Annotated in this window: 40 protein-coding genes and 1 pseudogene; 29 read left to right on the forward strand and 12 right to left on the reverse strand. The window is 68.0% G+C overall.

The window, feature by feature from the left end; genetic code table 11:
* Positions 1 to 810 precede the first annotated feature (810 nt).
* Positions 811 to 1,284, forward strand: a complete 474-nt coding sequence (locus AB0E98_RS26670) for a hypothetical protein (RefSeq protein ID WP_361707211.1) — start codon at positions 811 to 813, stop codon at positions 1,282 to 1,284.
* A 155-nt stretch (positions 1,285 to 1,439) separates the two neighbouring features.
* The gene (locus AB0E98_RS26675; protein ID WP_361707213.1) at positions 1,440 to 2,738 is read left to right on the forward strand and encodes a DUF4241 domain-containing protein; all 1,299 of its coding nucleotides are present in this window, start codon (positions 1,440 to 1,442) and stop codon (positions 2,736 to 2,738) included.
* Positions 2,739 to 2,940: 202 nt separating this feature from the next.
* On the opposite strand, the gene AB0E98_RS26680 is transcribed toward AB0E98_RS26675, so the two are convergent.
* Positions 2,941 to 3,327, reverse strand: coding sequence for a hypothetical protein (locus AB0E98_RS26680; protein ID WP_361707215.1), 387 nt, complete (start codon positions 3,325 to 3,327; stop codon positions 2,941 to 2,943).
* 173 nt (positions 3,328 to 3,500) lie between these two features.
* Between AB0E98_RS26680 and AB0E98_RS26685 the strand changes: the two genes are divergently transcribed.
* The gene (locus tag AB0E98_RS26685) at positions 3,501 to 3,839 is read left to right on the forward strand and encodes a hypothetical protein (RefSeq protein ID WP_361707217.1); all 339 of its coding nucleotides are present in this window, start codon (positions 3,501 to 3,503) and stop codon (positions 3,837 to 3,839) included.
* A gap of 72 nt (positions 3,840 to 3,911) precedes the next feature.
* Here AB0E98_RS26685 and AB0E98_RS26690 read toward each other — a convergent pair whose 3' ends face one another.
* Complete coding sequence (locus AB0E98_RS26690) at positions 3,912 to 4,241, reverse strand: hypothetical protein (protein WP_361707219.1); 330 nt, start codon at positions 4,239 to 4,241, stop codon at positions 3,912 to 3,914.
* A gap of 384 nt (positions 4,242 to 4,625) precedes the next feature.
* On the opposite strand from AB0E98_RS26690, the gene AB0E98_RS26695 reads away from it, so the two are divergent.
* From AB0E98_RS26695 to AB0E98_RS26710, 4 genes are all read left to right on the forward strand, one after another.
* Positions 4,626 to 5,033 (forward strand): hypothetical protein, encoded by a 408-nt coding sequence (locus tag AB0E98_RS26695; RefSeq protein ID WP_361707220.1) that lies wholly within the window; start codon positions 4,626 to 4,628, stop codon positions 5,031 to 5,033.
* Positions 5,034 to 5,206: 173 nt separating this feature from the next.
* Entirely contained in the window at positions 5,207 to 6,580 is a 1,374-nt protein-coding gene (locus AB0E98_RS26700; RefSeq protein WP_361707222.1) for a Fic family protein, read from the forward strand.
* A 163-nt stretch (positions 6,581 to 6,743) separates the two neighbouring features.
* The gene (locus AB0E98_RS26705; protein ID WP_361707224.1) at positions 6,744 to 7,577 is read left to right on the forward strand and encodes a lysyl oxidase family protein; all 834 of its coding nucleotides are present in this window, start codon (positions 6,744 to 6,746) and stop codon (positions 7,575 to 7,577) included.
* A gap of 318 nt (positions 7,578 to 7,895) precedes the next feature.
* On the forward strand, positions 7,896 to 9,035 hold the full coding sequence (locus tag AB0E98_RS26710; protein WP_361707227.1) for a hypothetical protein: 1,140 nt from the start codon (positions 7,896 to 7,898) through the stop codon (positions 9,033 to 9,035).
* Positions 9,036 to 9,501: 466 nt separating this feature from the next.
* On the opposite strand, the gene AB0E98_RS26715 is transcribed toward AB0E98_RS26710, so the two are convergent.
* On the reverse strand, positions 9,502 to 12,306 hold the full coding sequence (locus AB0E98_RS26715; protein WP_361707229.1) for an AbfB domain-containing protein: 2,805 nt from the start codon (positions 12,304 to 12,306) through the stop codon (positions 9,502 to 9,504).
* Between the two features lie 274 nt (positions 12,307 to 12,580).
* On the opposite strand from AB0E98_RS26715, the gene AB0E98_RS26720 reads away from it, so the two are divergent.
* The 4 genes from AB0E98_RS26720 (at position 12,581) to AB0E98_RS26735 (ending at position 18,553) form a co-directional block, all read left to right on the forward strand.
* Positions 12,581 to 14,815: a DUF4185 domain-containing protein gene (locus AB0E98_RS26720; protein ID WP_361707232.1), complete on the forward strand. Its 2,235-nt coding sequence runs from the start codon at positions 12,581 to 12,583 to the stop codon at positions 14,813 to 14,815.
* Between the two features lie 954 nt (positions 14,816 to 15,769).
* Positions 15,770 to 16,534, forward strand: coding sequence for a hypothetical protein (locus AB0E98_RS26725; protein WP_361707235.1), 765 nt, complete (start codon positions 15,770 to 15,772; stop codon positions 16,532 to 16,534).
* Positions 16,535 to 17,273: 739 nt separating this feature from the next.
* Positions 17,274 to 18,017, forward strand: a complete 744-nt coding sequence (locus AB0E98_RS26730) for a hypothetical protein (protein ID WP_361707236.1) — start codon at positions 17,274 to 17,276, stop codon at positions 18,015 to 18,017.
* Between the two features lie 5 nt (positions 18,018 to 18,022).
* Entirely contained in the window at positions 18,023 to 18,553 is a 531-nt protein-coding gene (locus AB0E98_RS26735; protein WP_361707238.1) for a hypothetical protein, read from the forward strand.
* Positions 18,554 to 18,562: 9 nt separating this feature from the next.
* On the opposite strand, the gene AB0E98_RS26740 is transcribed toward AB0E98_RS26735, so the two are convergent.
* The 3 genes from AB0E98_RS26740 to AB0E98_RS26750 are packed head-to-tail and all read right to left on the reverse strand — an operon-like array spanning position 18,563 to position 21,446.
* Positions 18,563 to 19,180, reverse strand: a complete 618-nt coding sequence (locus AB0E98_RS26740) for a hypothetical protein (protein WP_361707241.1) — start codon at positions 19,178 to 19,180, stop codon at positions 18,563 to 18,565.
* Positions 19,177 to 19,497 (reverse strand): hypothetical protein, encoded by a 321-nt coding sequence (locus tag AB0E98_RS26745; protein WP_361707243.1) that lies wholly within the window; start codon positions 19,495 to 19,497, stop codon positions 19,177 to 19,179. Before AB0E98_RS26745 ends, AB0E98_RS26740 begins: the two co-directional genes overlap by 4 nt.
* A gap of 17 nt (positions 19,498 to 19,514) precedes the next feature.
* On the reverse strand, positions 19,515 to 21,446 hold the full coding sequence (locus tag AB0E98_RS26750; RefSeq protein WP_361707246.1) for a CHAT domain-containing protein: 1,932 nt from the start codon (positions 21,444 to 21,446) through the stop codon (positions 19,515 to 19,517).
* A gap of 141 nt (positions 21,447 to 21,587) precedes the next feature.
* Here AB0E98_RS26750 and AB0E98_RS26755 point away from each other — a divergent pair, with 141 nt between their 5' ends.
* The 5 genes from AB0E98_RS26755 (at position 21,588) to AB0E98_RS26775 (ending at position 26,134) form a co-directional block, all read left to right on the forward strand.
* Positions 21,588 to 23,411: a hypothetical protein gene (locus AB0E98_RS26755; protein WP_361707247.1), complete on the forward strand. Its 1,824-nt coding sequence runs from the start codon at positions 21,588 to 21,590 to the stop codon at positions 23,409 to 23,411.
* A gap of 100 nt (positions 23,412 to 23,511) precedes the next feature.
* On the forward strand, positions 23,512 to 24,051 hold the full coding sequence (locus AB0E98_RS26760) for a winged helix-turn-helix domain-containing protein (RefSeq protein WP_361707250.1): 540 nt from the start codon (positions 23,512 to 23,514) through the stop codon (positions 24,049 to 24,051).
* Positions 24,048 to 24,578: a transposase gene (locus tag AB0E98_RS26765; RefSeq protein WP_361707302.1), complete on the forward strand. Its 531-nt coding sequence runs from the start codon at positions 24,048 to 24,050 to the stop codon at positions 24,576 to 24,578. The genes AB0E98_RS26760 and AB0E98_RS26765 overlap by 4 nt, the downstream gene beginning before the upstream one ends.
* 306 nt (positions 24,579 to 24,884) lie before the next feature.
* Positions 24,885 to 25,715, forward strand: a complete 831-nt coding sequence (locus tag AB0E98_RS26770; protein WP_361707252.1) for an IS5 family transposase — start codon at positions 24,885 to 24,887, stop codon at positions 25,713 to 25,715.
* Positions 25,712 to 26,134, forward strand: coding sequence for a hypothetical protein (locus tag AB0E98_RS26775; RefSeq protein WP_361707254.1), 423 nt, complete (start codon positions 25,712 to 25,714; stop codon positions 26,132 to 26,134). The genes AB0E98_RS26770 and AB0E98_RS26775 overlap by 4 nt, the downstream gene beginning before the upstream one ends.
* A gap of 287 nt (positions 26,135 to 26,421) precedes the next feature.
* Here the strand turns inward: AB0E98_RS26775 and AB0E98_RS26780 are convergent, their stop codons facing one another.
* Complete coding sequence (locus AB0E98_RS26780; protein WP_361707257.1) at positions 26,422 to 27,759, reverse strand: NucA/NucB deoxyribonuclease domain-containing protein; 1,338 nt, start codon at positions 27,757 to 27,759, stop codon at positions 26,422 to 26,424.
* A gap of 931 nt (positions 27,760 to 28,690) precedes the next feature.
* Here AB0E98_RS26780 and AB0E98_RS26785 point away from each other — a divergent pair.
* The 3 genes and pseudogenes from AB0E98_RS26785 to AB0E98_RS26795 form a co-directional block, all read left to right on the forward strand.
* A complete protein-coding gene (locus tag AB0E98_RS26785; protein WP_361707258.1) occupies positions 28,691 to 29,977 on the forward strand; it encodes a hypothetical protein in 1,287 nt (428 codons plus the stop codon).
* Between the two features lie 277 nt (positions 29,978 to 30,254).
* The gene (locus tag AB0E98_RS26790) at positions 30,255 to 30,788 is read left to right on the forward strand and encodes a DUF6262 family protein (protein WP_361707260.1); all 534 of its coding nucleotides are present in this window, start codon (positions 30,255 to 30,257) and stop codon (positions 30,786 to 30,788) included.
* A 268-nt stretch (positions 30,789 to 31,056) separates the two neighbouring features.
* Positions 31,057 to 31,620 (forward strand): annotated as a pseudogene (locus AB0E98_RS26795) (ATP-dependent DNA ligase); the annotation flags it as partial.
* Between the two features lie 186 nt (positions 31,621 to 31,806).
* Here AB0E98_RS26795 and AB0E98_RS26800 read toward each other — a convergent pair.
* Complete coding sequence (locus tag AB0E98_RS26800; RefSeq protein WP_361707262.1) at positions 31,807 to 32,271, reverse strand: hypothetical protein; 465 nt, start codon at positions 32,269 to 32,271, stop codon at positions 31,807 to 31,809.
* Positions 32,272 to 32,639: 368 nt separating this feature from the next.
* Here AB0E98_RS26800 and AB0E98_RS26805 point away from each other — a divergent pair, with 368 nt between their 5' ends.
* A complete protein-coding gene (locus AB0E98_RS26805; protein WP_361707264.1) occupies positions 32,640 to 34,238 on the forward strand; it encodes an ISL3 family transposase in 1,599 nt (532 codons plus the stop codon).
* A gap of 533 nt (positions 34,239 to 34,771) precedes the next feature.
* Here the strand turns inward: AB0E98_RS26805 and AB0E98_RS26810 are convergent.
* From AB0E98_RS26810 to AB0E98_RS26820, 3 genes are all read right to left on the reverse strand, one after another.
* A complete protein-coding gene (locus AB0E98_RS26810; RefSeq protein WP_361707267.1) occupies positions 34,772 to 35,116 on the reverse strand; it encodes a hypothetical protein in 345 nt (114 codons plus the stop codon).
* Between the two features lie 242 nt (positions 35,117 to 35,358).
* Positions 35,359 to 35,745: a hypothetical protein gene (locus AB0E98_RS26815; RefSeq protein ID WP_361707269.1), complete on the reverse strand. Its 387-nt coding sequence runs from the start codon at positions 35,743 to 35,745 to the stop codon at positions 35,359 to 35,361.
* A 295-nt stretch (positions 35,746 to 36,040) separates the two neighbouring features.
* Complete coding sequence (locus AB0E98_RS26820; protein ID WP_361707271.1) at positions 36,041 to 36,892, reverse strand: IS5 family transposase; 852 nt, start codon at positions 36,890 to 36,892, stop codon at positions 36,041 to 36,043.
* A 312-nt stretch (positions 36,893 to 37,204) separates the two neighbouring features.
* Between AB0E98_RS26820 and AB0E98_RS26825 the strand changes: the two genes are divergently transcribed.
* The 4 genes from AB0E98_RS26825 to AB0E98_RS26840 all read left to right on the forward strand — a co-directional run bounded on the left by AB0E98_RS26825 (position 37,205) and on the right by AB0E98_RS26840 (position 42,526).
* Entirely contained in the window at positions 37,205 to 37,741 is a 537-nt protein-coding gene (locus AB0E98_RS26825) for a CbrC family protein (RefSeq protein WP_361707274.1), read from the forward strand.
* Positions 37,742 to 37,877: 136 nt separating this feature from the next.
* On the forward strand, positions 37,878 to 39,317 hold the full coding sequence (locus tag AB0E98_RS26830; protein WP_361707277.1) for an NF041680 family putative transposase: 1,440 nt from the start codon (positions 37,878 to 37,880) through the stop codon (positions 39,315 to 39,317).
* A 104-nt stretch (positions 39,318 to 39,421) separates the two neighbouring features.
* The gene (locus AB0E98_RS26835) at positions 39,422 to 39,868 is read left to right on the forward strand and encodes a DUF5959 family protein (protein ID WP_361707280.1); all 447 of its coding nucleotides are present in this window, start codon (positions 39,422 to 39,424) and stop codon (positions 39,866 to 39,868) included.
* A 1,779-nt stretch (positions 39,869 to 41,647) separates the two neighbouring features.
* Positions 41,648 to 42,526, forward strand: a complete 879-nt coding sequence (locus AB0E98_RS26840) for an ankyrin repeat domain-containing protein (RefSeq protein WP_361707283.1) — start codon at positions 41,648 to 41,650, stop codon at positions 42,524 to 42,526.
* On the opposite strand, the gene AB0E98_RS26845 is transcribed toward AB0E98_RS26840, so the two are convergent.
* On the reverse strand, positions 42,511 to 42,861 hold the full coding sequence (locus AB0E98_RS26845; protein ID WP_361707286.1) for a hypothetical protein: 351 nt from the start codon (positions 42,859 to 42,861) through the stop codon (positions 42,511 to 42,513). The two genes, AB0E98_RS26840 and AB0E98_RS26845, sit on opposite strands and share 16 nt — an antisense overlap.
* A gap of 209 nt (positions 42,862 to 43,070) precedes the next feature.
* Between AB0E98_RS26845 and AB0E98_RS26850 the strand changes: the two genes are divergently transcribed.
* From AB0E98_RS26850 to AB0E98_RS26870, 5 genes are all read left to right on the forward strand, one after another.
* Positions 43,071 to 43,370: a hypothetical protein gene (locus tag AB0E98_RS26850; protein ID WP_361707289.1), complete on the forward strand. Its 300-nt coding sequence runs from the start codon at positions 43,071 to 43,073 to the stop codon at positions 43,368 to 43,370.
* Positions 43,371 to 43,548: 178 nt separating this feature from the next.
* Positions 43,549 to 44,766 carry a recombinase family protein gene (locus AB0E98_RS26855; RefSeq protein WP_361707292.1) on the forward strand — a complete coding sequence of 406 codons (1,218 nt, stop codon included), beginning with the start codon at positions 43,549 to 43,551 and terminating at the stop codon, positions 44,764 to 44,766.
* A complete protein-coding gene (locus AB0E98_RS26860; protein WP_361707294.1) occupies positions 44,763 to 45,140 on the forward strand; it encodes a hypothetical protein in 378 nt (125 codons plus the stop codon). Before AB0E98_RS26855 ends, AB0E98_RS26860 begins: the two co-directional genes overlap by 4 nt.
* A 1,289-nt stretch (positions 45,141 to 46,429) precedes the next feature.
* On the forward strand, positions 46,430 to 47,032 hold the full coding sequence (locus AB0E98_RS26865) for a helix-turn-helix domain-containing protein (RefSeq protein ID WP_361707296.1): 603 nt from the start codon (positions 46,430 to 46,432) through the stop codon (positions 47,030 to 47,032).
* Positions 47,005 to 47,556, forward strand: coding sequence for a transposase (locus AB0E98_RS26870; protein ID WP_361707297.1), 552 nt, complete (start codon positions 47,005 to 47,007; stop codon positions 47,554 to 47,556). The genes AB0E98_RS26865 and AB0E98_RS26870 overlap by 28 nt, the downstream gene beginning before the upstream one ends.
* Positions 47,557 to 47,661: the final 105 nt, after the last annotated feature.

The raw sequence follows: 47,661 nt of genomic DNA on the forward strand, positions 1-47,661 counted from the left end.
CCGCGCTGCTGGGGCGGCCGCCCATCCGCCGGGTGACCACGGCCGACCTAGGGAACTCGCCCCCCCGCGGCCGGCCGGCCGTCAGCGGCGGGAGCCGCGGTCGGTTCATCGTCCGGGCGAGCCACGTCCGGTTCGCTACCGCCGTCGGACTCCGTCGAACATGTCCATCGGCCCCTCCGGCCCTCGCGTACCTGCTGCAAATGACCGTGACAGGAACGATGAGAACGCAGCCTACGGCGTGAGACCGAACCACCCGAACGAGGCAAAGACCATGCCCGGCACGCGAGGCACTGCGAATCCGACAACACGGATGAGTCCGCGTGAGAATCCGCCATCTGCCGTGCGTGCGACAGGACAGGCACCACCCTCCAGGCCGCTGCCACCCTGTCGCGCCAGGTGACAGACAGCTCGACCAGGTGACAGCTATCTCGACCAATCACAGTTGGCCGTCGATCGCGCATCAAGATCCGCCACCTATCGCGCTCCTTCGCCATCCATGGATCTCGGTCGCAGTCGGCACATCAACCTGCGCCTGGACCAGATGATCCGCCTGCTGCACCGCGACCTCATGAATACGACCCCGGCCAACCGTGAAATCCCCTTCAGCCACATTCATCGGGCCCAGGCATCCGCGTCCCGTACCGCTGCAAGAGCCTTGCTCCCGATCCCGTAGTCGCCAGGCCGCCACCGAACCAGTCCTCGGCGGACAGGCCGTATGCCTCCGGCCCCGTTGTCATGGTGTTCCCGCAGGCCGTACCTGTCCCGTCGCGGCGTCCAACATGTCGGGCGTGGGTGCGTAGGCTGCGGGCGGTGACCTACGACATCCAGTTCCTGAGGGTTCTTCCGGGCCGTACCTTCGATGAGACCCTGGAGGAGATCAACTCTGCCTATGACCTGGATGCCGACCCCAAGCCCATGAGCGTGACCGGTGACCAGCGTGCCGTTTGGGACAGGCTCGTACGGCGGATATCGCGGGAGATCGGCGAGGTCACCACCGAGGAGTACCCCTACAGTCTGACCTTGTGGCGGGACGGGCCTGCCGGTCATCTGCAGTTGGACTACGCGGGGGACTCGGCCGGTATCGAGATCCCTTACCGATACCCGGGGCGAGAAGCGCTGCCGATCATGACGGAGGCGTACCGGATCGCCCGGATGCTCGTGGAGGAGAGCGGCCTCGAAGGCTACGACTTCGAGGCCGGTCAGTGCGTCCGGACCGGCGACATCGACGTGGCGGCGGCCAGGCTCGGCGGCATGGCCCGCTGGGTGCGGGAGAACCTCAGCTGACCAGCGCGGCCCACTCCCATGACGTCGGACGCCAGATCTGTCTTAAGGAAGACCACCTGGCGAGGGTGGCCCGCTCCCGGCCTGGTAGGGCCGTTGTCACAGGCGGCGGGTACGTTGCAGCTCGGCACATACGTGAGCGGGAACGGGGAGCGGCGATGGTGGTCGAGCTGGGGTACGCGCAGGCGTGGGACCTGGAGGCCCGCGTGCCCTGGCGGCCGATATCCGTGGGGGAGGCCCGTGAGCGGGATGCCGCCGGGCTTCCGTACGTGGTGGTGTACCAGGTCGAGGGCCGGGAGGCTCCGCTGGAGGTCCGGCTCGTCTCCTGGCAGGACCACTACGTCGGGGTGCGGGCCTACGACGCCCAGGGCCGCCGCACCTTCGAGCTGGACATGCGGCTGCTGGACGACCCGAAGCGGCTCCTGCGCCGGTACACCGCGGTCTGGAACTACACCAGTCCGGAGATGGCGGAATTCGACGAGGCATGCCCGCGCATCACCATGGAACTCCTTCCGGACGGGAGAGGTCGGCGGACAGAGGAGCCCGACGGCAAGAACGGGCGCTTGCACGGCACCATGCCCTCCGTGCGTGATGACGAGCGCTGGATGGACCGGCCGGTCTTCGGGGAGTGGCCGCTGCTCTCGGCCCAGCTCCACGGGCTCACGGAGCGGCCTGCCTTCGAGATCACCGAGGCGGCCGCGGCGGCCGACGACGGCAGCAAGCTCGCGCCCGCCACCTGCTGGTGCCCGCCCCGCCCCGCACGGCCCGGCCCGATCAGTGAGCTGTTCCGGCCCGGGGTGCGCGTGACCGACGGGTATCACCCCGAGATGACGGTTGTGGAACCGCGCCGGATCGGAGCCCTGCGCGTGCCCAGCGGGCTGCTGGCCGTCTCCGGCCCGGACTGGGACGACGGCGACGGGCCGCACATCATGGTTCCCGTTCCGCCGGGGGAGTACGTGCTGCAGGAGGCTCAAGCCCGCCACACGTACCACTGCGAGTGGGAGGGGAGCGAGGTCACACGTACGGACACCACGGCCGTCCGCGTACTCGTCAGCGACAGCCCCGCCGCGACCTGGGAAATGGCCCGACGGCCCGACGACGACCCCCGCCTGCTCCTGGAGAACGGCATCTTCGGCTTCCACACCGAGGGCGCCACAGGCTGCTTCGCCGACGCCGGAGCCTGGAAACCGCTCCTCAGCCTCTTCGAAAAAGGCCTGATCCAGCAAGACCCGGACCTGGACCCCAACACGTACGAGGACATCAGCGACTCCATATACCTGCTGCGGACCCGGGACCAGGCCACTGGCGGCGAGCTGGCGGCCTTCGCGACGACGGGGGACGGCACCTATCCCGTCTGGGTCGGCCGTTCCGAGGTCGGCGAAGTGGTCGGGGTCGTCGTACTGGTGGACGGGATGCTCGAACTGCTCCCGGAGAGCGGAACCACCGCCAGTGTCTGACGTGACCTCCGCGGAGTCCCGGGACCCTGCGTCCCGTACCGCCGCGCGGGGAGCTGCCCCCGACGAGGCGCGGGCGCGGGAGACAACCGGTCTGTGCCTGTTCGAGGGTGGAGAGCCGGGTGTACTGCGAAGCCGTCGAGGCCGCCCGCAGCAGGCCCTCGACAGCTCCATGACAGGCAGCGATCAATGACCCCACAGATCGTCAGGGTTCTTCGGGGAGACCGCCGACGGTAACCTCTGCTGCCGTGTCCTGGCGATAGGCGTCCAGGAGCCGGAAGAACTCCTGGACAGGGGTGGAGCCCTCAGGGGTGTTGCGCTCGATGTCGGAGGCCCAGCCAAGCGGACTGGTGCCGTCGAAGTGGTTCCCGAGCCACTGGCTGAAGCCTCCGCCATGCCAGAAGTCGCAGGGGTCATCGACGGAGTGCACGGTGGCGGCGACCTGGTAGCCGATGAGGATGGCCTGCAAGTGGTGAAGCGATCCGCCGTGCAGCCACATGCCGGGCCGCAGGCGGACCTGCTCAAGGAAGTCGTACACGTCCGTGCAGTCTCGCCAGTGCTTGACAGCCAGTGCTGTGTCCTCGGCCAGCATGCACACGAGCCTAACCGCGACTGCCTTTGACCCGTGCTCTGGCCGAGGCCCTGGCCGATACCCACACGCATGCTCGCGTCGCCCCTTTGGGCGGGCCCGAGGCAAGATACTCAGGCCGGCTTGAGTACAACCGCCGATCCGCCGCACCGGGGAGACAGCGTTCGATGGTGTCCATGAGCCGAACCGACATGTCCGTGGACGAGAGCATCCTCCAGGACCGCAAGCGGCAGCAGAGCGCGAGCTTCGCCCTGATCCTGCTGCTCCCGACCATGCTCGTCAGCGGGCTCCTCTACCTGGCCTCGGATCACGGCGGCCGCTGCATCACCAACGGCGAGAGCTGCTCAACGGTGCCGGACGAGTGGACGTACGCGGCGTTCCTCGTGTCCGCTGTGTGCGGGGCCCTGGCGGCCGGCGGGTCGGGGCAATGGCGGTGGATGCGAGCAGCACGGGGCGGGCTCCTGGTCGTGCAGCTCCTCGCCCACGTTGCCGTCGCGGCCCTGATCGTCAGCTGAACGCGATCGGGCCACCCGTCCCGGCACGATCCCAGGCGGGTGGGCACAGGCCGGGAATCTCAGGCATCGGCCCTATGTGTTGTATGCCTTCAGCTTGACCCGGGCTGAGTCCTGGCCCTCGTAGCGAACGTCCAGTTCCAAGACCGATGCCTGGCCGGTGCGCCGCCTTTCCTCCTCGTAGCGCACCAGGCAGATGGGCCCGCAGTCGCCCTGACCGGCTCCGGGGAAAGCCTCCTCGAGCCTGGCGACCACGTTCTCGCGTGGCATCGTGAACTCGGCCGAGTACGTACGGCCCAGCCACGCGCCCTCGTTGACGCACTTCTTGTCGGTGGCCTGTTGGGGCATGTGGCCGCCGGCGAATTTCATGACCTCGGAGCACGGTGCCGCGTGAGGTATGAACATGGAGAACACGAAGAGACAGAACATGCCCCCACCAATGGCTAGGCCTCCCAGCGTGGCCACGAGCGGGACCAGCCACCGCGAGCGCCTCTGGGGCTGCGGGGGAGGCCAGCGGGGCCATTGCGGGCGAGTAGGCCGACGGGCAGGGGTGTGGTCCTGTGACGTCACAAGATTCCGATCTTGAGCTGATTGATCCAATTCGTCCGGACGCGCCGCCTGCCGACGACGGTTCCGGTACGTGATCAGCACGACACAGACGAGGCACCGGGCTCTGGCGAAGCCGCGCACACCCCGGCCTCTGTTCTCCCAGCTCAACAACTTGCCCGCAGAAGATCCGGAGGCGGAACCCAGCGGTCTGGACGACCATGGGGTGAGTACCCTCGGCTCGTGATCGACTACGGCATTGCCCTGCCTTACTACCGTCTCCACGTCGTACCCGCGGTCGTGGCGCTGGCCAGCCCGACCTGGCAACGAGAGGTGTGGCTCGACCCGGATCAGTCCGAGAACCTCGACCACGTGGTGCACGTGCTCTTCGACGACTTCTGCGAGGCGGACAATCCCTCGCGCTGGCTCGGGCAAAGCCTTCGCACTGAGGAAGAAGCCGAGCTGATGGCGAGTCTGGGCGCCGCCTACGGCGCAGTACAGGACTCTGCCGGTGCTGACGCCGAGGACGAGGTCTATCTGGACTCGCCGGGCTGGCCTGCCGTCATATCCGCGGCAGCCCGGCTGGCACAGGTACTGGTGGCCAACGACCACACGGCACTGAGCAAACTGCACGATGCCGGCTACCGCTGACCGCTCGGAACCGAGCAGAAGGCACCCAGGGCTGAGACCCACCAGCAGGAACGGCCCTAGCCGATCCCGCCCGGCACCAGTTACATCACCCCGTACATCCGCCTCCTGCCTTCGAAGAATCCACACCCAAATCCACTTGAACGGACATCGGGTGGGCGTGGCAGGCTGATGCAATGATCGTTGAGTTCGCTCCTTACTCCCTGAGCTGGGGCGAGGTGGACCCTGCCCGTCATCCGTTCGACAGCGCGTCGGCAGCGCAGGTGGTGCACTCGCTCGGCCCGGCCCGGCATGTTCCGAACCGCCCCGACATCTCCGTCACCGACCCGGCGATGAGTGCCTGGAGCCATGGCCAGGGCGCGCTCTGGGCCGACGCCATGTCGCACGCGCTGACCGAGCACTACGGCCGTTGGGCCGTGGGCTGGCGCTGGGCGCACGACGAAGGTGACTTCGACGGGGGCCCGGTCGGGACCTGGTGCTGCCCCCGGGACTCGATCACCACCCGGGAGGAGACCCTCGACCGTGTCGTCGCGGCGCTGCGCGAGTGGCGCGAGTGGCTGGAGAACCTTGCCGGGTGGTTCGAGGCGTACCTGCTGGAGCCCGCCGACATCGAGGGCCAGCGGATCCTGTGGGAGCGCGCCGCACGGAACCTGATCCTGCAGGTCGTCGACCGCACCGGCTGCGGCAGCGGCTGGCACGGCCACTGCCACCAGGTGCTCACCTGGTTCCTCGACCACTGGGGAGTCGCACCGGATGCCGCAGAGAGTCTCGTGGATGAGGCGATCGGCGGACGATTCCACAGCTGGACCAGCCCCGACACAGTACTGGTCGACGACATCGCCGAACGGCTCGCGCTGTCGCTGCGACCCCACGACGGCCCGCGCTCCGACGAGCCGGCACCGGACCACCTCGAGCGCTGGCTCACGATGCGCGAGACCGTGCCATGGCACCAGGCCCCGGACACCGCAGCGGACACACCGGTGACCTCGTCACGCGACGGCGCAGCCGAAGACATCCGCGCCTTCGACGGCGCCGTGGACCCGGCCCGTGCTGAAGGCCTGCTCGCCGCCCTGGAGGTGATGCGGGCCGACGCAGCGCGCGGTCTCCCGCTTGACTTCGAACTGCTCCGCAGCTGGCAGCAGCACGTCCTGGACACCCCGCAACCGTCACCGTTCCGCAGCCTGCCAGCCTTCGCCAAGGGCGGCCGGGAACGCTACGGCATCGGCCCGGACACCGCCACCCGCCTCAACGCCTGCCTGGCCGAGAGCACCAACGACCACCGGTCACCCCTGCCACTGACCGCCCGTGCCGCCCGCGCCTGCCTAGACGTCTGCTTCTTCCACCCCTTCGACGACGGCAACGCCCGGTCCGCCTTCCTCACCCTGCTCTTCATCCTCGCCCGCGAAGGCATCACACTCCACAACGTCGGCCTGCTCCGCCGCATCACCTTCCAGGCCGACAACCCACAAGACCCACTGATCCTCGCCCGGTACATCGACATCCACCTCACCGAGACCCAGCGCAACGCCCCCGGCCCCGTACCGAGCTGATCAGCCTGGTCGCGAGCACCACTCCGTCAGCCAATTTGTGGGGCGGGAGCGGTGCCGACGAGGAGCCAGCCACAGGAACTGGTCAGCCTCAGCACACACTCATGCCAGGGCACCGCTGGCGTCCGCAGGGCGGCCACGCTCGTCGGCATGGCGGCCCGTACGGATGGCCGGGCTGGGACTGACACAGGTCTCCAGGCCACGGCCGACGGGTGGCCATCCAAGCCAAGGTCAGCAGCAATGGAGCGAGCCAAGTGGGTGCTACCGCGCGTCGCAGGCCGCCGGGCACCAACCTGCGCCGCAAACCGTCGCGAGTAAGCGAGGTGCAGATGAACACAGTATCGAGGACGGCTGCATCGAAGCGGGTGTGCACCGGCTGCTGCGCTTCGACTTCCTCTCCCACAACGTAGGGGACTCCGACCTGGTTGTGGGTGCGCCTGGCCCTGATGGGCCGCATCCCGACTGGTTCGTGGAGTCTGCCTCGCACGGTCATTGGCATCTCAAGAACTTCAACGAGTTCAGGCTGCTGGATCTGAACGGAAATGAGGTGACCCACGGATACAAGCAGGCGTTCTGCTTGGTGGACATCGAACACCTCAGCCCGTGGGGACCAGCTCAACAGCAGTTCACCGACTGCAACCGGAACCAGGGCGTATCCGCAGGGTGGGCAGATCTCTACGAAAAGAAACTGTCGTGCCAGTTCATCGTCCTCGATGGGGTGCCGGACGGCGATTACCTCCTGCGCTCGACGACCAACGCGCAGCGGCTGATCCCCGAGGACACCTTCGTCGACAACACGACCTACACCCGCCTGCGGATCGTAGGCGACACGGTGACCGTACTCGACAGCGCACTCCGACTGGTGGACATCAGTGGTTACGGCTCGGACGGTCAGGGCCGGTATGCCGCTTTCTGGGAACAGAGCCCGGGCTGCCCGTGGGAGGCACGGACGGGTATCCCGGCAGACGCGTTCCAACGGGTCTTCGACGAATTGAGCTGAACGAGCCCGCACCCCGACGCGTTTCGGAAGCACCTCAACCTCGGTGCGGCCGAACCGAGGTCCCCGACTTCCTTCGGTTCGGAAGGAGGGCGATGGCCCGGCAATCCGTACGTGACCAACTTGTCTGAACAACCCGTTGATATTCGTCAGGCACGAACGCCAACGGGGCACTTGCCTCACATGCCTTCTCTGAACTATGGCGCGGTGGCGTCCGCGACAGTGCACGACGCCATCCTTGCCCGGCGGCAAAGACACGCGAAGCCGTGAGGGCGACAGTGCGAGTTCGAACTCAGTAGTCAAGTCCATAATGCGAAGAACATGACGGATTCGTCGTCGACCCTGCTCCATTGTTCTTCGGGGGTGCCCTTGACCCGGTCGAGAAGGGACGGCCGCAACGCACTGCAGCGCGGCGCGTCGTACATCCTCCTCTGCAGGCACGGACAGCACCGGCACGGGAGACTCACTTCCGTCGAAACGGCGGGGGGTGGGTACGAGTACCCGATCGACCTGGTTGCCGAGCGGCTGCGGGAGCAGCTGAAACAGGACGTAGCGGGCCTCCCCGCCAAGGTTTGGTGCGCGAGCTCCCCGGAAGCGGGCGAGACGCTGCACCGCCTGTGGCGAATCCTGTGGGCTTCGCCCAGTGGTCGGCCATCCATGGAGCCAAAGACCGAACTCACGGGTTCTCCCCCGCCGCCTGGGACGTGGCCTCTCCTCCAGGATCTGTGCAAAGAGATCAGCGAGGGTCGTTCCGTCCTGGTGGTCGGTCATCAACCACAGCTGAGCCTGCTCGCCGATGAAGTCCTCAACCGTCGGCGGCCACTCAGGGCACGACGGCCTCCCATTCCGCTCGGCCGCGCCGACGTGGTGTGCATCGCGTTCGAGGACGGCTCCCGCGCTGAGCTGCAGTGGACCATCAGCTACGACGACAGCAAGGCCGCAGACCAGGTCCGGGAGAAGATCCAGCGTAAGATGGACATCGCCAAGCTCCTGAGCGGCGCCCTGACCTTCGGCCTCACCGTGATCTTCGGCGTCCTGCTCAAACAGGACCAGCTCAAGGCTCTCGGAAGCCGGAGCTGGAGCGTTCAGGCTGCCGCTGTGGTGCTCCTTCTCGCCGCCGTCCTCTACTTCGCGACGCTCTATGCATACGACTCACTCCTGATGCCCGAGCGCTTCTGGAGCGAGCAACGCGGCGCAGGAGGAGTGCGCTCGCGTCATCGCAGCTGGCGCGTGGCGCGACCGCCCAGTTCCGCAGCCTGGGTGCTATATCAGAACATGATGCGGGTGTGGAGCTATCTCTTCACCACAGCCACCGTTCTCACGGCCTCAGGGATCGCGCTTCTCGGCTACGGCGCCCTCGGCTTTCCTGCGTGGCTGGCAATCGTCATCGTCCTGGGCCTGGGTGCCGTCGTGAGAGCCTGGACCTGGTGGTTTTGGCCGGTACTGGGCACCCAAGACTGAAGCACCGTCCAGTCAGCCCACCAGCGCTGTAGTTCCGGGGCGATGACTGCGCCGGCTGAAGCGAGGGCCGCTTCCTCGCGGTGCCAGGATCGGGGTGATCCGTATCGGCGGGGGATGCAGATCCGGCGAAGGGGGCACCGTGGCCTCGGGCACGACAAGGCGCTTCAGATCCCGTTCGGGGCTCCCCCTCGCTCCATACCCGGAAGGTAGCAGAAGGAAATCTGACCTGCATATGATGGGAATCCTCGAAAATGGCCAGGTGTACTCTTCGCCCCAGTTCGTTATGCCCTGAGGCATGTGGGGAATGTGGGGAGCGAAGAGCGCGACCAGCCCTCAGCGTTCCCCGGCGTGGTATTCATCGCCAGCCCCGAACTGTACTGGTGGCGCATCGAGCAGCTTCCGATGCCGTCCACGTCGGACCCGTGGCGAGACAGGTTGCCACGCGGCGGGCCCTCGCACCGCCCGCCTACGGGGCCCAGGGGTCGATCACCTGCCAGGTGGTGTCGGCGGGCCAGATGGCCGGGTTGTCGTAGGGGTTGGGCCCGCCCTTGCTCGCGATCCAGATCTCTCCGGCGTAGTGGCGCAGGAAACGGGTGGGGTAGTTGTACGAGCGGAACGACACACCCGGCCCGTAGTTGCCGCGCAGGGCGCAGAAGGTCGCGTCGGCGGCGAAGAGACTGCTGTCTACCCACTTGTCCAGGCGCACGCGGAACTGGGAGTGCCGCAGGTAGTACCCGGGATAGTTGCGCGACTCGAACGAGTAGCAGGAGCCGTCTGCCAGCCCCGTAACGACATTGAACGTCGCGTCCTTCCGGTCGAGGTCGCTGGAGGACGCCGTCACCGGCGAGATGAATCCCAGCCAGCTCTGGTGACGCAAGGAGTGACCGGTGAAGCCGGAGGTGGTGGCCCGCAGCGAGTGGTAGCCGGACGCGATGTCGACTTCGCTGCGCCACCAGGGTGAGGTGAGGCGCCAGGTGGTGTCGGCGGGCCAGTTAGCCGGGTTGTCGTAGGGGTTGGGCCCGCCCATGCTCGCGATCCAGACCTCTCCGCCGTAGTGGCGCAAGAAACGGTCGGAGTAGTTGTGCGAGCGGAGTGATATGCCCTCGCCGTTGTTGCCGTCGACGGCGTGGAATGTCGCGTCGGCGGCGAAGAGGCTGGTGTCTAGCCACGGGTCAAGGCGTACGCGGAACAGGGAGTGTCGCAGGTAGTGCCCGGGATAGTTGAGCGATTCGAACGAGTAGGCCGCATCGTCGGCCAACCCCTCGACCACCCTGAACGTGGCGTCCCTCTTGTCGAGGTTGCTGGAGGACGCCGTCACCGGCGAGATGAACCCCAGCCAGCTCTGGTGACGCAAGGAGTGACCAGTAAAACCAGGGGTGGTCGCCCGCAGCGAGACCGTTCGGGATCCGGGCAGCGCGGGGACGGCCGGCCCGGTCGTGGAGAGCTGCAGCACCACCAGGGAGCTGGCCGGGAAGGTGTGGTCAAACGTCGGGCCGGCCGTGATGATGTCAGTTAGGGGGACAACCGTTCTGGGCGCGTCGATCGTGTTGCGGGCAGCTGGGGCGCCAGTCAGGGTCGTGGCCTTCGCGGTCGCGGCGACGCCGGCCGTGCCGGTGACGACGATGTGCGCCGGCACCGACGCGGGCGTGGGGTTGACCACCGTGATGAACACGGTGCCGTCGGCGGTGCGCGTGGCGACGTGCCGTACGGAGTCGTCCGCGCCGTTCAGGCTGGAGGGAACGACGTGGTCTCCGGCCGACTCGCCGAACAGTTTCAGCACGTAGTAGGACGGCGAGCAGTAGGACGAGGCGGGATCGAACCCGATCATGTTCGCCGGCCAGTTCCGCATACCCAGGGAGGCCAGCGCGGGCGCGTAGGCGGCGCCGATGACGAGGTCGGCGTTGCGTACGGTGCCGGTGAGGAAGGCAGCTTCGGCCAAGGCGCCCCCGAGCGTGCCGGTCGGGTTGACGGGGCTCGTGTCCAGCACGCCGTACTCTCCGATCAGGATCTGAGGGCCGTTGCGGTCGACGGGGGCGTAGCGGTCGGCCAGCAGGGCGAACTGGGCGTGGTCGGCGTCGTAGAAGTGCTCGTCGAGGACGTCCGCCGGGCGTGAGGTCACCGGGGCGGTAGCGACGATCCGCAGGTGTGGGTAGCGGGCCTTGATGCGGTCGTAGAAGGCTGGGAAGCGGTAGCGGTCGTAGCTTCCGCTCTGGTCGAAAATATCCTCGTTGCCGATTTCGACGTACCGCACCGGGAAGGGGGCGGGGTGGCCGTGAGCGGCGCGCTGCGCGCCCCAAGTGGTATCGGTACCGCCAATGGCGTACTCGATCTCGTCGAGCGCCTCCTTGATGTAGGGCTCTAGGGCACGCTGTGCGACGGCGGTGCCGTTGAGGGTGTACCCAGCGAAGACGGCCAGCAGGGGCTCGGCGCCAGCATGTTCGGCCAGCTGCAAGTAGTCGAGCAGCCCGAACTGATCGGTCGACCAATAACCCCAGGCGTCGTTCTGATGTCCCGGCCTGTTCTCGACGGGGCCGACGGTGTTCTTCCAGGCGAACCGGGTTGGGAGCGTATTGCCCTCCAAGTAGTTTCCGCCCGGAATCCGGAAGAACCCGGGGCCCGTATCGGCCAGCAGTCGCGCCAGGTCCTCTCGGATGCCGTTGGTGCCTTTTATCGTGCACTGCACGACGGTGAACCAGACCGACTGGCCGTTGCCATGCGCGTTCGCCGCTATCACGAACCGGTTCGCGTTGGAGGAGGGCACGGAAGCGCCGGTGGTCAGCGTCCTGGTGATCTTGCGCCATGACGTGGTCGGATTTCCCGCATCAGCCGCCGCGAGGACCGTTCCCGTATCGCTTTCCAAGGTGACGGTCAGTGTGCCGGTGAAGCCGGGGGTGGCCCGGGTCCAGAATGCCACGGAGTGGCTGGTGTTCGGCCTGACGCCGATGCCGCCAAAGCCGGAATTGGCGGCGCCGACCCGCTGTCCCGCGCCGTTCATGCCGATGTCCAGCCGTAGCGAGCTGCGGTTGGCCGCATTCAGGGGAGACGCCGTGTCGGTGGAGATCGCCCCCGTGCTGCCGCCCGACGTAACGAGGGACCAGTGCGCCGGAGGGGTGCTGTCGTCCTCCTTCATCGTGCCGTTGCGCACCACATTGGCGCAGAGCCCTCCTTCGACGGAGTGGCTGATGTCCTCAAGGATGTGACCGAACTGAGTTGGATTGACCTGGGTCGTGGTGCGACCGGCGCTGACGAAGAGATTGGCCGTGGGTGCCATGGGACAAACCTCCGGTGCAGATGGTTCCCGGGCTCCTTGCGGAACATCTCACCCTGATCTCCGGAAGGCATCCGGCCCTAAACTCCGCCGCGAGGACGCAGGTCCCTGCGACCCGTCGGCGGATCGGCGCGCGTCAACCGCTGGGCCATCCATTTCCCAGGACCTCCACACCAGGATCGCGGCCGAATGGGTGACACGCAACCGGGGCAATCGGGGCACCCGGCTGAGGTCAGTGGGATTTGTGACCCTTCCTCGGTCGTGCCACGCTCATGTTATGAACCAGCCGCTGTACCCGCTGGCCCTCAACTACCCGGCTACCAAACAGTTGGAAGTCTTCGCGGTTGACGACGACGGTGCGATCAAGGTGTCCTGGAAGACGAACAACGGCCCATGGCAGCCGCCTTACCCGTTGACACCGGTGTCCTTCGCACAGCCGGGCACCCCCCTGTCCGGGGCCCACTACCCACCCGGCAGCTCCCTGGAGGTCTTCAGCCTCGGGCAGGGGCGGGTGCACGTGCTCTGGAAGGCGCCGCACGTCCAGGACCACTGGCAGGGGCCGTCTGTGATCGCGACCGACTTCCCAACCCCGGCCAGCGCCCACTCCGCCGCCGTCCACTACCCGCCGGTGAAGACGCTTGAGGTGTTCGGGGTCGGCACCGACCGGGGGGTGTATGGCATCTGGAAGTCCCCGGACGTGCAGAACCACTGGCAACACCCGTACTTGCTGGCCGGCGCGGCCGGGCTGGCGCCCCCCGGCTCGCCCCTAGCGGCCGTCCACTGCCCGCCGGGCGACAACCTCGAAGTGTTCGTCGTCGGGGACAACGGAGCCGTGAACGGGTTGTGGAAGGCGCCGCATGTCCAGAACATCTGGCAGCCGCCCTACGCCCTCGCCGGAGCCACCGGCATCTTCACCCCGGGCGCACGGCTCGCCGCGACCTACTACCCGCTGGCCGAGCAGCTGGAGGTCTTCGCCGTCGACCGGTTCGGCGCGCTGACCGTGCTGTGGAAGCACGGCACCGGGGGATGGAATGGGCCCACCCGGCTGACGGGCAACGGCTTCGCCCCGCCGGGCGCGCCTGTCACCGCCGTCCACTACCCGCCGAACGACCAACTCGAAGTGCACGTGGTGGACGGGGACGGCCGCATCTGGGTGCTGTGGAAGGCCCACAACCGCCCGTGGGCGCCGCAGCCCCACCCACTCACAGACACCGGTGCCGTCGTCGCGGGCACCCCCTTGACCAGTGCGTTCTACCCCGTCAACGACCAGCTTGAGGCGTTCCTCGGGGACGGCACCTGGTTCTCCCGAGTGCTGTGGAAGAGCCAGAACAAGGCGTGGGCGCCCTGCCTCGTCCCGCTCGGTCCCCGCTCCGGGACCGCCTTCTCCCCTGCCGCCAACACCCAGCGCCTCGCCCAGGTTACCGGCACATCCGACTTCCTCGCGGCCGGCGTGCGCGGCGTAGACCTCGGCGCGAACACGACCCACCGCGACAACCACTACGTGTTCCTCGGCGACGTACCGGCCCTGGGGCGCCCCGACGGCCCGGTCCCGGACGCCGACGCCGTCGCCCGCATCAGCAACCTCTCGAGGAACGGGATCACCCTGGACCTCGTCCGCTCCGGCCGATACTTTGCCCCCTTCACCATCCGTAGGCCGGACGGGTCCCTGCTCGTGCCGCAGAGGAACCAGACGCCCACCGGGGCATTCAGCGACGGCACCTTCGCCTACGTGTTCGTCCTGGTCTTCGACCGACCGGACCACGTGGATTGGCCGGTCCCGGTTTCCTACCTGGCCCGGTCTGCCGATCCGGGCAGCGGGCAGCCGTACGACCAGGTCTTCCGCTGGAGCGAGTTCAAGTTCTGGCAGGTGTCCCCCCATGTGGTGGACAACACCGAGGTGCCGGGCCTGCCCAGTGCATCCGGGCGCGGGGTGGTGCTGTTCGGCGGCGGCGACCCGGGCGGGCGCCGGTCGGCGGTGCACCTCGCGTGGATGCCGCTGACGCCGGGCAGCACTCTCCGGACCGCCGACATCCGCTACCACCGGGGCGCAGCGGGCTGGTCGTCGCCCGGGGATGAGGCCAGTGCCCAGCCGCTGTGGTACGTGCCGGACGGCTACACCTCAGTCTCAGCCGCCTACGTCCCCGATGCCGGACGCTGGGTCGTGCTCTACTCCAAGGCCCGCCCGATCGAACAGGAAAACCGTCCGACCGGCGCGGTCGTGGCGCGCACGGCACCGGCGCCTACCGGACCGTGGTCCGCGGAGATCACCGTCTTCGACCCGTGCCGGGACGGCGCCTTCGGCACCTTCATGCACTGGCCGGACATGGACGACCTCGATCAGCGGGACCCCAGCTACCTCGCCGGGAGCACGGGCTGGGCCTACGGGGCATTCATCCTTGAACCGCTCACCGAGTGGCACCCGGAGGACGACTCGGTGACGCTGCACTACCTGATGTCCACCAGCCGTCCGTACCAAGTGCAGCACATGCGCTCCCGGTTTCGGATCGGCTGAAGTCGTACCGCGCCACGGCGCCACCGGCCCGAACGCGCGAACGCCCCAACCAGGAGAGCGTCCGCGTCTTCCTGCAGCGTGAGCATTCAGGTCCCGACCAGGTCGAACTCATGGCTCAATCAGGCTCTCCACGACACCCAGGTCATCTCGACACGCCGGACAAGATCACGTGAACGGACCGAACAAGATCACCCAAAGGGTGGGGAGATCAACAGAGCAGGTCTACCCCATGCCTAAGCAGGGGGTGGGGAAATCCAAATAGCCCCATCACATAAACGCCGATTTTGGTTCAGTCAACACGCCTGGCTCTTCACTCGGACCCCAGATAACACACCGCGTCACGGAGGACCCGTGCTCGTCCTGTTCGACATCGCTTACGTGGAGGAAGAAGAACCGCGCTTTCGCTGTCTGTTCTGCGATGCGCTCATTGACCACAACCGGCGCGTGCACATCTGGGCGATTCGCGCGGACGGCAACCGATCCCCCGTGTGCGGACCGTGCCAGCGATACCACGTGCCCCAGGCCGTCCAACGCTTCTACCGCGCCACGCTCAACGCGGCAGCCGGCATCGCCGTGTACATGCGAGTGGCACTCGGCGACTACAGCGAGCTCGACTCCGAACAGCCGCACTGGCGCGGCTACGCCGCCGCCTGCGGGCCGGCCGCTGGAGCTGGTGGCCTGTGCCTTCACCGCCAAGCGGCTCGAGGACGCCCTGGCCTGTCAGCGCGAGGCCAAGAAACAGGCCGACGGTTACCTCGCCGTGCTCGTGCGCAACAGACTCAAACGGCTGTAGTACCGCCCCGACGTCCTTGACGGCTTTCTCGCCGGGACCGGATTCTCCCTCGACCTCCCACCGTCAATCACCTCGAAGCGCCGAAGTCAGTAACTGCCCTCCGGAGGGGCTGTCCTTGGTGCAGTCGTCGCCACCGTCGCGGTTAGGGTGCACAGGCAGTGTTGCCGATCGCCAAGGGATGTTTCATGGTCAACCCGCCGCCCCCGTACGCCGGCCAGCCCTACGGGCAGTCATACCCGCAGGCCGGCGTCTACCCGGCAGCCCCGGCATGGGGGCAGTATCCGCCCTTCGGCGTGGCGCCGCAGTGCGAGATATGCGGTGGTATGCCGGCTGTCCGGGCCACGGTGCGGGGGCATCAGGGGATGGTCGTCCTCATGCGCTTCCTGAAGCGGTCGGGAACGTTCTGCCGTCTGTGCGGAACGGCGCTGCACCGCCAGATGACCGCCGACACTCTCTCGCAAGGGTGGTGGGGCCCGCTCTCCATGGCGATCACCCCATTCACTGTTCTCGCCAATGTGCTGGGACCACGTCGTGCGTTCCGTCGCCTCGGTCCGCCCTCTGTGGGCTGGCGACCGGCGCTGGACCCCGGGAAGCGGGTGCTCCTGCGTCCGGCGGCTCTGCTGGTCACTGTCCCGGTCGCCCTGGTCCTCCTGGCCGTGCCGCTGCTGATCCTTATCGGCCTGCTGGCCGGCGACTCGGAGCCGGACCAGCTGTCCGTCGGCGACTGTGTCAGCAATAGCGCCGACTGGCCCCGTCAGGATCTCAAAGTGGTCGTCTGCGGTTCGACCCCCGGTCAGTACCGTGTGTCGCAGGAACTCACCGGCCAGGGCGAGACGTGCAAGCCGGACGGCCCGGAGATCCCGTACATCGCCCGCCCCGAGTACAACGCGATGGGCCATACGCTCTGTCTCGTTCGCGTTCGCTGAACGCGCCGGTGTCGCCCTCGAAGGCCGGCGCCCCGAGTTCACCTTGAACATCAGCACCGGCCAATAGACCGACACGCTCCTCTACCGCCCGCCGGCCCGCCAATGACAGACGCGTCATCCGGGACGATCTCGGGTGGGTGCGGCCCAACCTGTGGGAAGACCTGGTCGCCGTCATCGAGGGCCAAGCCCTGGCCGCCCGCCCCGCCGAGACCTTCGGACCGGCCGCCGCCCGCTCAGGCGGCGGCAACTAATGCGCGACTGTCTCAGGTGAAGCTAACCGGGTCGGTCCTGGCCAAGCGGATAGTTCATGCGATACGTGCGGTGCCGAAGTCCGCCACGGGCCACGCCGCAGCATGCCGACACCGAAGCCCGCCCAGAGGACGGTGAGCCCGGGCACCCGGTCCCCAGCCGTATTTACGGAGCCGGACACAGCTTCCGGGCGGGCGGTGCTGCGGACGGCGGCGGACCGCGACGTGGCCACCAGGCCACAGCGGGCGCGCCCATGACACCTATCCAGTTCTTGGGAGGTCGCCGATCCTGAGGCGGACTCACGACGGAGTCTTCGCAGCTCAGAGGCTATGAGTCGGCACCGTAGTAATCGCGACGTGTGTGGCGCAAGGGATATCGGCTGGCTTCACTCGTCCGTGGTCGCCGGCCGAGTCGGCGGGGCCGAGCCAGGCGAGAGCAGCCGGTCAGGAATTCGCGTGTCCTCTTGGTGAGGCCATGCGAGCATCGGCAGGTGATCGACGATGAGGAGCTGTTCGCCGCCGACCTGATCGGAAGGCGACTGCTGAAAGTGACCACAGCTTGGCATCACTACGCTGACGACGATCCGTCGCTGGTACACCTGTGGCTTCACCTGGAGAGTCTGGGCCCGGTGCTGTTCCACACGCCCTCGACCGGCTTGTCTCTGCGAGCCGACCAGCCGCACGGACCGTACGCGATGGAGGAGCACGGAAGCGTCTCCGTGATCGACGATTCTCCGGATGTTCCGGTGACCCGGTTCGTCGGACAGACGATCCGCTCGGTTCGGCAGATCGACTACAACGACGGCCACGTCGGCTTCACAGCCGGCCTCACGCTCCAGTTTCCCAGCAGCAGCATCCGCCTGCTCGGTCTCGTGGACGGCCTCCTCATCGCCCACGACCAGCATCTAGGCGCTGTCGAGGCCCACCTGCACGAGGATGTGACCCTCGCGCGGGTGATGCAGACCTCCGGGAGCTGCCCGTCGCAGTGGGATGCCTGGACGACCACGGGTCAGTACCTGTACCTGCGGTACCGGCACGGTGAGGGAACTGTCGAGCAGCATCCGAGCGAGGACGTCGACACCTGGGACGGCGGTGAGTCGAGGCTCTGGACCAGCTGGGACGACGGAACCGACGGCGGCCAGATCGAACTCACGGATTTCCTCGTCACGGCTGGCCTGCGGCTGGCGCCAGACGCCGAAGTCCGCACCACACCGCCGATCGACCCGAAGGCCTGAGAACGATGGTCACGCACCCCAGCCGCGATTACGCGATCACCGCGATGTACTCCGTGCCCGACGACGCCTGGTATCTGGAACTGGATCTCCTCCGCGAACAACGGACGCTCGTGACCGCGGTCGTCCCCGACGAGGACCCGGGGCGCGAGCCGATAGTGTGCTTCGATCCCCAAGGACGGCACCTGGACATCCCGTACGAGGTCATGCGCTGGTTCATGGACCAGGTTGCGGATGAGATCCGGACGTCCCGCGCCTGGATGCGGCTGCGGCCCGAGCTGGTCGAGGTCATCCACCGCCTGCGCCAGGAGTACCTGGGCGCCATCGATGACGCCGACTTTCCCGGCGTCCTCGCGGAGCTGCGCACCACTGCCTCTGAGGCCGATCTCCCCATCGTTCTCGCGGCCGCCTTCGGGCTGAATCCCGATGGCACCCCCATGGACGGCATGCAGGCGTTCCAGCTCGTCGACATGGCGGCGGCGGTAAGTGATCACCGTCCCGCCGCCCCCTCGTCGGCCGAGGTCAGTGGCTCGTATTGAGTCGGCGGATCAGCTGCCGGCAGCGCACTGCCCCACGGCTCGGATCCCGGTCGCCGAGCGCAGATCGACCTGAACCTTCCCGCTGTCGGTCTGGAGCGTCAGCGTCCCCGAGTCGGTCCCGATGTGGGTGCCGCAGAGAGTGCCGGTGGGCGTGGTGACCTGGAGTGCCGGTCCGTTCCGGCCGGGGCCGTACCAGGTGATGCCCACGGCGGTGACCAGCAACGCGGCGCAGGCGAGGGTGAGCACGGTACCGGCGCGAAGGGCGGTGGCGAGGGCCTCGGCATGGTCCAGGGCCGTGCCGGTGTCGAACTCGCGGCGGTGCAGGACGGTCGGGCGACCGTTCGCGGCCCTGAGCAGTTGCAGGGCGCCGACGGTGCCGACGAGCAGGGCCGCGAGCAGCGCGGCCCCGACCACGATGTGCCACGGCGAGGCGAGTTCGGCGACGTTAGCACGGCCGCGGACGAGCCCGAAGCCGAGCAGGCCGGCGAGGAGCCCGCCGAGCCCGTTGCGCCACGCCAGGGCGGACGCACGGACGCGGGCGAGTTCGTCGCGCAGGAGTCGGTGGGTGATCTCGGCGGTGCGGCGGTCCTTCGGGGACGCCGGTCCGCCGGCGGCGAGCCGGGTCATGCCGGCAGGACCTTGATGTTCCAGTAGGCGCCGCAGCCCACGAAGCCGGCCGGGCGGTGCTCGTGCTCCGCCTCGCAGGTGCACATCATGGGCTCGTCCTCCGGTACCGTCGCGGCCGGAGCCGGAGCCGGAGCCGGAGCCGGCACGTGGTGAGACCGCTTGACGACCTGATCCGTGATCAGGAATTCCATGGTGTGGTCGCACCGGGGACAGGCCCCGGTCAGGACCATCGTGCCGGGCCGGGCCGGGCGGACCGCGAAGGCCGCGGCCACGCGCTCACCGTAGGCGACATCGGTGACTTCCTCGTACGGTTGCATCTGCTGTCCTTCTCGCATCAGGGTCCGATGTGGACGAACGGAGTCCACACGGTCGGCCGGGAACGGTTGGCTTCGCGGAGCGTGCGGACGGCGTGGTGCAGGGCGGGGGAGCTGAGGCCGGGGTCGAGGAATCCGTCGCGGGCCATCCCCCGGTAGAGGTCCTCGAACAGTTCGGCGGTACCGGGGCTGTCGTAGACGGACCACAGGGCGCCGACGACGTGCCGGCACCCGACGTGGTGCAGGGCCGCGGCCAGGGTGATCGCCTCGTCGGCCAGCTCCGTGCCGCCGACGGCGGTCTTGCACGCCGACAGGCCCGCGAAGTCCGCCGGGCAGCGCTGCCCGCCGACATCCGCGATCGTCAGCACGCCGTCGTACAGGGCCAGTCCGCCGTGGGACGGGTCGTCGAGCATCTGGTCGCCGTGGCAGCTGAAGTGGACGCACCGGTGCCGGTGCAGCTCCTGCCGTACCGCGTCCCTGCTCGCCGCCGGTCCGGCCAGGACGGTCGTGCGGTCCGGGGCGAGGACGCGTTCCATCATCGCCAGCTCGTCCGCGACGCCCGCGAGCGGTTCCTGGCCGGGGGCGTCGGCCAGCGCCACCATCAGCATCCTCCGGTCCCCGCCCGTGGCGGCCGGATCCGACGGGGTCCGGGCATGGGACAGTGCGCGCAGACTGGGCGTGTAGGACGACTGCGTCCGGTCCATGACGGTGCGGAGCGGATCGTCGTGGTACCCGGCAGCGTGCAGCGGCAGAAGCGTCAATGGCCCGGTGGGGCACCACCACAGGCGCGGCCACGGGTCGCCCGGCGCGGGGGGCCCGTCGGTGCCGAGGGCTGTGAGCACCGGCTCGGCGACCACGTCCCAGAGCCATCCGAGCAGGCCGGTCAGGGACTCCTCGGCGGCCGCGCGCGCCGTCCGCAGCGCCCGCTCCGCCTGCTGCGCGGCCTGCCGGTCCGGCATCGCCCGGGTCGAGCGCGCCCGCGCCCAGGCCGCTTTGAGGTCCTCGTCCGCACGCTCGGCGGACTGCAGGGTGCGGAGGTGGTCGTCGGTCCGGTCGGCGGCCTCCTGGGCGGTCAGGCCGGGCAGCGGCGTCGCCGTTACCCCGTCGGGCCGGACGATCAACGCGTCGCACCGCCACCGGCTGACATTGACGATCACGACTGGGCCGCCGGCGGCGGTTTCGAGGAGCCGGCCCTCCGGCAGCGGGCGCAGGAAGTCCTCGAAGCCCTCCAGCCGGCGGACCTCGTCGATCAGTTCGTCCCACTCCTGGGCCAGTTGCATGTGCCGGTCGACTTCCAGGGGCCGCGGGTCGTCGAGGGCGCTGCGGACGCGCTCGAGCCCGGCCCGGAGCGCCGGTGCCGCCTCGGCCAGCCGGGTCAGGTCGGCCCGCAGGTCCAGCGTCCCGGCCCAGAGCACCGATCGGCCCTGTTCCAGCAGTTCGACGGCGCGCCCGGGGTGTCCCGCGGCGATCGCGCAGGCGGCGGCGTCACGGGCCAGGCCCGACCGGTGGACCAGTTGCTCCTCTTGGTGCACCCGGTTCCGTGCGCGCCACGTCACCCGGACCAGCTGTCCGAGCGCGATCGCGTACGCGTCGGCGGCGGCGGCGAAGTCCCCTGCTTCGGCCTCGGCGTCGGCCCACTCACAGGCCACCCTCAGGCGGACGTGGGGCGGCGCGACGGCGTCACCGGCGGCCAGTCGAAGGTACTCCTGCCGTTGCCGCCGGTCGCCCCGTCGCTGGTGGAAGCCGGCGACGGTCTGCAGGATGTTCGCCCGCCGGGGGTCGCCCTGCCACGAGGCGTCGGCGGCTTCCGACAGTGCCCGGGCGGCCGTGGTGTCGTCATGGTCCGGATCGGGCGGACGGCTCCCGCGCTGCTCCCGCGGCCACGCCGATCCCGCCCTGGCCCCGGCGCCTGCGGCCGCCGGTATCGATCCGCGGGTATGCCCACCGGCCATCACGGGGCAGGGCACCTTGTTCCCTGCCCGGCGGCGCATCGAACGCGAGGACGCCCGCCGTATTACCGCCGGCCGCAGCTGGGCCGAGGAAGACGTCCTGGGCGAGCACATCCGGCGCTCGCCTCGCAGGGCGGGCTGAGCGTGACGTGGTCACGGATGGTGCTGCGCCTGATCCGGGTGGCTCTGGCGCTGCGCGACGCCGAGGGCGAGCGCCTGGTCGCCCCGGAGATGCTCGACCAAGTCGCCCTTCCGCTCAAGGAGGTCTCGGCACAGATCCTGCAACAGGCCGGCCTGCTGAGGGACCGTGTCCAGCCTCCGCTGCCTCGCAACCCAGTGCGCGCGTGCGCGCACTGTGGCAGCTGGGGCATCACGACCACCCTCTGTCGGCCCTGCAAAAATTGGAATCAGAGACCCGGGCAATACCCCGTTGGGGTGTGCCCCCGCTGCCGCCGCGAGGACTTGCCGCTGAGCGCGCGCAACGGCCGCTGCCGCAGCTGCCTGGCCCACGTACGAGCCAACGGACCGGATTCCACGCACCTGGCACCCACTCAGCTGACCTTCGGCGGCCTGCTCGCCCACCGGCTCAAGCGCCGGCCCAGCCCACCCGCAGCTCGAGCACCCGCCGGTTCCACAGCCGGCCTGCCCGGGGCGGGGCTGTCCGAGTACCTGGTCGATCCTGCCCAGCCGGTGCTTTTCGCCGCCGACCGGGACTGGACCCGCGTCTGCCGACGTCCCGCCGAGAGCCTGCCCGTACCCACGGCACAGGCACAGGAACTGGTCGCGGCCTTCGCCGCCACCTACACCCGATGCCAGGGCAAGAACGGGCACCGCGCCGCGCCGTCGGGGACCGTCGCGGTCCTGCACACCGTGCTGTCCTGGCTCGGTGCCCAAGCACCGGTCCATGAGCGTGACTTGCGCAGCGTCGCTGCTCTCGTCCCCGGCTCGTCCGTCCAGCGCATGCTCTACTTCCTGCACGAGCACGGCCTGCTCGTCCCCGACGACGACCCCCCGAAGGCCACGACGGTGCGCCGCGGGGAAGGCACCGGCGTGCCCGGCCGCCTGGCCGCCCGCCGGCAACGTCGGCTGCAGCACGCGATCGCCGCCAAGATCGCGACTCTGCCCCAGCCCATGGCCGACCAGTTGCACGCCTGGGTGATGGTCATGCGCGGTCAAGGGCGCTACCAGCACAAGACCGTCGACTACATCCGCATCCGCCGCTACCTCAATCTTGTCCTGCCCGTGCTCCGCACCTGGGCAGTGCAGGGACTGAGCCTGCGCGAGATCACCACCGACCATGTGAAAACCGAGCTCGACCAGCGCCAAGGACACCAGGCCCGGGGCATCCACCATGCCTTGCTCGGCATCTTCCGCGCGCTCAAACAACAGCGCGTCATCTTCCGCAACCCCATGGCCGGCCTGACCCTCACCGCTCCCATGCACCTTCCGCTCCCGGTGCCCAGTGACCGGCTCCGCCACGCCCTGCGCCGCCTGAACGGCCCCCTTCCCCGCCTGGCGGTCGCTCTGGTGGCCATCCACGGCCTCAAGCTCACCGACATCGCCCGACTCCGCCTCGACGACCCCGACATGAGCAAAGGAACCCTTGCCGTCCGCCGGGGCCAGCACACCCACACCGTCTACCTCGACGACATCACCATGGAGCTGATGGCTGCCTGGCTCACCGAACGCCACCGACGCTGGTCCATCGCCCCCAACCCCCACCTGCTGATCACGGCCCACGGCGCCTACCACCCCGACCAGCGCCCCATCAGCTACTGCGCTCTGCGCGCCGCCTTCGACCAGACCGGCATCACCCCGCGCCAGTGGTGGACCGACCGCGTCCTCTACGAAGCCCAGCAGACCGCCGACCCCCTCCACCTGGTACGTCTGTTCGGCATCCACCCCAACATCGCCGTCAAGTACGTCAACGCCGCCCACCCGGACAGGGCACTACCCGCCATCCGCTGAAGAGGAAAGCAGTTCCGGTGGATGCCGGACTATTACTGAGTTTGAACTCGTGGTGTCGTAGTGGCTGACAGGCCTTGATCCTCGCGGTACGACCGGAGGTATGCGGTACGCGCAGGGTGGCGGACTGACCGATGAGCGGCGGGAGTTCCGGGAACAGCTGCGGCTCCAGGCGGCCGAGCGGTTCGCCCGGGGTGAGAAGAGTTCGGTGATCGCGAAGGACTTACGGGTCCATGTGCGGTCGGTGGAACGGTGGCGGCGGGACTGGCAGGCCGGCGGGCCGAGGGCCTTGCGGTCCAGGGGCCCGGCCTCGCTGCCGAGACTGGACGAGGCCCAGTTCGCCGTGCTGGAACAGGAACTGGCCAGGGGACCGGTGGCACACGGCTGGCCCGATCAGAGGTGGACTCTGTCCAGGGTCAAGACCGTGATCGGCCGCCGGTTCCACATGACCTACACCATTCAAGGGGTCCGCAAGCTCCTGGTCCGGCACGGCTTCTCCTGCCAGGTGCCCGCCCGTCGGGCCGTCGAGCGCGACGAGGAAGCGATCACCGGATGGGTGAAGGAGACCTGGCCACTCGCGGAAGCACCGCGGCGGCGCTCGGGGCCTACTTCGTCTTCGAGGACGAGGCCGGCTTCTCGATGACGCCGCCGACCGCCCGCACCTGGGCCCGGCGCGGACACACTCCCGTGATCCGTGTCCGGGGCCGTACCACCCGCAGCCTCTCCATCGCCGCACTGGCCTGCTACAAAGCAGGCGAGCGACCACGCCTGATCTATCGGCCCCGCCACCATGACAGAAGGAAAGGCGAACGTAAGAGCTTCGCCTGGACCGACTACCGTGACCTGCTGATCGCGGCCCACCGGCAGCTCGGCGCCCCGATCGTCCTGGTGTGGGACAACCTCGGCACCCACCTGTGCGCCGATATGCGGAAGTTCATCAACGGCCAGGACTGGCTGACCGTCTACCAGCTGCCCTCTTACACCCCGGACCTCAACCCGGTCGAAGGCGTCTGGTCGCTGCTGCGACGCGGCTTCACCGCCAACACCGCCTTCACCAGCCCGGACCACCTCATCCGCACCGTGCGGCAGGGCCTTCGCAAGATCCAGTACCGGCCCGCCCTCCTCGACGGCTGCCTCGCCGAGACCGGACTGACCCTCCACCCCGGATAACGCCCTACGACAACCCGAGTTCAAGCTCAGTACTCCCTGCTGGACCGCTGACTTGCGTTACGGCATTGCACCTCTGGGGCTTTGAAAACACGGCGCCCACCCGAGCGGCATGTACGGTCCGCTTTTCGGTGTCCCTTTCCACGTGAGAGTGTCCTAAGCACGGCCCAAGGGACACGCTTCGCGAATTCGCAGGTCGTCGGTCTCAGAGTGCGGAACGTGATCTTCCGTCCGGGTTGTCATCGCTCGATGGTGTGACGTTGGGGCATCGTCGCCGGTCAGACGTTCGTGATTCGCTTGGCTTCTGGCATGAGCATGCGCAAGTCGTACTCGAGTGATGTCTCCGATGAGCAATGGGTCCTGGTCGAGCCCGTGATCACCGCGTGGAAGGCCGCGCATCCCTCGGTCAGCGGTCACCAGGGCAGATACGCGATGCGGGAGATCGTGAACGCGATCCTGTACCAGAACCGCAGCGGCTGCCAGTGGGACCTGCTGCCCCACGACCTGCCGCCCGCCGGGGCGGTGAAGTACTACTTCTACAAGTGGCGTGACGACGGCACCGACCAGACCATCCATGACCTGCTGCGGTGGCAACTGCGGGAGAAGAACCGGCGATTAGCCGACCCGAGTCTCATCGTCATGGATACCCAGAGCATCCACGCCGCCGTCGGCGTCCCGGCCGATACGACCGGCAAGGACGCTTCGAAAAGAGTGCCGGGCAGGAAGAGATGCCTGGCCGTGGACGTATCGGGCCTGGTCGTCGAGGCCGTTGTCCTGCCCGCCTCCGCACACGACAACGCCGCCGGCATCGCCCTGCTGGACGGCGTGGCCGCCCACATGGACACCGTGAAGAAGGCCGTGGTCGACCAGGGGTTCAAGAAGAGCGTCGTCGACCACGGCAAGAACTACGGGATCGATGTCGAGATCGTCGAGCGCAACCCGGCCGAGAAGGGCTTCGTCCCGCAGGCCAAGCGGTGGATCGTGGAGCAGACGAACGGGATCTTGCTGTTCTACCGGCGCCTGGTCCGCGACTACGAACACCGGCTCACCACCTCCCGCTCCCGCGTCTTGTGGGCGATGACGTCGGTCATGGCCCGCCGCCTCACCGGCGCCACCCTCGATTCCTGGAGGACCGTATGAGGGAGAACCCGCAGATCACAGCAGTTCTGGAGTACGTCGAGGCACGTGAGCGCGAACTGGAGGAACAGGCCGGGCACCTCCGCGGCCGCATCGAGGAACTCACCGCGCAGCTGGTCGAGTTCGACGCGGAGAGCGAGAACCTGCGCGTCACCCACAAGACCCTCCTGGCTCTGCCCGCCCCCGCGCCCGCCGGTGATCCGGACCGTCCCGACGTCCCCGATCACCCTGCCTACCAGCAGATCCTCGCCGCTTTCGCCGACACCGGGCAGCCGATGCGGGCCCGCGACCTGTGCCAGGCACTCGACCTGCCGATCGTCCCGAAGAACACCGAGGGCATCCGCTCCAAGCTCAAACGCCTGACAGCCAGGGGCATCCTCGCAGAACCCGAACCCGGCCTGTTCACCCCGCCCGGCACCTGATGCACACCGCGTCCCGGTGGCCAGCAGTCCTCACTCAAGCCCAACCACGAAACGGACAACTACTCACGTTCCGCACTCTCACTCGTTAGGGTGGCGTCTCCTGCCTGTAGCCCCGGCTCGGGGGTTGCGGCTTCACCAACGCGGGCCGCCCTCGCGCAGGCGACCCGGTGATTTGCGGGCGCACGTGGTGGTGGGCCTGAACGAAATAGCGGCGGCCACCGCCCCGGGGGAGGTGGGGACGGTGGCCGCCTGATGGTATGAGCGGACTCACACCGGGACCTGGAAGGTCACGCGTCGACGACGTTCACCCAGAAGTCATCGAGGAACATCAGGATCCGGTCGTTGGTGTAGAACTTGCGGAGCTTGGCGCCCGCCGAGGTGTTGTCGTTGGCGTCTACGGCCCGTACCGAGAAATCCCATTTGGGGTCGGACGCGCCCTCGTCGGTGGACGAGAACGGGTATTCGTCGCACTGGAGCCCATCAGGATACGGCGGCAGGCCCGTCGTGGCGTCGTAGTGTGGCGCCCACGGGTTGAGGCCCTTGTTCTGCCCGCACGCCGACTTCTTCCACCTCTCGTTCTCGTCGGCGATCGTTCCGCCCTCATCGCGGCTGGGCACCCGGTGCAGGGGGGCGCCGCGCAGCCCCTCACTGACATGCCACTTGCCGGGGATCCTCTTGGAGTGGCCGTCCTTGGGCTTCTTGGGCCAGGTGGAGTTCGGGTTGTTCTGCGCGTCCCGGATGTGCTGGCCGACCTGCGGGTTCTCGGTCATCTTGTAGGTCAGCACCGGGTAGGCGTTGGTGTAGATGCAGGCGTGCGGGTAGCGCTTGGGGCCGTGGTTGAAGTAGTCGGCCGAGTCGCAGCGGATACCGATCGGGGCGCTCACAGCGCGCTCGGTGCTCTGCTCGTATCCCGCGCTCGCGCCGTTGAAGTAGAAGCGCCACTGGTGGAAGGCGACCTGGTCCTCGCCCTTGCCACCGCTGGAGGAGACGTCCCAGTAGACCCAGTCAGGGAAGTTGCTCCACTGGGCCCATTCCATCTTCGCCGGAGACCGCCCGACGCCGCACGTGGCAGTGGTGGGCTGATCGGCGCCCGGCACGCATTCGGGGGTGATTTCCAGGTCCAGGTTCGGGGCGACTAACCGCTTCTCCAAGGGGTTCCACCCGGCGTAGCTGACCTGGCCGGTTTTGGCGCGGAAGAAGACGCGGGTGGCGCGGGTGTCGTTGAAGCCGATGGCGGCGGCCTGGAACTTGATCGTGTTGGTGCCCTTCAGGACGGGCTTGCCATCCACCTTCTTGTAGTACTTGGCCTTGAATTCGTATTCCCAGCACCACCTGAACCGGTTGTAGACGCGGCCGTCGGGGCCTTGGGCATCCGAGGAACCGAGACAGTCGTTCAGCCACTCGGTGTTGGCGGGATTGTCGGGGGATATCGGCATCTCCGCCGCCCCCTTGCCGTTGCTGCTGCGCTGAGCACCGTCGCCGGGCTTGGCCGTGTACTCGATACCCGGGGCCGACGCGGGGGGCTTGGGGCTTGCGGCGGCGGCCGGTGAGGAGCCCAGGGCGAGAAGGGCTGCGGTGAGGGCGAGTGCCGCTATAGCCGCCAGCAGTCGACTGGCGCGTTTCAAAGGTGGTCCCCCCTTTTTTCCGGTGGTATGTAAATCCACTCGGGATCGAACCGGCGTAGTGCCCGTCTGTGTCAGCCAGAAATGGGTATTCCATGATCGTTCTTTGACCCGTTCGGGCCTCACACCGCCGCCCGTCTCCGCGACGGCATTCCCGCGGTCGGCAGGATGCGCGGGCACAGCGGCCGTCGCTGGGCCGCCGAATGCGACAGCGGCTGCCGGCGTCGCCCTTGACAGGGCACGGCGCCGCCTGTTCGGTCTTCGGTCCCGTCCTCCGTGGGGGCGATGTAGACCTGGTAAGGACATGTTCGTTTTCTCCTTGTTTTCCGATTGTTTGTGTTCCGTGCCCGTGCTGGATGCGGTCGGGGATCATGCGGACACTGCCGTATCGGCTGTCGGGATCGAAGCTCCTCCTTCCGGCTCACCGCCAGCCACCGTCTGGCTTGTTTCGCTGGATTCTCTTCTGTCATGCCGACGATCGTCTGCCCCCCATGGTTCATAGGGCCGTTCCCGCTGGCGCGCAAACATTCAAGGCGCCACGGCCGCCGAAGGCCCTCGGTTTCAGAATGCGCAAGATGGCCGAATACTGTGATGGCTTGGTGGCGGTCGGCCGCGCCGACAGACGATGAAATCCGTTCTGGCAGTCGGTGGCCGTCGAGGTGACGGCAGCGGAATCACGACTGAAACAGCCCATCTGTGCGGCGGCGATGGCGGATCGTAGCTCTGCGGATGAAATCCTGATGAACCCGGGGCAGGTCAAGACTGCCCAACAGCCCATGAAGGGCGCGAGTTCCGCCTCGGACCGGCCGATTCCGTCATCGTCACTGCATCGCTGCCGACGCTAAATTCGCCTCAATCGACCACCGCTCCCCACCACATAACTGGCAGGGTTCCGTCCCGGGGCGTCATGGCGCCCGGCCAAAGAAAGGGCATGATGAGCCACTTAAGATCTTCCGGCCGCTGGGCCAGAGGGCTGATCGCCCTCACCACAACCGCTGCATCGACGCTCGCCGCCACAGTTGCCGTGGCCGGCCCCGCCGCCGCCCAGGGCGCTACCCCCGCCGCCGACGCCAGCGCCGTTCAGGCCGGGCAGTCCTGCACGGCGGCCGACCTGGGCAAGCGCCACCCGTTCATCAAGTCAACTGAAGTCGGCCCGACGATCACCCACTTCAAGGGCTGGTACGTCACCGCGGGCTCGACCGGCTACCAGAACGTCACCACCAACACCCAGACCACCATCTCGGTCTCCGTCGGCCTCAACGGCAACGTCCAGGGCAGCTTCGCCGTCGACACCCTCGGCACCGTCGGCGCGACGCTGGGCCTGAACGTACAGGTGAACTACTCCTCCACCAGCAGCGAGTCGACCTCGGTCAGCTGGAACTTCAACGACCCCGGCTACTACGGCGTCTACAAGGGCACCAAGAAGGTCACCGGCACCTACGGAAGCCTCAACTGCAACCGCGTCCAACAGGGCGACGGCAGCTGGGCGCTGAAGTGGATCGAGGGACCCGACAGCGGTAGCTACACCACCTACACCACCCTCGAAGAGGGCGCGGTACGCTGCGAGGACAAGGTGCCCGCCAACAGCATCATGCGCAAGGCGCAAGGTCTCCTGGACTGCCAGACCCCGCCCCGGGCCGGACACGCACCAGGGCCGGTGGCCTCCGCCAAGGCCACCGCGGCCAGGAACGCGGCAGCGAAGGACACGGCGAAGGGCACAGCGGGCAAGGCAGCCACCGCGCGGACCAGTGCGCCCGCCACGCGGGCCGCCCTGAACTGCCAGCCTGACGTCTACAGGATCCACGTCCCCGGCAAGGTCCTGAACTGGAGTGCACCGCTCCTGCCCAACGATGGCATCCGGCTGCGCGAATCCAACTGGACCAGCGCCCACCTGGACAACTGGCGGCTGTGCAACGTGACGGAGAACAACGGAGTCATCGAGGCGTCCCTGTGGAACTGGGGCAATGGCGGGTGCGCGACCATCCCGGCGGACATCGCCAACCGGGAGCAGGCCTACCTGACGACGGCCAGCTGCGGTGAAGACGACCTCCAGCGGTTCTACATCTATCGCGACGTACCTGGCGGCTCGAAGATCGGCCTGCAGAACAAGTACACCGGCTCGATGCTGGGCCACGACCGGTACGCGGACGGGGAGCTGATCCGCCAGTACTCCAGCGGCAGGCAGGACGGTACGGGTACGTACTACCTGGTGAAGGTCTGAACCTTCCCCGCCTGACGCGGTCCCCTCTGGCCCAGATCGCCCAACTTCCATCTCGCGTGAACCGAGGTCGGGCGACCTGGGCCTACTCCACGGAATGCCGTCCGACACCGAACACGCAGTCAAATCGATCAGGAGCGGCCTCTCACCAACAGCCGCCGCCAATGCACTTGGCACCAGCCCTGAGCACCTCAGGCTCGCCCTCGAGGCCCGGCGCCAGGCAGTCGGGGCGCCATTGCGACAGCACCGACCCGATCGCTGCGAAGGAGTTGAGGAACCCGTGCCCAGGCACATCGATGTCAACTCGTCGGCCGAGGGCCGAGCCAAGTCACCGCACGAGACCACGGCCAAACGGACCCCTGGTCAAGTGCTGCGTGAGGCCAGAGCCCGCGACAGCGAAGTCAAACGGGCCCGGGTACTCAAGACGCTCAACGAGATGGCCGCGACGGGAGAGAAGATCACCTTCCTCAGACTCGCTCACACAGCACGGGTCTCGAACTGGCTGGTATACGCCGAGGGACTGCGCGAGCGCATCGAGGAAGCGATCAAGAAGCAGAGCGGGGCTGCACAACGGGAGACGGAGATGGGCTCGAACGCCTCGGCCGAGTCACTGGCGGCCGACCTGGAACTGGCCACGCCAGAGCTCAGAATCTTGCGCGCGGAGCGGGACCAGCTCAGGGCGGGCATGGCGCGGCTGCGGGAGACCGAGGCCGAACGGGATCAGTTGCATGAGGCACTGAGGGAGACCGAGGAGAGACTGAAGTCCACGCTCCAAGAGAGCCCCTCGTCTTCAAGTCACCGCGCAGGAAAATGACACGAGATCCGGAATGATCAAGATGACATGGAGTGCGGATTCAGACGAGAGCGCAGCTCATGGAGTCGCCGTGTGACATCGGAACGCGGACCCTACAGCAGCCGGGACACAGGCTTGCCTGTCACCGACACGAGCAACCGAGACGGCCCGCCGGGTGAACTGGCGGGCCGTCAAATCACTCGCTCATCCCAGAACCTGCCTGCAGAACACACTTTGACGCGGCTCGACGTACGCGTTCGCCCGTTCGCCTGCCCAGGAATCGGCGAACTCGTTCACTTCGGCCTTCGACCTGCTGAAGCTACGCGGGAACGATCTTCGGCGGCGCCCGTATCGCGAGCGTCGTGCACGGCTCGTGGCTCTGCTGGAGCTGCTCGGGCCGCCGTTGCAGGCCGTATCGGCCACCCTCGACCGGGACGAGGCCCGGCACTGGTACGACACCCTCGGGCCCGTGGGCGTAGAAGGGCTGATCGCCAAACGGACCGACTCCCCGTACGTGGCCGGGCGCAGCGCGGCGTGGCGGAAGGTGCGGCATCACGAGACGCGGGAGGCGGTCGTGGTCGGGGTAGTCGGGCCGCGAGGGAAGCCGCGGGCCCTGGCGGTGATGCTGCCTGGCCATGACCAGCCGATTATCACCACGCCGCTCGCCCCGCCCGTGCAGGGCTGGGTGGCGGACGAGCTGATGCTGTTGCCGGAGGGCGATCAGCCGCAGGCTGGCGTGGGGGAGGGGCTGTACTACGAGCCGGTGCCGCCGAGTCTGGTGGTGGAGGTCGTGCACGGGACGACCGAGCGGCACGGCACCACGAGCGTCGTCCGCGTACGGGCCGGCGAGTAGACGGTGCCGGGCGGGCCCAGGGTGTGCGGGCCCCTGCGCCGGGCCCGCACACGCATCCCCGGACATGCGGGGCAACCAACCGAACACCTGCGAGCAGGCAGGGGCTACCGGTTCATTCCCGGTCAGGCGGGATGATTCATACGATACGTCGCGGCACTGGGTTGTGCCACGGAACACGCCGCCCTCTCAGGGGCGCGGTTCACGAGCCGCGGGGACTCCTGGCGGGCCGGGCTGGTGCCCTAGGACGGTGGCCGCCGAACGGAACAGGGCGGCGAGGACGGCCGGGTAGCGGTCGGGGTCGGGGTGCTGGGCCTCGGCGTGGTGCAGGGCCATGGCCAGGTCCTCGTCGCCGTTGGCGACGGCGACGATCACCCGGGCACCGAACACGTCGACCGGATCGAGAGCCTCGATGTCTCCGGGCCGGCCGTCGTCCCCGGGCGGGGCCGCGACCGTCCACGAGCCGCCGGAGGGCTCGTGGACGCGCAGGCATCGCACGATCAGCCGGGCGCAGCCCACGGCGACTTCCGTGCCTTCGGCCGGGTCCCGGCGGGCGAACACGCCGTCCAGGTACGCGTGGGCGGCGGTGTTGTCGCCGTGCGCGGTGGCCGCGAGGGCGGCGAGCAGGGCGTCGGTGTGGGGCGTGCTGTCCATCGGTGGCTCCGTCCTGTCCCGGGGATTTCAGGATGGAGGAGGGCACTGACAACTCGTCGCGCCCTGGCCGTTTCACACAGGGCGGCCAGGGGTGTAGGGACAGCGGCACCTCCTGCTCGGCAGGCATGGTGATCCCCGGCTACGGACGGGCTGGCGGCTCATTCCCCGCTGCGGATGTCGTGCGCCGGAACGGGTCCTGTGGTCCCGAGCAGTGCGGACAGGGGGAAGTGGCTTTATTCACGAGTCGTGGTTCTGGCTCAACTTCTGTGGTCTGCGCACGCTGAGTGATGGCTGACAGCCCGGGTGCCTCCTCGGAAGTTGCCCGAAAGTGATCGTCAACCCGGTGGGGGTGGCCAAAGTTCGGGGCCGTGCGAGAGGTCGTGCTCCGGCTGGAGGAGTTGCTGTTCCCGTCCATCCCGGACGTCGTGGTGCTGTCGGTCGTCGTGGACAAAGAGGTCGCTCGGGTCGATGCGAAGTCGGTGGCGAACGGTGCCGAGTGCCCTGGCTGCCGGGATTGGTCGAGCCAGGTTCATGGCTCCTACCTGCGGTTTCCCGCAGATGTGCCGAGCGGGGGCCGACGGGTGGTGCTGTCCCTGCGCGTCCGCCGGTTCAGCTGCCGTAACGCGTCGTGCGGACGGCGAACCTTCGTCGAGCAGATACCGGGGCTCACCCGGCGGCACGGTCAGCGGACCGAGCGGCTGCGGTCCACGCTGGCGGCGGTCGGCCTCGCGCTCGCCGGCCGCGCTGGTTCCCGCCTGGCCCACGTCTTCGGGATTCCGGTCAGCCGGAGCACGGTCCTGCGGCTGGTCGATGCCCTTCCCGAGCCCGACCAACCGGCTCCGCGGGTGGTCGGCGTCGACGAGTACGCCACCCGCAAGGGCCGCCACTACGGCACCGTCCTGGTGGACGTCGAAACCCGTCGTCCGATCGACCTGCTCCCGGACCGGGAGGCGTCGAGCCTGGCCGACTGGCTCGCCCGGCGGCCCGGCGTCGAAGTCGTCTGCCGGGACCGCGCGCCGTTCTTCGCCGAAGGCGCCGCGGCGGGGGCCCCGCAGGCGGTCCAGGTCGCGGACAGGTGGCACCTCTGGCACAACCTGAGCGAGGCCGCCGAACGGACTGTCGCCCAGCACCGCCGCTGCCTGCACGTCCTGGCTCCCGGGGCGTCCCAGCCCGAACCGGAGGCCGTCCCGGCCGCGGACCCGTCCGCGTCGCCCTGGCCGCGAGGGCACCGGTTCGCCGACCGGACCCGGGCCCGGCACGCTGCCGTCCACGCCCTGCTGAAGGCAGGACACAGCCAACGCTCGGTCCAGCGGCAGCTCGGAATGACCTGGCGAACCGTCAAGCAGTTCGCCGACGCCGCGATGCCGGAAGAGCTGTTCACCGGCCAGTGGCAGAACCGGCCCTCCGTCCTCGACGACTACAAGCCCTACCTCGACGACCGCTGGAACGACGGCTGCACCAACGCCTGGAAACTGTGGGAGGAGATCGTGCCGCTCGGCTACAAGGGCAGCTACCAGCGCGTTCGCGCCTACCTGCACGACAAACGCACCTCGCCGCGGCCGGTGACGGCCCGGCCACCGTCGCCCCGGGCCGTCACCGGATGGATCCTCCGCCGCCCGGAAACCCTCACCGAGCCCGAGCAACTCCAGCTCAAGACCGTCCGGACACACTGCCCGGAACTCGACGCCCTGACCCGCCACGTCCGGTCCTTCGCGACCATGCTCACCGAGCGCCAGGGCGAGCACCTGCCGGACTGGCTCGACACCGTCCGGCAGGACGACCTGCCCAGCCTCCACACCCTCGCCGCAGGCATCGACCGCGACCGCGACGCCGTCATCGCCGGCCTGACCCTGCCCTGGAACTCCGGCGTCGTCGAAGGACACGTCAACCGGATCAAGATGCTCAAGCGCCAGATGTTCGGCCGCGCTGGCTTCCATCTCCTCCGCAAACGAGTTCTATTGGCGTGACGGAGAGTGGCTGCTTCACAGAAGTTGAGCCAGAACCATTTCTCGTGAACATCCGCAGCAACCAAGATCACTAACTGCTGCCGAAACCGACGTTCAAACGCTGCTGTTTCAAGTGAACGAAGCCAGGGAAGGGAAGCGGGTACTGCCCCCGCGCGGCCTTGATGCGCTCGGCGGCGCAGCGCGGCGGCGAGCGGGGCCAGGTCGCGGGCTACAGCGGCCGCACAACCGGGGCAGGGCTTGCCCGTGACCACATTGTCGAGGTCGCTCAGAGCCGTGTTCCGGCCGCAGGCGAGCTCTACGTACTGCCGTCGTAGCGTGCGCGCCGGGATACGCCCGGAGTGGTCACGGCGTCCGCCGGACACTCTCACGACAAGCGGCCACCCGGCTCTGACCGCGTCGCTCGGCTGCCCGGGAGGCTGCCCTGGAGACAGATGCATCCCGGACCTCCTTTCCGCACCACCTACCCACTCGGACCGGACGACGAATTGTCCGTGGAACGGGAACGAGGTGTCCATGGGAGGCGCCCCGCCGGGCTACTTGCGGCGTAGCGTGTGCAATTCGCAGACGTCGGGGTCTGTGGTGAAGCGGTAGAAGCGAGGCTTGTCCCTGCTGCCAGTGACGCCGAAGGCGAAGCCCTCGCTCCAGTGGTCGAAGTTGTGGTCCCAGACCCGCTTGCCGTCCGTGAAAGACAGCACGATGTCGTCATCCGCTGTCTCGATGACCTTGTTCTCGGGGGTCAGCTCCCAGGTGCCCGACCCGCCCCCGGTGCGCTTCGGCTTGTCCGGGTAGTTGAACTCGGGCCAGTCGCTCGCCGTGAACTTGCCGTCCTCGCGGAGCGCGATGGTCCCGAACGGGTCGGCCTTGTAGGTACCGATCATGTCCTGCCGAGTGAGCCCCGCCGGCCGCTTGCCCTCGTCGCCACACGCGAAGTACCGCGCGCACCCGCTGGTCGTGACCGATGTGGCCACCACCAGCGCGCATATCATCCCAACCGCAGGCCAACGCATCCCGGCCCCCTCGAATCGCATCAAAAAGCCGTGCGAATCTAGCTTCCCAGGTCCGCGTTTGCGCACGTCACCCGGGGTGCTGCGAGGGATCGCCGTGAGGTGCTGGCTGCGCGTCAGGTGATGCCGGGGGCCGCGCTGGCGAGGACGAAGAGCGGGGCGACCATCAGGGCGATCTGGAGGAAGGCGAGTGCACAGCGTGGTTTGGCGAAGCGGTTGGGCAGCAGCGCGGCGATGATGCCGGTTGCGGCCGAGGCGCTCAGGACGGGCCAGCACCAGCTGATCGCTTCCGCCAGGGTGTCGGCGCATCCGTGGCTGTAGCAGGCTTCCGCACCCTCCTGCATGCCCGCCATCAGGAGCACCAGGAACCCCAGGACGGGCACGAAGCAGGCGAGGCCAGCGATGGCCAGGTACCGGCCCAGTGGCACGTACGCCGGTGTCTGATCGGCCCCCGGCTCAAGGAAGGCAGTGTTCATCAGGGCGGGGGACTCGGGTGGGGTCATGCCGCCACCTCACCACCGCGGGGAGCCAGGAGGATCCGCGAGAGTACTCAGATACGACGCGTGGCGGTACTCAGGTTCCGGACGGTACTCGTGGGGTGCGATGCCCTGGTGGCGAGCGCCGATAGCGCGTGTGCCAGCAGGCCGACGGGTCCAGGCCGCGCTCCGGCCAGGCGTCAGCACATGACCCCCTGACGAGGGACCGCCGCCGGCGAGCCACCGCATCGGCGCACTGCCCCAGTGGCGGGGAGGCGTTCAGAGGTCGTTTTCGCCCGATGTTTCATCCCGAGATGGGCTGTTAAGTAGCCTTCTTCGGGTCGCGCCAGGAGATGGTGTTTTCGCTGGTGAGGCGGCGGGCCATGAGGTCGGTCATGGCGATGTGGATCACGGCTTCGGAGCGGGTGGGCAGGGTTTCGTAGTCGCGGGCCAGGCGCCGGTGGAGCATCAGCCAGCCGTAGGTCCGCTCGACTGCCCACCGCTTCGGGATCGGAGTGAATCCCCTGGTCCCGGGCTTGCGGGAGGTGATCTCCATGTCGATGCCCAGGGATGCGGCGTGTTCGACGAGGTGCTGGCGGTAGCCGCCGTCGACCCAGACCTTGCGGATGCCCGGGTGGTCGGCGGCGACCTGGTCCAAGAGCCGGGTGCCGGCGATGGAGTCCTGCACGCTCGCCGCGGTGACCAGCACGGCGAGGAGGAGTCCGAGCGTGTCGGTGACGATGCTCCGTTTCCTGCCGACGATCTTCTTTCCGGCATCGATGCCCTGACCGGCAGCCGGGACGCTGGCGGAGGTCTTGACGCTCTGAGCATCGATCACACAGGCCGACGGCTCGCCGTTCCGCCCCTCCTTCTCCCGCAGCAGCTGCCGGAGCAGGCCGTTGAGCTGGGCGAACACACCCTCGTCCGCCCACTTGGCGAAGTAGCCGTAGACCGTGTTCCAGTGCGGGAAGTCGTGCGGGAGGTAACGCCACTGCACCCCGGTCCGGTCAACGTACAAGATCGCGTCCATGATGTCGCGCAGGTCGTGCTCCGGCGGTCGACCGAAGTCCAGGGCCCTGCCACGGCGCTCGAAACGCCAGGCCGCGAGCACCGGCTCGATCAACTCCCAGCGGTCATCGGACAGATCACTCGGATACGGACGTCGCTTCGCCATGCATCCGGCGTACCGCCGCAGGCCAAATATGCCCAGGCGTGCAGCGATGACGACGGAAGCACACAGCTTTGAAAACCGGGCATCCTGGAATGAGACAGGAACGAGCCGCTCCTCGCCTCATCTGTCACCCCTCCGGACCCATCGATCGCATCCACACCTACCCCCTCCTCCGCACCACGATTCCACCATCCATGAATCAGTTGATAACGACCCGAGACAGGCGAAAATGACCTCTCAGCTTGTTCTTTAAGGTTTGACCTGTCCTGGCCCCGGGTGTTGTCGGGTCGCCGGTGGTTGTTACGGTCGCTGACCGTGACAGACGCTCTTCCGGATTTCCCGTATCACCCTGACCCGCTGGCTACCGCTTCCGTGGTGGTCTCCAAGACAGCTTGCGCATGCTGCGGGCAGGAACGCGGCTACGCCTACACAGGTCCGGTCTATGCGGTCGAGAAGCCGGACGGCCGACTCTGTCCATGGTGCATCGCAGACGGGACTGCCGCTGCGAGGTATGAGGCTCACTTCAGCGGCGACGTCGAGGGAGACGACGTGCCGCGAGAGGTCCTGCTGGCCATCGCGGAGCGCACACCGGGCTTCACGGGGTGGCAGGACGAGCGGTGGCTGCTGCACTGCGGTGACGGGGCTGCTTTCCTGGGGCGAGTGGGCGCCGTGGAGCTCGCGGACCACCCGGATGCGCTGGAGTCCTTGCGGCAGGGCGTCAGCCACTGGGGCTGGTCGGCGGACCAGATCGACCACTTCCTCGGCTCGCTGGACAAGGATGGTCAGCCGACTGCTTACCTCTTCCGGTGCCGGACCTGTGCGGCCCACCTGGCCTACGCGGACTTCACATAGCCCGAGGGCAGGCGTGGCCTTCGAACGCTATAGCCGAACTTGATTGCTCTTTGCACGGTTCGGCGGAGGTGAAGGCGGCCCTTGACTGATCATGTGCTCCGTCATAGAGGTGCAAGATCAACCGAAGGCCGCAATCATGAGTGTGGTGGACCAGCGTGTCCGGCGGGAGGCGCTCGCGGAAGCATCACGCTTTCGTGGCGAGTTCTACGAGTGCCTGACCACCCGTGGTGATGAGCTGTTCGAGCTGTCGGACGCGGTGCTGTGCACGGCTGGAGCCGTGCGGTCCGTAGTGGACCTGACGCTGCTGCCCGAGCACCGTCGTGGGCACGGATCGCTGTACGACGGGCTCAACCGCGGCCGTGTCGACGCCGGGCGCCTGCGGACGCTGCTGGCCCAGGTGCCCCTGCCGCGTTTTCCTGACGGCCGACTCGTGCTGGCCGTGGATGTCTCACCGTGGCTGCGGTCGGATGCGGCGTGCTCACCGGAGAGACTGTTCTGTCATGTCTACGGCCGGGCAAAAACAGCCTCGCAGTTCATCCCGGGCTGGCCATACTCCTTCGTCGCAGCCCTGGAGATGGGCGCAACGTCCTGGACCACGATCCTGGACGCAGTCCGTCTCGGGCCCGCCGACGACGTGACCGCTGTCACCGCTGCCCAGTTGCGGGACGTCGTGGAACGGCTCATCGACCTCGGCCAGTGGCGGGCCGGTGAACCGGACATCGTGATCGTGACTGACGCCGGCTACGACGTCACGCGCCTGGCCTGGGTCCTTCGCGACCTGCCGGTCGAGCTCGTTGGCCGGATCCGCTCCGATCGCGTCATGCGGCTGCCCAAGCCGCCCCGGGTCTACGACCCCAAGGGCGGCCGGCCGCCCAAGCACGGTCCAGAGTTCCGCTTCGCTAAGCCGGAGACCTGGCCCGAACCCTCGCTCACCACTGTCACCGCGACAGCCAACTACGGCAAGGCCGAAACCCAGGCGTGGGACCGGGTCCATCCACGCTTGACCCACCGGGCCGCCTGGCTGGAACACGAAGGCGAACTGCCCATCATCGAAGGCACCCTGGTGCGGCTGAAGGTCGAGCACCTGTCACGAAGCCGTGAAGCGCCAGCGGTGTGGTTATGGTCCTCGCGCACCGGTGCCACCAGCAATGACATCGACCGCTGCTGGCAGGTCTTCCTGCGACGTTTCGACTTGGAGCACACATTTCGTTTGTTCAAGCAGACGCTCGGATGGACCCGGCCCAGGCTTCGGGAACCGGAAGCGGCTGACCGCTGGACGTGGCTGATCATCGCCGCCCACACTCAGCTCCGGCTCGCCCGACCCCTCGCTCAGGACCTGAGACATCCCTGGGAGAAGCCCGCCAAGCCGGCCGAGCTGACACCCGCCCGCGTCCGCCGGGCGTTTCGAAACCTCCGCACGAACCTCCCTTGCCCCGCCAGAGCACCCAAACCTCATCACCCCGGCACCGGAAGACCTCTCGGCACAAAGAACAGGCGGCCGGCACTCCGCTATGACGTGGGCAAAACCGTCCGACGCGAGAAAACACTCATCGCCCTGCAACGGTTGAAACCTTAAAGAACAAGCTCAGTGAGTGTTTCTGATCCCACACCCCGATGGGCAGGCAGGCAAACTCTCTGGGGCATGCTGAGGACGATGTTGCTTTGACCAAAGGGGTATGGGTGGCCGAGGGCCAGATGGCGGAACTCATCCGCTTCGCTGATAACGAGAACAGTGTGACGGTTCGCGTGCTGAGCGGGACGACCGCCGGACCTGAGGGATGCCTGGAAGCCGAGATCGTGGCCGCCAGCGAGTTCGCGAACGGTCACCTTAAGGAGGTCTATCTACTCGAGGATGACCTGGAGCAGTGGGCAGAGGTACTCGATCGCCTTGCGTCGGGTCGAAGTGCTGTGTGGATGGATGACGGGCGCAATCCTGAAATCACTATCACGCCTCAAGGCCCCTACCTCTCCCAGGGACAGACGCTCAATGCCGTTGAGATCGCGGTGCGGGATGTCTCGGTGTCGCTGACTTCAGTGTGCATCCTGGTGCGTTTGGCTGATGGCTGGGTGGAGGACCAACGCCGCAGGCTTGCCCAAGTGCGAAGTAGCTGGCAGCTCAGCGAATGATGGTCGAACTGCTCTGACCTTGTTCTTTATCTACCAAGACCTGCCTGGTTTACCGATGGCCTTGAGGGTCTACGGGCGTTTGACGGTCTTGCCCACGTCCTGCCGACTTCCCAACCAGTCACGGCCAGGACGCATCAGCCCGAGTGCCGTCATTTCTCGGGTTCTGGCTCACTTTCCGAAAGTGAGCCAGAACCCGAATCCCAGGGACACCGGGTCCCGGGCCGCCCCCGGCTCACGTCACCAGGTCCCGACGGCGCGGGCGGGGCCTGGCCTTTCGGATGCGCTCCCACCGCTGGTCACGCAGCACCGTCCAGTGCGCGCGGAACGAACCTTCACATCTTCGGAGCGTTGCGGGCAGCGTCGACGGCCTGCTTACACGTATCGCACAAAGGACTCCCCCCGACGCCATATTTTCTGGTGGATGTCCGGCATTGGGTGCAGGGTCCGGCGCCCGGGCCGACGTACGGGGTGGATACCGGGGCGGGCGCCTGGGGCGGGGGTGTGGTCACGGTGTGGTTCCTCTCGAGTCCAGCATCAGCAGCATCGCTCTCGCGCCCCGCATTCCCGGGCGCGTCATCAGGAGCTGCTGGCGCAGCATGCTACCGAATGTGCGTTCGATTGCTCTGGGAGGGGAGCGGCTCGGGGGCGCCGGATACAGGGGGGGAGCGGCCGGAGGCAGTAGTGAGCAGTGGCAGGTACGGGCGGCGGCCGCATGATCCCGCCCTGGGCGACTACGCCGGGGAGGGCGTACCCGAGCAGACCCCGACGCCGAAAATCCGGGTCCGCCTTCCAAGCGACCAGGAGGTCGTGGGCGCAGGCCGTGGAAGCCCTCGGACGCCCGGGGCCGAGGCCTGAGAGACGTGCGGAGCGGCCCGGCTGCTCGGACAGCGGCCGCCCGAGCGGGGCTGACTCCGGTTTCGGGCCTCGAGGGCGAGCACGGCAGCCGGATACGCGGCTACGTCTCCTGTGGGCGGAACACGGAGGCAGTCCCGGCGGCGCCGGGTGCGGCGGTCCTCCGCGGTGTGCTCATGGTGATCTGGTTCGTCTCACCGAAATGTGAGTGGCCTGGTCAGGACAGGAGTGAAGGTGGAGGGATCGAAAGCCGTCTTTTGCCTGGGACGGGGGCAACAGGGTTCCGTGAGTCTGGCGACTCGCCTGCACCGCAGACCGACCCCAAGGTGTGCCATGCCGCCTGGCATGCTGCGGCTCGGGCCGCTCGCGGGCAGTTCGGGGACTTCACGGAGCAGCGGCGGGGCCGTGGCCGAGGTCGCCGGCGACGAGGAGGCAGGCACCGGTCAGCAGGGCGAAGCGTGCTGAGTTGGTGGACCTGAGGTACAGGCTTTCCATGGAGACTCCGGCGAGGAGCAGGACCAGCGACAGACGGGGTGCTAGGCCGGCGCCCCCGAGACACCGCCGCTCTCGACTCACATCGCCTCGTCACGGGCGAGGTGCGCGTTCAGACGGTGGTGGTGGGGCCGGCGGCGATGGCCGTGAGCAGGCCATGCAGGGCAGCCAGAGCAGCCAGGGACTGTGTGGTGGTGGCTGTTGCAGGGGAGGACACGCGATCGCGTTGGGTGATGGTGGCTTTGTGAACGGGATGGCGGCCGGGGAGATGGCTCCAGACCCTGTTGCTGTACCTGTGTCAGTGCCTGGTGGGAAGCTGGCCGTGCGGCAGCGGTACCTGCCGCGCCATGGCATCGGAGGGGAACCGTTATGGCAGCACAGGAAGGCAGACGGGGCAACGCGGGTCGGCCGAGTGACGAAGACGCAGGGGGACGCGTGAGCGGCACCGGCACGGGAGGCGGAGATGCGGGTCTGTCCTTGCGCCAGGGGGTGCCATTGGAGGAACCACAGCCCGATGGCGAGGAGTTTGCCTGGTACATCGATGATGAGTTGGCGGACGGCACGGTTGGCCTTTGGCAGCTGCTGATGGGTGACCAGCCGGAGTTCGTGGAGGAACTCGTCGCGGCCGGTGCTGACCCCTGGCAGCCGGTGCTCGGCGATTGGTCCCCTGGACGGCTCAGCCTGACCGGCCCCACACCAGGGATGTTTGTCATGCCGGAAGGGGAGCAGGGCCTGAACTCTGGCGAGCGCGCCGCCGTGCTCGAGGCCCAACGGCTGCGTGCTGTCCTGGCAGACTCCCACCACGAGGGCCTGGGCTTAGCGTGCGTGGCCGGTATCGACGCGGCGGAGGCAGTTCGCCGACTGGGAGCGACGCCCGTGAGGGACAGCAGCAGACTGCGTGCCCTGCGAACGCCCGGATGGGGCGAAGACCTGGGCACTGTCGGCGTGACCACGGTGCCGGGCGGGTGCATCATCACCCAGCCCTGGGGCTACACACCGCAGGCGCCCGGCGTGCAGAAACGGCTGTCTGCCGGAACGGCCTGCTACGGCCTGTACGCCAACGCCAAGAGCGGCAACCAAGGCAGCTTCGTCCGCGACGGCGTCATTGAGGGATGGGATCTCCACCCCGGCGGTGGCCCGGATCCCTTCGACACAGTGACATCCGAAGAGGTCCTGCTCGCTTACCTCTACCGCGATCACGCTGTAGCCCACGCCTGCGCGTGGGTGGGACTGCGCCCCACCGACGCACACGGCATCACGGGACCACCGGACGCCTGGGTGGAACTGCCAGAGCGCGACTACTGGAAGAGCTGACGGGCCTCAACGCCGGCGATCGCCTGTCCCGCAGGGCGCGGGCAGAGGACGGTGGCACCCTTGGTCCACGTGCCGGTGATGGCCGGGCTGCCGGAGGCGGAGGACGACGGGGTACTGCTCGTGTTCTGGAGTGGGAGCACCGATCGGCCCTCCGCGTCAGAGATGTCCACGGGGGTCATACGCGGCCAGCCGTCGGTCTGAGCGAGGTCCTCCCACTGCGGGTCCAGCCGTCCCGGCACGGCCCGGCCTGCGGCTGCCCAGGAGGCGGCCAAGGACTCGAAGATGGGCTCCAGGCCCTTCGCAGAGCCGGCGCCGCGCGTTGCAGAAGCCGTCACACGGACTACAACGCCAGCGGCAGCCCCGACGTTACCCGGGACCAGCATGGTGAACCCGCCGCGGAAGTCCGTCCCAGGAGCGGCCCGGTAGCCGCTCGCAGCGAGCACACCAACATCGACGGAGGTCACGTCCTGCACAATGATCACACCATCAGGGTAGAAGCCGACCGGACCGCCCCCTGAAGGCCGACCGCCTCGTTGACCAGCATGTGACGACACAGCTGCTGCGTGAAGCAGCGCAGCCCCTTGCCGAGCTCAACGCCGCGACCTGGGAGGCCACAGATGACGAGAGGGCACTCGCGGAGAGCCTGGCCTTCGCGGGCCTGTCCGCCTCCAGTCTCCGAGCCGGCCTGCGCCAGGCCCCGCCCGGCCGCCTCGCCGCTGCGCTGGGACCGGTGACCATCGCGATGGAGAGCACGATTCCGGCCGTGAACGAGGAGCAGCTGCTGGTCCTGCGACAGCTCTTGGACGCGGTCACGCTCCCGCCGTACAGCTCCTCCCCGTCATGACACGAGAACCTGTGCCAGCTGACAGTCAGCGGGGCCGGGTATGGACCGTTCCTTGATCCACACCGCGTACCGGGCAAGGCGCACTTCCCCGCTGCATGGCACCGGGCCGTGGTCAAGCGCGCGACCTCCCGCATGAGGGGGTGCGTATCGACTTTCCCCAGTAGACCCAGGAAGGACCATGGTCACCCATTTCGGACCGCCTATCGACCTATCCGATCTGCCGAACTTCAAGCAGGCGGACACGCGTCCCCGCCGCCCGGTATTCGTCGGCCGCGTCTCCACCAAAGACAACCAAAACCCGGCCTCCTCCATACCACGGCAGGTGGTCCTCGCCTCCGAACGTCTCGAAGCAGGCGAAGAGTTCGTCGCGTACTTCTGGGACGTCGAGTCCGGGATGCTCCCCCCGGAGCTCCGAGGCCTCGGGCCACGCGAGATGTACGACGCGCTCGCTGTGCCGACCCCCCGCGACGGCGGGCTCCAGGACCTGGTGGACCGGGCCGAGCAACTGGGCGTCACCCACGTCCTGGCCGAACGCTCCGACCGCGTTGCACGCGCCATGCTGACCAGCCTCACCGTCGAGCACGAGCTGGAGCGTGCCGGAATCGAGGTGGTGTATGCCAACGAGCCGACCGGCGGCACCGAGTCCGGGCGGCTGCGCACCCGCCGGTACAGCCAGGTCGACGCGGAGATCTACCGGGCGACGCTGATGGAGATGTCCATGGGCGGGCAGATCCAGCACGCCATCAATGGCTGGAACCACGGCTACCCGCCCTACCCCTACACCACGTTGATCGACGAGGACGCCCCGGTGCGGGAGAAGGGGAGGTTCGGCGTGTTACGGCCGAAGAAGAAGCTGGCCCCGCACCCCGACGCGCGCCGGTTCGAGGCGGCCCGGGAGCTGTGCCGACTTCGGTGGGAGGAGCACCTGAAGTCTGCGGACATCATCGCGATCCTGTCTTCGGAGCCCGACAGGTACCCGATCGAAGGCCGGTGGACGCACAGTCGGGTCGAAGGGCTTATCGCGAACCCCAAGTTAACCGGCTATCAGGTCTACAACCGGCGGGCGAACCGCACCGGTCGGCCTGGGCACTCTCCCCTGAACCCGGTATCGAAGTGGGTGTGGTCGCCGGCGATCGTGCACGAGCCGGTGGTCAGCATGCAGGAGTGGAAGCAGGCCCAGGAGGTCACCGCAGGGCTGCGTACGGGACCGGAAGCAGGCGGCCCGCTGCTGCGCATCCGCGCTGCGGCGCGTCAGCTGGGACTCACGGTCACTGCCGTCAGCAGCAGCGGGACACACACGCTCTACCGGATCGGTGGCCGGAAGGTGGCCTTGCCCACCCCCATCCCGGACACGGTCGTGCAGCAGATCATCGACGACCTGGGGACGGCGCTGTGAGCGAGACCATCGAATGCCGGGCCAGCAGGTGCGGTCGGGCCTGGGTGGTGCACGTCCCCGAGCACGGGGTGTACGGGCACGGGCGGACACTGAAGGCGGTGCGCGTGAACACCCAGGAAGGACTCGCGCTCGTCGGCGTGACCGCAGAAGTCACGATCGTCCCAGTGACACCGGAGCTGGAGAACCTGCGGGCTGCCGAGGACGCCCACACGACGGCCTTGCGCGAAGCGGTAGCTGCGCTGGCTCTGCGCAGGGCCACACTGAGCGACATCGCCCTGGCGACCGGAACGCAGAAAAAACGAGTCAAGCTGCTCCTTGCCGAGCGCTCGACGCCTCCTGCGGACCTCAGCCCCGTCAACGACTCCGATCATTGAGGTTCTCACACCGGAAGACAGCCAGGCTCGGGACGGGTTGCCTCGGACCCGGGGGGGGGCGATGACGGCGGGCTTGGACAGGGGCCGGTGCCCCTGGGCTGTCATCGCCCCCCGGGTACGTCAGCAGATTGATGACGTACGTTTTCGCTCGCGTCGTACCACTGGCCAGTCACCGGGGTCTGTGAGGGAAAGCGCTCGCGCGAGCGCCGCTCGTACGGACCAGAGCCGGTTCGTGTACAGGTGCTGGAGACGGTATTGGTGCCCTCGTGGCGGCCGTCGTCGCGACGGCCGTCAAGGCGCTCTCTGTCCTGCTCCACCTCGATTGACCGACGCCCCGTGACAGAGGACAGCGCCGTCACGCGGGAGGGAATCAGCGGTCCAAAGGGCAGTTGTGGTGTTACAGTCAGGGCACCTGCCTCGTGGCAGGCCTAGTCTCTGCGGATGCGGAGATGGCCCTCTTATGCCAATATCGGCATCTTGGTGTCGAACGTGCTCCCCGCGCACGCGGGGTTGATCAGGCCGATGACATCACGTCTGTTTGCCCGCACATGTGCGTCGTGATTGGCGGGCACCGTCCGCGGGGCACAAGGGTGGAGCTGCCAGAGCCGGGTAGCGGTCTGGCGCTCGGCTGCCACCGTCATTGCCAGGCCGACGCGTCGGTCGGCCCCTGCTGGGCAGTCACTTCGCGCAGCGACGTGGTGGTGAGCGCAATGACCCGCGGGTTGTCGCGCAACTCATAGACGATGTTGAGCATCCGCTTCCGGCCCAGGGTCCCGTGTGGGACCTGCTCCAGCACCCGTGGACGGCCGCTCGAGCCGTCTTCGTGGCGACGATCTGGCGCCCCACCACGCCCGCGAGCTCGGCCTGACTCAGTCCGGCGGCAATACGAGCCGCTCGTACGCGAAGGCGGATGCGCCCCTGTCCGTGATCGTGCATGGTGGACCCCAACTCTTCTCCGGTGATGGCCTCTTGGCACCGTACGGTGACCGATGGCCATGCGCTGGCGTGCGCAGCGGTACCGGGCGCCGCAGCCGAGCCGTCACTGACGCGCGAGGCCCCCGGGTGGCGGCGTCCGATGCGCCGGGGCGCGTGCGCGAGGCTTGCCTTGCCTCCGCGCAAGGGGCCGTGGCCCGTACGATGGCACGGGCCACGGCGGAGTGGGAAGCGTGCTCGGCGGCCCACCACGCGGTGCGACAGGCCGCGTGGTCTCGAGGGCAGCTAGTGCTCGATTCCTCTTTGGGTGGGTATATGTCCTGGTGGCAGGCTGGTCGTCGGGGTGGGGTGCCGGGATGGTCTTACGGGCACGGACGGAATGTGGGCGGGATGAGTGGGACAAGGTCCTGCGGCTGGCCAGGGCGAGGAAGGCCCCGCATGATCTGGCGGTGCGGGCCCGGATGGTGGAGATGAGCTGGGCCGGTGAGACGGTCCCGCTGATCGCGGAGGAGCTGTGCTGCGACGAGAAGACGGTGCGGCGGTGGCTGCACCGTTTCAACCGCTCCGGCCTGGAAGGCCTTGAGGACCTCGGTGGTCAGGGGCGTAAGCCGAGGATCACGCAGGCCGAGCGCTCGCACGTCATCGCCCTGGTCAAGCGGCCTCCGCCCGGCCGGCCCCGCCGTCAGGCGGACGGGACCCTGGAGGCCGACGACAAGAATGGGCCAGGAGTCTGGACCCTGGACGCTCTGGCCGAGGCGGCCCGCAAGGACGGGATTGAGGTGGGCCGGTCCCAGGTCCGAAGGATCCTGCTGGCCGAGGGCGTCCGGTGGCGCAACACCCGGTCCTGGACCCGGTCGAAGGATGCGGGGTTCGAGGGAAAAGGACACGGATCACCGGCCTCTACACCGACCCGCCGGACGGCGCGACAGTCGTGTGCGCCGACGAGCTCGGGCCGGTGATCCCCCGCACCTTCCCGCCGGCACCGGGCTGGTCACCCGACGGCCACCGCATCAAATCCGAAGTGGACTACAGCCGCGGCCCGGAGAAAACCTGGGTCTACGGAGCCTTACGCGTGCGCGACGGACATGAGGTCACGATGACCGCCTCCTCCCGCAACAGCACCTTCTACCAGAAGTTTCTTCAGCTGGTCGAGGAGGCCAACCCCAGCGGGGACATCTACGTGATCACCGACAACCTGTCCTCCCACAACAGCTTCTCCACCCGGTCCTGGCTCGAGGAGCATCCCCGCATCCACCACGCTTTCATCCCGGTCGGGGCCTGCTGGCTCAACCTCCAGGAAGGCTGGTGGCGCCTCTTCCGCAAAACCGCACTCGCGGGCCAGTCCTTCGCCGATCCCGACGAGATCGCTCACGCCACCCGCCTTGCCACCGGACAACTCAACCAACGAGCCAGGCCCTGGATATGGGGCAGACCCGCCCCACCAACCCGCCACCTACGACGCCGATACACGTACACCCTTTGAGGAATCGAGCACTACTGAGGTTTTCGTTAGTTCTGTGGGTGCAGGGGCTTCAGTAGTGTGAGGATGCCGGTGTGCCTTCTGAGCCTGCGTCTGTCGTTTCCGAAG

Source organism: Streptomyces sp. NPDC037389 (assembly GCF_040636475.1).
GTDB classification, from domain to species: Bacteria; Actinomycetota; Actinomycetes; order Streptomycetales; family Streptomycetaceae; genus Streptomyces; species Streptomyces hesseae.

Coding starts and splice junctions, on each gene's coding strand:
- AB0E98_RS26675 (WP_361707213.1), top strand. CDS start 1,440: ATGGTGGTCGAGCTGGGGTACGCGCAGGCGTGGGACCTGGAGGCCCGC.
- AB0E98_RS26680 (WP_361707215.1), bottom strand. CDS start 3,327: ATGCTGGCCGAGGACACAGCACTGGCTGTCAAGCACTGGCGAGACTGC.
- AB0E98_RS26685 (WP_361707217.1), top strand. CDS start 3,501: ATGAGCCGAACCGACATGTCCGTGGACGAGAGCATCCTCCAGGACCGC.
- AB0E98_RS26690 (WP_361707219.1), bottom strand. CDS start 4,241: ATGTTCATACCTCACGCGGCACCGTGCTCCGAGGTCATGAAATTCGCC.
- AB0E98_RS26700 (WP_361707222.1), top strand. CDS start 5,207: ATGATCGTTGAGTTCGCTCCTTACTCCCTGAGCTGGGGCGAGGTGGAC.
- AB0E98_RS26705 (WP_361707224.1), top strand. CDS start 6,744: ATGGCCGGGCTGGGACTGACACAGGTCTCCAGGCCACGGCCGACGGGT.
- AB0E98_RS26710 (WP_361707227.1), top strand. CDS start 7,896: ATGACGGATTCGTCGTCGACCCTGCTCCATTGTTCTTCGGGGGTGCCC.
- AB0E98_RS26715 (WP_361707229.1), bottom strand. CDS start 12,306: ATGGCACCCACGGCCAATCTCTTCGTCAGCGCCGGTCGCACCACGACC.
- AB0E98_RS26720 (WP_361707232.1), top strand. CDS start 12,581: ATGAACCAGCCGCTGTACCCGCTGGCCCTCAACTACCCGGCTACCAAA.
- AB0E98_RS26735 (WP_361707238.1), top strand. CDS start 18,023: ATGGTCACGCACCCCAGCCGCGATTACGCGATCACCGCGATGTACTCC.
- AB0E98_RS26740 (WP_361707241.1), bottom strand. CDS start 19,180: ATGACCCGGCTCGCCGCCGGCGGACCGGCGTCCCCGAAGGACCGCCGC.
- AB0E98_RS26745 (WP_361707243.1), bottom strand. CDS start 19,497: ATGCAACCGTACGAGGAAGTCACCGATGTCGCCTACGGTGAGCGCGTG.
- AB0E98_RS26750 (WP_361707246.1), bottom strand. CDS start 21,446: ATGGCCGGTGGGCATACCCGCGGATCGATACCGGCGGCCGCAGGCGCC.
- AB0E98_RS26760 (WP_361707250.1), top strand. CDS start 23,512: ATGCGGTACGCGCAGGGTGGCGGACTGACCGATGAGCGGCGGGAGTTC.
- AB0E98_RS26765 (WP_361707302.1), top strand. CDS start 24,048: ATGACGCCGCCGACCGCCCGCACCTGGGCCCGGCGCGGACACACTCCC.
- AB0E98_RS26770 (WP_361707252.1), top strand. CDS start 24,885: ATGAGCATGCGCAAGTCGTACTCGAGTGATGTCTCCGATGAGCAATGG.
- AB0E98_RS26775 (WP_361707254.1), top strand. CDS start 25,712: ATGAGGGAGAACCCGCAGATCACAGCAGTTCTGGAGTACGTCGAGGCA.
- AB0E98_RS26785 (WP_361707258.1), top strand. CDS start 28,691: ATGAGCCACTTAAGATCTTCCGGCCGCTGGGCCAGAGGGCTGATCGCC.
- AB0E98_RS26800 (WP_361707262.1), bottom strand. CDS start 32,271: ATGGACAGCACGCCCCACACCGACGCCCTGCTCGCCGCCCTCGCGGCC.
- AB0E98_RS26810 (WP_361707267.1), bottom strand. CDS start 35,116: ATGATCGGTACCTACAAGGCCGACCCGTTCGGGACCATCGCGCTCCGC.
- AB0E98_RS26815 (WP_361707269.1), bottom strand. CDS start 35,745: ATGACCCCACCCGAGTCCCCCGCCCTGATGAACACTGCCTTCCTTGAG.
- AB0E98_RS26820 (WP_361707271.1), bottom strand. CDS start 36,892: ATGGCGAAGCGACGTCCGTATCCGAGTGATCTGTCCGATGACCGCTGG.
- AB0E98_RS26830 (WP_361707277.1), top strand. CDS start 37,878: ATGAGTGTGGTGGACCAGCGTGTCCGGCGGGAGGCGCTCGCGGAAGCA.
- AB0E98_RS26855 (WP_361707292.1), top strand. CDS start 43,549: ATGGTCACCCATTTCGGACCGCCTATCGACCTATCCGATCTGCCGAAC.
- AB0E98_RS26865 (WP_361707296.1), top strand. CDS start 46,430: ATGGTCTTACGGGCACGGACGGAATGTGGGCGGGATGAGTGGGACAAG.